Source organism: Synechococcus sp. A15-62, assembly GCF_014280075.1.
Lineage (GTDB): Bacteria > Cyanobacteriota > Cyanobacteriia > PCC-6307 > Cyanobiaceae > Parasynechococcus.
Window position 1 is genome coordinate 1,249,742 of sequence record NZ_CP047950.1, and the last position, 46,526, is coordinate 1,296,267.

Annotated in this window: 90 protein-coding genes and 1 pseudogene (2 of these 91 running past the window's edge); 40 read left to right on the forward strand and 51 right to left on the reverse strand. The window is 59.1% G+C overall.

The features are described from left to right. The 3 genes from SynA1562_RS07020 to SynA1562_RS07030 form a co-directional block, all read left to right on the forward strand. Positions 1-362: the 3' portion of a DUF1543 domain-containing protein gene (locus tag SynA1562_RS07020; protein ID WP_186493291.1), read on the forward strand. It extends 184 nt beyond the left edge of the window; the window shows 362 of its 546 coding nt (coding positions 185-546); its start codon lies off the left edge, out of view; its stop codon occupies positions 360-362. 221 nt (positions 363-583) lie between these two features. Further along, positions 584-940: a hypothetical protein gene (locus tag SynA1562_RS07025; protein ID WP_186493292.1), complete on the forward strand. Its 357-nt coding sequence runs from the start codon at positions 584-586 to the stop codon at positions 938-940. Positions 941-957: 17 nt separating this feature from the next. Further along, entirely contained in the window at positions 958-1,212 is a 255-nt protein-coding gene (locus SynA1562_RS07030; RefSeq protein WP_186493293.1) for a hypothetical protein, read from the forward strand. Between the two features lies 1 nt (position 1,213). Here SynA1562_RS07030 and SynA1562_RS07035 read toward each other — a convergent pair whose 3' ends face one another. Next, on the reverse strand, positions 1,214-1,363 hold the full coding sequence (locus tag SynA1562_RS07035; RefSeq protein ID WP_186493294.1) for a hypothetical protein: 150 nt from the start codon (positions 1,361-1,363) through the stop codon (positions 1,214-1,216). Between the two features lie 613 nt (positions 1,364-1,976). On the opposite strand from SynA1562_RS07035, the gene SynA1562_RS07040 reads away from it, so the two are divergent. Next, on the forward strand, positions 1,977-2,099 hold the full coding sequence (locus SynA1562_RS07040) for a hypothetical protein (protein ID WP_006849913.1): 123 nt from the start codon (positions 1,977-1,979) through the stop codon (positions 2,097-2,099). Positions 2,100-2,115: 16 nt separating this feature from the next. Here the strand turns inward: SynA1562_RS07040 and SynA1562_RS07045 are convergent, their stop codons facing one another. The 6 genes from SynA1562_RS07045 to SynA1562_RS07070 all read right to left on the reverse strand — a co-directional run bounded on the left by SynA1562_RS07045 (position 2,116) and on the right by SynA1562_RS07070 (position 4,816). After that, positions 2,116-2,460 (reverse strand): molecular chaperone DnaJ, encoded by a 345-nt coding sequence (locus SynA1562_RS07045; protein WP_186493295.1) that lies wholly within the window; start codon positions 2,458-2,460, stop codon positions 2,116-2,118. Positions 2,461-2,478: 18 nt separating this feature from the next. After that, a complete protein-coding gene (locus SynA1562_RS07050) occupies positions 2,479-3,201 on the reverse strand; it encodes an esterase (RefSeq protein ID WP_186493296.1) in 723 nt (240 codons plus the stop codon). Next, complete coding sequence (locus SynA1562_RS07055) at positions 3,183-3,365, reverse strand: hypothetical protein (protein WP_186493297.1); 183 nt, start codon at positions 3,363-3,365, stop codon at positions 3,183-3,185. Before SynA1562_RS07055 ends, SynA1562_RS07050 begins: the two co-directional genes overlap by 19 nt. Before the next feature lie 78 nt (positions 3,366-3,443). Further along, positions 3,444-4,100, reverse strand: a complete 657-nt coding sequence (locus SynA1562_RS07060; protein WP_186493298.1) for a methyltransferase domain-containing protein — start codon at positions 4,098-4,100, stop codon at positions 3,444-3,446. 3 nt (positions 4,101-4,103) lie between these two features. Then, positions 4,104-4,325, reverse strand: a complete 222-nt coding sequence (locus tag SynA1562_RS07065; protein WP_115009146.1) for a chlorophyll a/b-binding protein — start codon at positions 4,323-4,325, stop codon at positions 4,104-4,106. Next, positions 4,322-4,816 (reverse strand): hypothetical protein, encoded by a 495-nt coding sequence (locus tag SynA1562_RS07070; protein ID WP_255445577.1) that lies wholly within the window; start codon positions 4,814-4,816, stop codon positions 4,322-4,324. Before SynA1562_RS07070 ends, SynA1562_RS07065 begins: the two co-directional genes overlap by 4 nt. Positions 4,817-4,881: 65 nt before the next feature. Between SynA1562_RS07070 and SynA1562_RS07075 the strand changes: the two genes are divergently transcribed. Beyond that, positions 4,882-5,067, forward strand: a complete 186-nt coding sequence (locus tag SynA1562_RS07075) for a hypothetical protein (RefSeq protein ID WP_114989374.1) — start codon at positions 4,882-4,884, stop codon at positions 5,065-5,067. Positions 5,068-5,083: 16 nt separating this feature from the next. On the opposite strand, the gene SynA1562_RS07080 is transcribed toward SynA1562_RS07075, so the two are convergent. Further along, positions 5,084-5,242 carry a hypothetical protein gene (locus tag SynA1562_RS07080; RefSeq protein WP_186493299.1) on the reverse strand — a complete coding sequence of 53 codons (159 nt, stop codon included), beginning with the start codon at positions 5,240-5,242 and terminating at the stop codon, positions 5,084-5,086. 50 nt (positions 5,243-5,292) lie between these two features. On the opposite strand from SynA1562_RS07080, the gene SynA1562_RS07085 reads away from it, so the two are divergent. Genes SynA1562_RS07085 through SynA1562_RS07105 form a run of 5 tightly spaced genes read left to right on the forward strand, consistent with a single transcriptional unit; the run spans position 5,293 to position 7,409 of the window. Beyond that, entirely contained in the window at positions 5,293-5,778 is a 486-nt protein-coding gene (locus SynA1562_RS07085; protein WP_255445578.1) for a hypothetical protein, read from the forward strand. Then, on the forward strand, positions 5,775-6,206 hold the full coding sequence (locus tag SynA1562_RS07090) for an NUDIX hydrolase (protein ID WP_186493301.1): 432 nt from the start codon (positions 5,775-5,777) through the stop codon (positions 6,204-6,206). Before SynA1562_RS07085 ends, SynA1562_RS07090 begins: the two co-directional genes overlap by 4 nt. After that, complete coding sequence (locus SynA1562_RS07095; RefSeq protein WP_186493302.1) at positions 6,196-6,984, forward strand: ABC transporter ATP-binding protein; 789 nt, start codon at positions 6,196-6,198, stop codon at positions 6,982-6,984. The genes SynA1562_RS07090 and SynA1562_RS07095 overlap by 11 nt, the downstream gene beginning before the upstream one ends. 55 nt (positions 6,985-7,039) lie before the next feature. Beyond that, positions 7,040-7,240: a hypothetical protein gene (locus SynA1562_RS07100; protein ID WP_006851769.1), complete on the forward strand. Its 201-nt coding sequence runs from the start codon at positions 7,040-7,042 to the stop codon at positions 7,238-7,240. Beyond that, positions 7,221-7,409: a hypothetical protein gene (locus tag SynA1562_RS07105; RefSeq protein ID WP_186493303.1), complete on the forward strand. Its 189-nt coding sequence runs from the start codon at positions 7,221-7,223 to the stop codon at positions 7,407-7,409. Before SynA1562_RS07100 ends, SynA1562_RS07105 begins: the two co-directional genes overlap by 20 nt. Positions 7,410-7,433: 24 nt before the next feature. On the opposite strand, the gene SynA1562_RS07110 is transcribed toward SynA1562_RS07105, so the two are convergent. Beyond that, positions 7,434-8,258, reverse strand: coding sequence for a metal ABC transporter permease (locus tag SynA1562_RS07110; RefSeq protein ID WP_011364450.1), 825 nt, complete (start codon positions 8,256-8,258; stop codon positions 7,434-7,436). 32 nt (positions 8,259-8,290) lie between these two features. On the opposite strand from SynA1562_RS07110, the gene SynA1562_RS07115 reads away from it, so the two are divergent. Then, on the forward strand, positions 8,291-9,655 hold the full coding sequence (locus SynA1562_RS07115) for a 1-acyl-sn-glycerol-3-phosphate acyltransferase (protein ID WP_186493304.1): 1,365 nt from the start codon (positions 8,291-8,293) through the stop codon (positions 9,653-9,655). Here SynA1562_RS07115 and SynA1562_RS07120 read toward each other — a convergent pair whose 3' ends face one another. Next, on the reverse strand, positions 9,656-10,411 hold the full coding sequence (locus tag SynA1562_RS07120; protein WP_186493305.1) for a metal ABC transporter ATP-binding protein: 756 nt from the start codon (positions 10,409-10,411) through the stop codon (positions 9,656-9,658). Continuing rightward, positions 10,411-11,298 (reverse strand): metal ABC transporter substrate-binding protein, encoded by an 888-nt coding sequence (locus SynA1562_RS07125; RefSeq protein WP_255445777.1) that lies wholly within the window; start codon positions 11,296-11,298, stop codon positions 10,411-10,413. The genes SynA1562_RS07120 and SynA1562_RS07125 overlap by 1 nt, the downstream gene beginning before the upstream one ends. Before the next feature lie 179 nt (positions 11,299-11,477). On the opposite strand from SynA1562_RS07125, the gene nth reads away from it, so the two are divergent. Continuing rightward, positions 11,478-12,131, forward strand: coding sequence for an endonuclease III (gene nth / locus SynA1562_RS07130; RefSeq protein WP_186493306.1), 654 nt, complete (start codon positions 11,478-11,480; stop codon positions 12,129-12,131). Here nth and SynA1562_RS07135 read toward each other — a convergent pair whose 3' ends face one another. Continuing rightward, on the reverse strand, positions 12,132-12,416 hold the full coding sequence (locus SynA1562_RS07135) for a 2Fe-2S iron-sulfur cluster-binding protein (RefSeq protein WP_186493307.1): 285 nt from the start codon (positions 12,414-12,416) through the stop codon (positions 12,132-12,134). A 403-nt stretch (positions 12,417-12,819) separates the two neighbouring features. On the opposite strand from SynA1562_RS07135, the gene SynA1562_RS07140 reads away from it, so the two are divergent. Then, positions 12,820-13,068: a DUF1651 domain-containing protein gene (locus SynA1562_RS07140; RefSeq protein ID WP_186493308.1), complete on the forward strand. Its 249-nt coding sequence runs from the start codon at positions 12,820-12,822 to the stop codon at positions 13,066-13,068. A gap of 180 nt (positions 13,069-13,248) precedes the next feature. Beyond that, positions 13,249-13,512, forward strand: a complete 264-nt coding sequence (locus SynA1562_RS07145; RefSeq protein ID WP_186493309.1) for a hypothetical protein — start codon at positions 13,249-13,251, stop codon at positions 13,510-13,512. A 388-nt stretch (positions 13,513-13,900) separates the two neighbouring features. Here the strand turns inward: SynA1562_RS07145 and SynA1562_RS07150 are convergent, their stop codons facing one another. Beyond that, on the reverse strand, positions 13,901-14,491 hold the full coding sequence (locus tag SynA1562_RS07150; RefSeq protein WP_186493310.1) for a nucleoside kinase: 591 nt from the start codon (positions 14,489-14,491) through the stop codon (positions 13,901-13,903). Positions 14,492-14,659: 168 nt separating this feature from the next. Between SynA1562_RS07150 and SynA1562_RS07155 the strand changes: the two genes are divergently transcribed. The 3 genes from SynA1562_RS07155 (at position 14,660) to SynA1562_RS07165 (ending at position 17,130) form a co-directional block, all read left to right on the forward strand. Next, complete coding sequence (locus tag SynA1562_RS07155; RefSeq protein WP_255445579.1) at positions 14,660-14,902, forward strand: hypothetical protein; 243 nt, start codon at positions 14,660-14,662, stop codon at positions 14,900-14,902. Positions 14,903-14,965: 63 nt separating this feature from the next. Then, positions 14,966-16,351 (forward strand): serine hydrolase, encoded by a 1,386-nt coding sequence (locus SynA1562_RS07160; RefSeq protein WP_255445580.1) that lies wholly within the window; start codon positions 14,966-14,968, stop codon positions 16,349-16,351. A 527-nt stretch (positions 16,352-16,878) separates the two neighbouring features. Next, positions 16,879-17,130, forward strand: coding sequence for a hypothetical protein (locus SynA1562_RS07165; RefSeq protein WP_186493312.1), 252 nt, complete (start codon positions 16,879-16,881; stop codon positions 17,128-17,130). A 487-nt stretch (positions 17,131-17,617) separates the two neighbouring features. Here SynA1562_RS07165 and SynA1562_RS07170 read toward each other — a convergent pair whose 3' ends face one another. Next, entirely contained in the window at positions 17,618-17,986 is a 369-nt protein-coding gene (locus SynA1562_RS07170; RefSeq protein ID WP_186493313.1) for a hypothetical protein, read from the reverse strand. Between SynA1562_RS07170 and SynA1562_RS07175 the strand changes: the two genes are divergently transcribed. Both SynA1562_RS07175 and SynA1562_RS07180 read left to right on the forward strand, forming a co-directional pair. Continuing rightward, entirely contained in the window at positions 17,986-18,372 is a 387-nt protein-coding gene (locus SynA1562_RS07175) for a DCC1-like thiol-disulfide oxidoreductase family protein (protein WP_186493314.1), read from the forward strand. The two genes, SynA1562_RS07170 and SynA1562_RS07175, sit on opposite strands and share 1 nt — an antisense overlap. A 148-nt stretch (positions 18,373-18,520) precedes the next feature. After that, positions 18,521-18,742: a hypothetical protein gene (locus SynA1562_RS07180; protein WP_255445581.1), complete on the forward strand. Its 222-nt coding sequence runs from the start codon at positions 18,521-18,523 to the stop codon at positions 18,740-18,742. On the opposite strand, the gene SynA1562_RS07185 is transcribed toward SynA1562_RS07180, so the two are convergent. The 3 genes from SynA1562_RS07185 to SynA1562_RS07195 form a co-directional block, all read right to left on the reverse strand. Continuing rightward, a complete protein-coding gene (locus tag SynA1562_RS07185) occupies positions 18,727-19,020 on the reverse strand; it encodes a hypothetical protein (protein ID WP_186493316.1) in 294 nt (97 codons plus the stop codon). The genes SynA1562_RS07180 and SynA1562_RS07185 overlap by 16 nt on opposite strands. Next, positions 19,020-19,166 (reverse strand): hypothetical protein, encoded by a 147-nt coding sequence (locus SynA1562_RS07190; RefSeq protein ID WP_186493317.1) that lies wholly within the window; start codon positions 19,164-19,166, stop codon positions 19,020-19,022. Before SynA1562_RS07190 ends, SynA1562_RS07185 begins: the two co-directional genes overlap by 1 nt. A 168-nt stretch (positions 19,167-19,334) precedes the next feature. Continuing rightward, entirely contained in the window at positions 19,335-20,195 is an 861-nt protein-coding gene (locus SynA1562_RS07195) for an SDR family oxidoreductase (RefSeq protein ID WP_186493318.1), read from the reverse strand. Positions 20,196-20,260: 65 nt separating this feature from the next. Between SynA1562_RS07195 and SynA1562_RS07200 the strand changes: the two genes are divergently transcribed. After that, positions 20,261-20,665: a YccF domain-containing protein gene (locus SynA1562_RS07200; RefSeq protein WP_186493319.1), complete on the forward strand. Its 405-nt coding sequence runs from the start codon at positions 20,261-20,263 to the stop codon at positions 20,663-20,665. Between the two features lie 17 nt (positions 20,666-20,682). On the opposite strand, the gene SynA1562_RS07205 is transcribed toward SynA1562_RS07200, so the two are convergent. Together SynA1562_RS07205 and SynA1562_RS07210 are read right to left on the reverse strand one after the other, a co-directional pair. After that, on the reverse strand, positions 20,683-21,036 hold the full coding sequence (locus SynA1562_RS07205; RefSeq protein WP_186493320.1) for a hypothetical protein: 354 nt from the start codon (positions 21,034-21,036) through the stop codon (positions 20,683-20,685). Positions 21,037-21,526: 490 nt separating this feature from the next. Further along, positions 21,527-21,763 carry a hypothetical protein gene (locus SynA1562_RS07210; protein ID WP_186495351.1) on the reverse strand — a complete coding sequence of 79 codons (237 nt, stop codon included), beginning with the start codon at positions 21,761-21,763 and terminating at the stop codon, positions 21,527-21,529. An 85-nt stretch (positions 21,764-21,848) separates the two neighbouring features. Here SynA1562_RS07210 and sodC point away from each other — a divergent pair, with 85 nt between their 5' ends. Beyond that, positions 21,849-22,385, forward strand: a complete 537-nt coding sequence (gene sodC / locus SynA1562_RS07215; protein WP_186493321.1) for a superoxide dismutase family protein — start codon at positions 21,849-21,851, stop codon at positions 22,383-22,385. A gap of 1 nt (position 22,386) precedes the next feature. Here the strand turns inward: sodC and SynA1562_RS07220 are convergent, their stop codons facing one another. Both SynA1562_RS07220 and SynA1562_RS07225 read right to left on the reverse strand, forming a co-directional pair. Beyond that, the gene (locus SynA1562_RS07220; RefSeq protein ID WP_186493322.1) at positions 22,387-22,554 is read right to left on the reverse strand and encodes a hypothetical protein; all 168 of its coding nucleotides are present in this window, start codon (positions 22,552-22,554) and stop codon (positions 22,387-22,389) included. Between the two features lie 42 nt (positions 22,555-22,596). Continuing rightward, entirely contained in the window at positions 22,597-22,776 is a 180-nt protein-coding gene (locus SynA1562_RS07225; protein ID WP_186493323.1) for a hypothetical protein, read from the reverse strand. Between the two features lie 130 nt (positions 22,777-22,906). Here SynA1562_RS07225 and SynA1562_RS07230 point away from each other — a divergent pair, with 130 nt between their 5' ends. Beyond that, positions 22,907-23,131, forward strand: a complete 225-nt coding sequence (locus tag SynA1562_RS07230) for a hypothetical protein (RefSeq protein WP_255445582.1) — start codon at positions 22,907-22,909, stop codon at positions 23,129-23,131. A 24-nt stretch (positions 23,132-23,155) separates the two neighbouring features. Here the strand turns inward: SynA1562_RS07230 and SynA1562_RS07235 are convergent, their stop codons facing one another. Next, positions 23,156-23,401 (reverse strand): RNA-binding protein, encoded by a 246-nt coding sequence (locus SynA1562_RS07235; RefSeq protein WP_115161927.1) that lies wholly within the window; start codon positions 23,399-23,401, stop codon positions 23,156-23,158. Positions 23,402-23,593: 192 nt separating this feature from the next. On the opposite strand from SynA1562_RS07235, the gene SynA1562_RS07240 reads away from it, so the two are divergent. Next, entirely contained in the window at positions 23,594-23,767 is a 174-nt protein-coding gene (locus SynA1562_RS07240; protein ID WP_186493325.1) for a hypothetical protein, read from the forward strand. On the opposite strand, the gene SynA1562_RS07245 is transcribed toward SynA1562_RS07240, so the two are convergent. Then, positions 23,764-24,957, reverse strand: coding sequence for a glycosyltransferase family 2 protein (locus SynA1562_RS07245; protein ID WP_186493326.1), 1,194 nt, complete (start codon positions 24,955-24,957; stop codon positions 23,764-23,766). The genes SynA1562_RS07240 and SynA1562_RS07245 overlap by 4 nt on opposite strands. 30 nt (positions 24,958-24,987) lie before the next feature. Continuing rightward, positions 24,988-25,305, reverse strand: a complete 318-nt coding sequence (locus tag SynA1562_RS07250) for a DUF3303 domain-containing protein (RefSeq protein ID WP_011364476.1) — start codon at positions 25,303-25,305, stop codon at positions 24,988-24,990. Between the two features lie 139 nt (positions 25,306-25,444). On the opposite strand from SynA1562_RS07250, the gene SynA1562_RS07255 reads away from it, so the two are divergent. Both SynA1562_RS07255 and SynA1562_RS07260 read left to right on the forward strand, forming a co-directional pair. Then, positions 25,445-25,615 (forward strand): hypothetical protein, encoded by a 171-nt coding sequence (locus SynA1562_RS07255; protein WP_156783050.1) that lies wholly within the window; start codon positions 25,445-25,447, stop codon positions 25,613-25,615. Next, a complete protein-coding gene (locus tag SynA1562_RS07260) occupies positions 25,596-26,480 on the forward strand; it encodes an MBL fold metallo-hydrolase (protein ID WP_186493327.1) in 885 nt (294 codons plus the stop codon). The genes SynA1562_RS07255 and SynA1562_RS07260 overlap by 20 nt, the downstream gene beginning before the upstream one ends. Positions 26,481-26,529: 49 nt before the next feature. On the opposite strand, the pseudogene SynA1562_RS07265 reads toward SynA1562_RS07260, so the two are convergent. Both SynA1562_RS07265 and SynA1562_RS07270 read right to left on the reverse strand, forming a co-directional pair. Next, positions 26,530-26,997: pseudogene (locus tag SynA1562_RS07265) on the reverse strand (DUF924 family protein); the annotation flags it as partial. Then, positions 26,994-28,667 (reverse strand): protein adenylyltransferase SelO family protein, encoded by a 1,674-nt coding sequence (locus tag SynA1562_RS07270; RefSeq protein ID WP_186493328.1) that lies wholly within the window; start codon positions 28,665-28,667, stop codon positions 26,994-26,996. The pseudogene SynA1562_RS07265 and the gene SynA1562_RS07270, both read right to left, overlap by 4 nt. A 108-nt stretch (positions 28,668-28,775) precedes the next feature. Between SynA1562_RS07270 and SynA1562_RS07275 the strand changes: the two genes are divergently transcribed. Next, on the forward strand, positions 28,776-28,925 hold the full coding sequence (locus tag SynA1562_RS07275) for a hypothetical protein (RefSeq protein WP_170950618.1): 150 nt from the start codon (positions 28,776-28,778) through the stop codon (positions 28,923-28,925). A gap of 17 nt (positions 28,926-28,942) precedes the next feature. On the opposite strand, the gene SynA1562_RS07280 is transcribed toward SynA1562_RS07275, so the two are convergent. The 3 genes from SynA1562_RS07280 to SynA1562_RS07290 all read right to left on the reverse strand — a co-directional run bounded on the left by SynA1562_RS07280 (position 28,943) and on the right by SynA1562_RS07290 (position 29,520). Continuing rightward, positions 28,943-29,119, reverse strand: coding sequence for a hypothetical protein (locus tag SynA1562_RS07280; RefSeq protein ID WP_156783051.1), 177 nt, complete (start codon positions 29,117-29,119; stop codon positions 28,943-28,945). A gap of 3 nt (positions 29,120-29,122) precedes the next feature. Further along, positions 29,123-29,284 carry a hypothetical protein gene (locus tag SynA1562_RS07285; protein ID WP_170950619.1) on the reverse strand — a complete coding sequence of 54 codons (162 nt, stop codon included), beginning with the start codon at positions 29,282-29,284 and terminating at the stop codon, positions 29,123-29,125. 83 nt (positions 29,285-29,367) lie between these two features. Continuing rightward, positions 29,368-29,520: a hypothetical protein gene (locus tag SynA1562_RS07290; RefSeq protein WP_170951022.1), complete on the reverse strand. Its 153-nt coding sequence runs from the start codon at positions 29,518-29,520 to the stop codon at positions 29,368-29,370. A 147-nt stretch (positions 29,521-29,667) separates the two neighbouring features. Between SynA1562_RS07290 and SynA1562_RS07295 the strand changes: the two genes are divergently transcribed. Both SynA1562_RS07295 and SynA1562_RS07300 read left to right on the forward strand, forming a co-directional pair. After that, a complete protein-coding gene (locus SynA1562_RS07295; protein ID WP_011364481.1) occupies positions 29,668-29,829 on the forward strand; it encodes a hypothetical protein in 162 nt (53 codons plus the stop codon). Between the two features lie 110 nt (positions 29,830-29,939). Next, the gene (locus SynA1562_RS07300; protein WP_186493330.1) at positions 29,940-30,368 is read left to right on the forward strand and encodes a tellurite resistance TerB family protein; all 429 of its coding nucleotides are present in this window, start codon (positions 29,940-29,942) and stop codon (positions 30,366-30,368) included. Here SynA1562_RS07300 and SynA1562_RS13005 read toward each other — a convergent pair. The 7 genes from SynA1562_RS13005 to SynA1562_RS07330 all read right to left on the reverse strand — a co-directional run bounded on the left by SynA1562_RS13005 (position 30,354) and on the right by SynA1562_RS07330 (position 31,975). Beyond that, positions 30,354-30,476 (reverse strand): DUF805 domain-containing protein, encoded by a 123-nt coding sequence (locus tag SynA1562_RS13005; RefSeq protein WP_255445583.1) that lies wholly within the window; start codon positions 30,474-30,476, stop codon positions 30,354-30,356. The genes SynA1562_RS07300 and SynA1562_RS13005 overlap by 15 nt on opposite strands. Then, positions 30,473-30,667 carry a DUF805 domain-containing protein gene (locus SynA1562_RS13010; RefSeq protein WP_255445584.1) on the reverse strand — a complete coding sequence of 65 codons (195 nt, stop codon included), beginning with the start codon at positions 30,665-30,667 and terminating at the stop codon, positions 30,473-30,475. The genes SynA1562_RS13005 and SynA1562_RS13010 overlap by 4 nt, the downstream gene beginning before the upstream one ends. A gap of 3 nt (positions 30,668-30,670) precedes the next feature. Next, positions 30,671-30,844 (reverse strand): hypothetical protein, encoded by a 174-nt coding sequence (locus SynA1562_RS07310; protein ID WP_006851083.1) that lies wholly within the window; start codon positions 30,842-30,844, stop codon positions 30,671-30,673. 22 nt (positions 30,845-30,866) lie between these two features. Further along, positions 30,867-31,100, reverse strand: coding sequence for a hypothetical protein (locus SynA1562_RS07315; protein ID WP_186493331.1), 234 nt, complete (start codon positions 31,098-31,100; stop codon positions 30,867-30,869). Between the two features lie 30 nt (positions 31,101-31,130). After that, positions 31,131-31,298 carry a hypothetical protein gene (locus SynA1562_RS07320; protein ID WP_186493332.1) on the reverse strand — a complete coding sequence of 56 codons (168 nt, stop codon included), beginning with the start codon at positions 31,296-31,298 and terminating at the stop codon, positions 31,131-31,133. A gap of 48 nt (positions 31,299-31,346) precedes the next feature. After that, positions 31,347-31,538: a hypothetical protein gene (locus SynA1562_RS07325; RefSeq protein WP_186493333.1), complete on the reverse strand. Its 192-nt coding sequence runs from the start codon at positions 31,536-31,538 to the stop codon at positions 31,347-31,349. A gap of 71 nt (positions 31,539-31,609) precedes the next feature. Then, entirely contained in the window at positions 31,610-31,975 is a 366-nt protein-coding gene (locus tag SynA1562_RS07330; protein WP_186493334.1) for an AbrB family transcriptional regulator, read from the reverse strand. A gap of 165 nt (positions 31,976-32,140) precedes the next feature. Here SynA1562_RS07330 and SynA1562_RS07335 point away from each other — a divergent pair, with 165 nt between their 5' ends. Then, a complete protein-coding gene (locus tag SynA1562_RS07335; protein ID WP_186493335.1) occupies positions 32,141-32,410 on the forward strand; it encodes a DUF1651 domain-containing protein in 270 nt (89 codons plus the stop codon). Positions 32,411-32,534: 124 nt separating this feature from the next. After that, entirely contained in the window at positions 32,535-32,990 is a 456-nt protein-coding gene (locus SynA1562_RS07340; RefSeq protein WP_186493336.1) for a lipocalin-like domain-containing protein, read from the forward strand. 2 nt (positions 32,991-32,992) lie between these two features. On the opposite strand, the gene SynA1562_RS07345 is transcribed toward SynA1562_RS07340, so the two are convergent. Then, complete coding sequence (locus tag SynA1562_RS07345; RefSeq protein ID WP_255445778.1) at positions 32,993-33,244, reverse strand: hypothetical protein; 252 nt, start codon at positions 33,242-33,244, stop codon at positions 32,993-32,995. Positions 33,245-33,326: 82 nt separating this feature from the next. Here SynA1562_RS07345 and SynA1562_RS07350 point away from each other — a divergent pair, with 82 nt between their 5' ends. Next, positions 33,327-34,565: a cytochrome P450 gene (locus SynA1562_RS07350; RefSeq protein WP_186493338.1), complete on the forward strand. Its 1,239-nt coding sequence runs from the start codon at positions 33,327-33,329 to the stop codon at positions 34,563-34,565. On the opposite strand, the gene SynA1562_RS07355 is transcribed toward SynA1562_RS07350, so the two are convergent. The 8 genes from SynA1562_RS07355 to SynA1562_RS07390 form a co-directional block, all read right to left on the reverse strand. Next, positions 34,547-34,801: a hypothetical protein gene (locus SynA1562_RS07355; protein WP_186493339.1), complete on the reverse strand. Its 255-nt coding sequence runs from the start codon at positions 34,799-34,801 to the stop codon at positions 34,547-34,549. The two genes, SynA1562_RS07350 and SynA1562_RS07355, sit on opposite strands and share 19 nt — an antisense overlap. A gap of 65 nt (positions 34,802-34,866) precedes the next feature. After that, positions 34,867-35,091: a hypothetical protein gene (locus tag SynA1562_RS07360; RefSeq protein WP_011364493.1), complete on the reverse strand. Its 225-nt coding sequence runs from the start codon at positions 35,089-35,091 to the stop codon at positions 34,867-34,869. A gap of 12 nt (positions 35,092-35,103) precedes the next feature. After that, positions 35,104-35,706, reverse strand: coding sequence for a hypothetical protein (locus SynA1562_RS07365; RefSeq protein ID WP_186493340.1), 603 nt, complete (start codon positions 35,704-35,706; stop codon positions 35,104-35,106). A gap of 71 nt (positions 35,707-35,777) precedes the next feature. Further along, positions 35,778-36,017, reverse strand: coding sequence for a hypothetical protein (locus SynA1562_RS07370; protein WP_226399493.1), 240 nt, complete (start codon positions 36,015-36,017; stop codon positions 35,778-35,780). A gap of 163 nt (positions 36,018-36,180) precedes the next feature. Beyond that, complete coding sequence (locus SynA1562_RS07375; RefSeq protein ID WP_186493341.1) at positions 36,181-37,053, reverse strand: phycobilisome rod-core linker polypeptide; 873 nt, start codon at positions 37,051-37,053, stop codon at positions 36,181-36,183. A gap of 200 nt (positions 37,054-37,253) precedes the next feature. Then, entirely contained in the window at positions 37,254-37,487 is a 234-nt protein-coding gene (locus tag SynA1562_RS07380) for a hypothetical protein (RefSeq protein WP_186493342.1), read from the reverse strand. Between the two features lie 103 nt (positions 37,488-37,590). Beyond that, the gene (locus tag SynA1562_RS07385; RefSeq protein WP_255445585.1) at positions 37,591-38,361 is read right to left on the reverse strand and encodes a response regulator transcription factor; all 771 of its coding nucleotides are present in this window, start codon (positions 38,359-38,361) and stop codon (positions 37,591-37,593) included. After that, a complete protein-coding gene (locus tag SynA1562_RS07390) occupies positions 38,327-38,512 on the reverse strand; it encodes a hypothetical protein (protein WP_186493343.1) in 186 nt (61 codons plus the stop codon). The genes SynA1562_RS07385 and SynA1562_RS07390 overlap by 35 nt, the downstream gene beginning before the upstream one ends. Positions 38,513-38,924: 412 nt before the next feature. Here SynA1562_RS07390 and SynA1562_RS07395 point away from each other — a divergent pair, with 412 nt between their 5' ends. Beyond that, positions 38,925-39,152, forward strand: a complete 228-nt coding sequence (locus SynA1562_RS07395; RefSeq protein WP_186493344.1) for a hypothetical protein — start codon at positions 38,925-38,927, stop codon at positions 39,150-39,152. 550 nt (positions 39,153-39,702) lie between these two features. Here SynA1562_RS07395 and SynA1562_RS07400 read toward each other — a convergent pair. Continuing rightward, positions 39,703-39,873, reverse strand: a complete 171-nt coding sequence (locus tag SynA1562_RS07400; RefSeq protein WP_186493345.1) for a hypothetical protein — start codon at positions 39,871-39,873, stop codon at positions 39,703-39,705. 197 nt (positions 39,874-40,070) lie between these two features. On the opposite strand from SynA1562_RS07400, the gene SynA1562_RS07405 reads away from it, so the two are divergent. The 3 genes from SynA1562_RS07405 to SynA1562_RS07415 all read left to right on the forward strand — a co-directional run bounded on the left by SynA1562_RS07405 (position 40,071) and on the right by SynA1562_RS07415 (position 40,740). Beyond that, complete coding sequence (locus SynA1562_RS07405) at positions 40,071-40,250, forward strand: hypothetical protein (RefSeq protein WP_025362229.1); 180 nt, start codon at positions 40,071-40,073, stop codon at positions 40,248-40,250. A 42-nt stretch (positions 40,251-40,292) separates the two neighbouring features. After that, positions 40,293-40,469, forward strand: a complete 177-nt coding sequence (locus tag SynA1562_RS07410) for a hypothetical protein (RefSeq protein ID WP_006851728.1) — start codon at positions 40,293-40,295, stop codon at positions 40,467-40,469. 103 nt (positions 40,470-40,572) lie between these two features. Next, on the forward strand, positions 40,573-40,740 hold the full coding sequence (locus SynA1562_RS07415; protein ID WP_170951026.1) for a hypothetical protein: 168 nt from the start codon (positions 40,573-40,575) through the stop codon (positions 40,738-40,740). Between the two features lie 18 nt (positions 40,741-40,758). Here SynA1562_RS07415 and SynA1562_RS07420 read toward each other — a convergent pair whose 3' ends face one another. From SynA1562_RS07420 to SynA1562_RS13015, 4 genes are all read right to left on the reverse strand, one after another. Further along, entirely contained in the window at positions 40,759-41,643 is an 885-nt protein-coding gene (locus SynA1562_RS07420; protein WP_255445586.1) for an LOG family protein, read from the reverse strand. A 57-nt stretch (positions 41,644-41,700) separates the two neighbouring features. Then, the gene (locus SynA1562_RS07425; RefSeq protein ID WP_186493347.1) at positions 41,701-43,089 is read right to left on the reverse strand and encodes a PhoH family protein; all 1,389 of its coding nucleotides are present in this window, start codon (positions 43,087-43,089) and stop codon (positions 41,701-41,703) included. A gap of 213 nt (positions 43,090-43,302) precedes the next feature. Beyond that, the gene (locus SynA1562_RS07430; RefSeq protein WP_186493348.1) at positions 43,303-43,482 is read right to left on the reverse strand and encodes a hypothetical protein; all 180 of its coding nucleotides are present in this window, start codon (positions 43,480-43,482) and stop codon (positions 43,303-43,305) included. A gap of 167 nt (positions 43,483-43,649) precedes the next feature. Then, positions 43,650-43,778, reverse strand: a complete 129-nt coding sequence (locus SynA1562_RS13015; RefSeq protein WP_255445587.1) for a hypothetical protein — start codon at positions 43,776-43,778, stop codon at positions 43,650-43,652. A 193-nt stretch (positions 43,779-43,971) separates the two neighbouring features. Here SynA1562_RS13015 and SynA1562_RS07435 point away from each other — a divergent pair, with 193 nt between their 5' ends. The 5 genes from SynA1562_RS07435 to SynA1562_RS07450 all read left to right on the forward strand — a co-directional run bounded on the left by SynA1562_RS07435 (position 43,972) and on the right by SynA1562_RS07450 (position 46,343). Beyond that, a complete protein-coding gene (locus tag SynA1562_RS07435; RefSeq protein ID WP_255445588.1) occupies positions 43,972-44,325 on the forward strand; it encodes a hypothetical protein in 354 nt (117 codons plus the stop codon). Between the two features lie 458 nt (positions 44,326-44,783). Further along, on the forward strand, positions 44,784-44,960 hold the full coding sequence (locus SynA1562_RS07440; RefSeq protein ID WP_186493349.1) for a hypothetical protein: 177 nt from the start codon (positions 44,784-44,786) through the stop codon (positions 44,958-44,960). A gap of 676 nt (positions 44,961-45,636) precedes the next feature. Further along, positions 45,637-45,897 (forward strand): hypothetical protein, encoded by a 261-nt coding sequence (locus SynA1562_RS07445; RefSeq protein ID WP_186493350.1) that lies wholly within the window; start codon positions 45,637-45,639, stop codon positions 45,895-45,897. Between the two features lie 49 nt (positions 45,898-45,946). Continuing rightward, positions 45,947-46,072: a hypothetical protein gene (locus SynA1562_RS13020; RefSeq protein ID WP_255445589.1), complete on the forward strand. Its 126-nt coding sequence runs from the start codon at positions 45,947-45,949 to the stop codon at positions 46,070-46,072. Between the two features lie 97 nt (positions 46,073-46,169). Then, entirely contained in the window at positions 46,170-46,343 is a 174-nt protein-coding gene (locus SynA1562_RS07450) for a hypothetical protein (RefSeq protein ID WP_186495450.1), read from the forward strand. A gap of 14 nt (positions 46,344-46,357) precedes the next feature. On the opposite strand, the gene SynA1562_RS07455 is transcribed toward SynA1562_RS07450, so the two are convergent. Then, on the reverse strand, positions 46,358-46,526 hold the 3' portion of the coding sequence (locus SynA1562_RS07455) for a hypothetical protein (RefSeq protein ID WP_186493351.1). 20 nt of this gene lie beyond the right edge of the window; the window shows 169 of its 189 coding nt (coding positions 21-189); its start codon lies beyond the right edge, outside the window — the gene reads right to left on this strand; its stop codon occupies positions 46,358-46,360.

Below are 46,526 nucleotides of genomic sequence, written 5' to 3' on the forward strand. Positions count from 1 at the left end.
ATGCCGATGGACATCGCATTGAGGTTGTTGAGCACGCACAGGACGCAACCAGTGCAGATGCTCCGCGTCTGTGGTTCGTCAACCTTGGCGCCTACGTCCCCACATCAATGGCGGAACAGCACGCCTTCGGAGTGATCGTAGCCCATTCTTCAGCCTCTGCAAAAGCACGGGCACGCCAGCGTTGGCTGCAAGGTCAGGAACAGATTCACAAGGATGATCTTCACCCTGTCGACATGGACGGCAGCCTCGATGATCTGCTGCCGATTCAGGGCAATGGCCAGTGGCATTTGAAACTGATCGCGGATCCTGACGTTGGCGACGCACCAGTGCACCCCGATTGGTACGGCTACTGGAGGATCTGACCACAAAACAAACACAGGTCAGCTACAACACACAACCACGCTGAGGATGAGTCGTGCTGATCCTGATCCTCCTTGTTCTGACGGGCTCCTATGCCGGACTGTGGGCGTTGCGATTCGTACTCGAACAACGCACCGACACGCCATAAGCAGACCGATTCCACGATGAAGATTCAGTCACATCTGGTTGGGAACTGGACGAAGTTTGGAGATTCAGTCGGTCTATGGTCAGCCCACTCCATCCGCCTTCAGTGTCGCCAGCCCAACGTCTCAGCACAACTGCGCTGGTTGCCATCCTCGCCGGAACCGGCGTGAGTTCCGCAGCTGCAGTCCATGGTGATCACCATCACCACCACTCACGCAAAAAGAAGAAGGCCTACAACAGGGGCTACAGGCAGGGTTACAGAAGAGCGATCGAAAGCAGCTACCGCCCCCCTTACCGCACCTATTCACCGGTGTACGGGCCCATGGTTTCACCGGTGCCCCAGCGGGTCATCGTTGCCCCAGCGCCGTGGATCATTCCTGTTCACCCCCACCGGCAAGGCACCCGGGTCAATGTCGGGCTTGGCTTCAATCTGTAAGCAGGGTTCAAGGAACGATGCCCAAACAAGTTGGCAACGATGCCAGTGAGGCCTGGCGCGACCATGTGCTGAAGCAGGTGGTGGATTATTTGGAGACCCATCGCGATGAGATCATCGACCGCTTTGAGGTCGAGAACAGCTACAGCCTCAAGCGTGAGGACATCGAACAATCAGATCTTCTCGATTTCGATGTGTCAGTCACCCTGCATCGCGATCAATCATCTTCGTTCGGCCTTGGGTTCGGTTTTTTCAAGGCAAACATGATTCGCTGATTCAACCTGCGGGCTTCCAGATCACGTCGGGATCCTGGCGTTGAAGGGTTTGTTCAGCCAGCTTCAGGTAATAGAAATAGCTTTGTCTGTCTTCAGATTCAGCAGCTTTGTTCATCAGGTGCAGATAGCTCAGACGCTGATCGCTGTTCATGCGAGGTCGTGAATTGAACCAAACAATCACCTCGAGCAGCCTTTGATTTCGGTATCGGAAAAAACAACCGAAACAATTCTGAGTATCACCAAGGCACGTTTTTATCTTTTCTTTTGGCGCCTGGGTCCCATGCCTTCCCCAATGCTGCAATCAACAAGGCTGAAAGTTCAGCGTGACGGGAGGACCACCTCCTGGGGGAACAACACAGCCGGGATCGGATGAACCAGTGTTCTGCTCAGGCAATGCAGGAGCTTGAAGCGAGGGCCCTCCTGGGGATGCCGGACCCAGATCAATCTTGCCCGGCCGGATCAGTTGAGACGTGACATTGAACGCCAAACCACCGAGCAAACCGAGCCCCATCGAGGCCGAGAAAGCGATGAGGAGTTGACGCTGACGGTTGTTCATCCCACTGCTTGATCCCGATGAAGGTTGATGGGCCGCTGGCTTTGGCCTGAATCTCAGTGAATAACAGAGATTTGACAGATCAAAACAGACCGCTGGATGATCCGCCTGCTGCAAACGGAACGATCGAAACACAGTCTCTGCTGACGCTGCTCACGCCCTTCCTCGTCTTTGGGGCCTTGTTTGTGGTGCTGCTGCTGGTCTGGGACCGATGACAGCCCCCGTTGCGGGACTGTTCTGGACGCCATACGCCGATTGGATCTACACCGTGGTCAGCCTGAGTGGGTTGATGTTGATCACCTGGCTGGTGCTGGGCCGCAGCAGCGGCAGCTGACGCGCTTCAAGGCACGTCAGGCGGCAAGCATTTCCATCTCAGGCTCAAGCAGCACATCGCGAGCTGTGTTGAAGCGCGTCATCACCTCAGGGTCGCCCCCTTTGTCGGGGTGATGTTGAACAGCCAGAAGTTTGTGGGCCCGCTTCACCTGGGCAACGGTCAACCGTCCAGTCAGCGGCAGGCCAAGGCACTGCCTGGCTTGAATCGCCTCGAGGCCGGGGTCGCGCCCCATTGGGCATTGATCGCGACGATGATTTGACGTTCCCGGCTTGCGCTTGTTGCTTGTTTTGCGTTTGGCCGACCTGGCCTCACCCCCAAACCCTTTCGATTCCTGCACAAGCTGATCTCCGAAGCAGGCCACAATGCCTGATGGCCTGGTTCAGTCGCCGAGCAGCGACCACCAGCGCTGGATCCGATCGGTGGAGCCGTACCAGCTTTGGCCGAACAATCCGCCATGGGCCGTATCGTCCAGCTCAATCCCACGGGCATCCCGCAGCAGGGCTGATGGGAGCGGCACCAGACCATCCCCCTGCAGATCGGGGTCGCCCATGATCTGTCGATAGCTGCGGGCAGCGCTGCGGCGCGAAAAGTTGGATGCATTCGCTCCCAGCGGATCAAGCCGACCCGCAACCGCCACGTAGTCGACCCGATCGGCTTCAGGGCAACCCGGAAACTCACGATCCACGCGAGCCCGCAGCGGTGTGGCACGCAGGGCCTGGTGGGGGCTGCCGAGCGTGATCAGGCGGTTGCATCGGGCTGCACCGTTGAAACGGCGGCCCAGAAAAGTCTGATCGGCCAGATAAGGCCGCAACATCACCCCGCCGGAACTGTGACCAATCAAGGTGACGCGCCCTGTGGGCGACTGGCTTTGAAGCTCGCGCACAGCGGCATCAACGCGATCAAGCAGGCGACGCCAACCAAAGCCCCAGCTGGTGGCCAACCAATCCAATTTGGACGCAGGCACGATGCGCACGGCAACACCAGTGGCCTGATTAATCCAGTCGGCCAGGGGCCGGTAGGCCTCCTGCGTGATCAGAAAGCCACCAAAGATGACGACGGGCTGGGTAAGGCGAGACGTGCTCCTCACCTGATCAACGCACATTGCGGGGCCTTGATCAGGTCGTAACCACGCCAAATGCGGCTTCCACCAGGTTCAAGAACCGTGCTCAGCTGTTGGTCCTCATACGAAGCCTCAAGAACAACCTGCTGACCGATTAACACGATCCTGAACCGCCAGGGGAGAAGACCCGGAAGGGTAAAGCTCATGCAGATCCTGGTTCTCGGCTCACGCTGCCGCAATTCAGAACAACGTCCATCCCTTCAAGTCAAAGGAAAGCCGAGGAATCACTGGAGAGGTTTCTCAGCCACAACGGCAAAGAAAGGATCCCCCTTACCGCCGAACAAGCCCATCACCCCCTCAGCGCGGGTGTCTTCGGCAACGATCTCCGGCTGGGGCCAACCCTGGGCCATCAACACCTCAGCGACATAACGGAGGTGATCACCGTCATCACCGTCGGTCCAGACCTGGGGAGCCTTGGTGAAGAACATTCGATTCGAAAACGCCACGATCACCTGGCCCCGGGGACGGGTGATCCGCCACAGCTCTGAGGCGATCGGCTCGGGCTGTTGCAGGTACTGCCAACCGGCCACGATCAGAGTGGCGTCGATGGATGCATCCTCAACCGGGAGGGTTTGGTCGCGGTTGAGGTTCTGAACCCAGTGCCGGTCCAATCGGGGGTTGGCACTCAGCTCATCAGCATTGAGGCCATGGCCGATGACGTTGTCGTAACTGACGTCGTCCGGCAGGTGGCTCACCCAACTGCTCATCAGATCAAGCACCTGGGCACAGGGAGGGATTCGCTCTCGGTAAAGGGTCGTCAGCCGTGCACGAAAACCCGCATCCAGGTGGTGAACGAAACGCGGCTCGCTGTAGAAGATCGCGTCATCGGTGGCATCCAACTTGAAGCGTTGGGACTCCTTCAGAACAGGAACAACCGTCATCGATCAACCCAGCTGCAGGTACCAGCGCAGGGCTGCACCAAGCTGACCTGCGATTCCCAAGCCGGTGGCCTTTTCAAGCACCACGGCAGCCAAGAAACCGAGCATGGCCACCCGGCCATTGAGCCGCTCAACATCAGTCAGGGCAGAACGGTTCCAGGGGCGTGCTGTGGTGAGCGACTCGCCGAAGCGTTCCGGTTCCTCGTAACGAAAAGCAGGCCGACTCATTGCAGTGCGCAGATCCAGCGGACCTTAACCACGGTTCCATCGCGACCGGGGTAGACGGTCCAGGCACCATTGGCCTGACGTTGCTCCAGCTGACCGCTGGCGCAGTTGGCACGCATCGGCAGGACCCGTTGGGTCCACTGGTCCTGGCCAGCGCGCTGGATCAGCAGGCCTGCCTCCACCTCGACGGAACCGTCCACGCTCTGGGGGGAACGGATGTATTCAGCCGCCTTGAGGGCGGGGGTGTCGAGGGCCTCCATGAAGATCCAACCGTCGCCGGGAAGCAGATCGCCGCGACGGAATTGCCAAACCGCTGGCTCCTGCATCGGCTGCCATTCCGCCTTGACAGGCCCTGCGATCAGGGACAGAAGTGAAGCGAGAGCAACGTTGAAGGCCAAAGCAGGGGATGCCATGGGCAGCGGGATGCGGGCAGAGAGGTCGAACGGACTGTCGGTTGCTTCAAACAGCTTTACGAAGCGTTGAAACGCAAACATGAATCAATGGTTATGGAATTCCACCCGGCAGGAGTGCCAGCTTGAAACGACTGCTTCAACAGTCCATGGCCAGCATTGCTCAAGGACGGGCTGCCTACACCGTCCGACACAAGACATCCAACGGAGAAAAGCTGGAATCCTGCTTCTACGCCACCGATGCCTTTGAGGCCCGTCTCCTGGCCATGGAGTTCAACGCCTACATCCGTCAGCACCCGAACTGCATCGATTCAATCCTCAGGACGGAGGCTTGAACGGCGCCCGCCGACGCTACACCTGAACGAACACCAGCCAGGCCAGGCTGGCGAGCCCCCCTCCGATCCAATCACTGCGCAGCAGTTCCACCAGGGCGATGGTGCTGGCCCCGATGCGCAGTCCCCGTAGAAGCAGGTCCGTTAGGGGAGGTGTCCGGCGCTTGTCGCGCTCCATGGGCCGACTACGAAAAAATGGGGATGTTGCAGAGCCCCATGATCTCAGCCGTGCCTGTTTCGCCTGCCGCAGCTCTCCTGGCGAAGGAAGGCAAGAGCCGCCGTGAGGGCAGCGGCATTCAGATCGAGCAGCTGCCGGGCTGCTGGATGTTGCAGCAGACCTGGACGCGCAGCGGTGATGCACCGGCACCTGGCACTGCAACGCTGCTGCGTTGGCTGCAGGCCAGCCTGACCTTGAGCCGCGGCAGCCAGGGCCTGAGCATCGTGAATCAGGTCTGCCTGGCCGGTTTCCGGTTGCGGTTCAGCGGCCAGGCCCAGCTGAAGGGGTCCAGGCCATTGCTGATGTTCAGCTTCACATCGTTGGAGCTGAGCTGGTTCGATCAGGTGCTGCTGCAGCGAAGCCTGCCGTCACCGGAGCCCCAACGCTTGCCCTTCTTTGCACTGATCGAACTGAACGAGCAGGAGGGAACACTCACAGCACGCGGTCGGGGCGGTGGACTGGCCCAGTGGTCACGCCTCGAGCCGCAGACGCCATGAAGCCCGCCGTCGCCCTGGCCATGCTCGAGCGGGAGGGCCGATGGCTGCTCCAGCTGCGAGACGATATCGACTCAATCATTTACCCGGGCCACTGGGGGTTGTTCGGCGGCCATCTCGATCCGGGAGAGACAGCCAGCGACGCAGTGCACCGCGAGCTGCAGGAGGAGATCGATTGGTCTCCCAGCCTTCCGCTGGAACCATGGTTCAGCGATGACAGCGGCAACCGGGTGGCCCACGTGTTCCGCGGAACGCTCAGCGTGCCCCTGAGCCAACTGCAGTTGAAGGAAGGCCAGGAGATGAAGTTGGTCTCCCTCAGTGATCTGGTGCGTGACTCGATCTGGAGTGAGCGGCAGCAGGAGCTCCGTCCCGTCGCACCACGACTCTCGATCGTGATCGAACGGTTGCTGCAGGAAGGCCATGACCGCTGAAACCTGGCTCGATCTGCGCAACGTGCAGGCATGGCAGGGCGATCGCCCGGTGCTGCACGAGCTCAACCTGCAATTGAAACTGCGGCAGTCCACAACCGTGTTGGGGCCCAATGGCGCAGGCAAAAGCAGCCTGGTGAAACTGATCGACCGCAGCCTCTACCCCATCGTTCGCCCCGATGCTCATCTGCGGTTGTTTGGCAGCGAGACGGTGAACCTCTGGGCGCTGCGCAGCCGCCTGGGAGTGGTGTCGAGCGAGCTGGAACAGCGGCTTCATCCAAAAACAGCTGTTGAAGAGGTGGTGGTGAGCAGTTTTTTTGGGGCCACCCGACTGGGCCGCGATCAGGAGCCAAGCGTTAAGCAGTGGGAGCAGGCGCGAGATCTGCTTGATCAACTGCACCTCCACAGCATCCGTGAACGCTGCTGCGGAGAGCTATCGGACGGACAGCGACGCCGCCTGTTGATCGCTCGCGCTCTGGTTCACCAACCCGAGGTGCTGGTGCTGGATGAACCGAGCCGCGCCCTCGACCTCCAGGCCTGCCATCAATTGCTGGCGATCCTGCGGCGCTTGATCCAAGGGGGAACCACGGTGGTGCAGGTCACCCATCGGGTCGACACGATCGTGCCGGAGATGGAACGGGTGCTGTTTCTGGCGCAGGGACGCATCGTTGGAGATGGAAGTCCGCGGGAGATGCTGCGGCCCGCCGAGCTGAGTGAACTGTTCAACACCCCGCTCAACGTGGTTGAAGCCCAAGGCTTTCGCCAGGTTCTTCCGGGATAGATCCAGACGCAGCACCCTGCTCTGCTAGGGATGAGGGCCAGACGACGCATCCGCCATGGCAACGGCAGAACAGAAAAAGACCATCACCAAAAAGCGCCTGCAGGAACTGCGCAACCAGTGCCGTGACCACTACAACGTGGTGGCCGATGGTGTTCTGCCCGACGGTGCCGATGTGCGCGTCACCATGGGCAAGCTCCAGGAGCTGATCGAACTGCTCGATGGCAAAGCCAAGTGGGATGACAGCGAAGCCTCCTGAACCGTTCCAGGACATGCGGGACGATCTGGATTACCGCGAGCCGTGGGACCAGGCCGGTTCCAAGCAAAGGGAATCCGATCGGAGTCGTTCCGCCAAGGACTTTCACTTTCGAGAAGCCGGCGTTCAGCGCTTCAACGACACCTACGACTGGGACGAGGACGAGCGCTGATCCACTGATCCACTCATCCACTGATCAGAGACGCCGCAGCACCCCCTGGCCAGGAGCAAGAAGAAAGGCGAGCACGAATTGCGCGGTTTGTGCCAGCACGATGCAACCGGCGGTGGAGCTGTCGGTCCAGTAGCTGATGAACACCCCCAGCACACTGGAGAGCACGCTGCTGGTGACGGCCAGCAGCGTCATCCGGTCAAACCGATCGGTGAGCAGATAGGCCGTGGCGCCGGGGGTGACGAGCATCGACACCACCAGGATGATTCCCACAGTCTGCAGACCAGCAACGGCGGCCAGGGACAGGAGCCCCAACAGCATGTAGTGCAGGAGTCCGGTGTTGATCCCGATCGATCGGGCGTGGGTGGGATCGAAGCAGAAGAGCATCAGGTCCCGCCGGAACAGCAGCAGCAACACAAGCACCAGCACTGAAATCACCAGGGTCTGCTGCACGTCCCCCGCTGAGATCCCCAGCACATTGCCGAACAGGATGTGGGTGAGATCGATGTTGCTGCGCGTCTTGGAGACGAGCACGAGCCCCAGAGCGAAGAAGCCAGTGAAGACAAGCCCGATGACGGTGTCTTCCTTCACCCTCGACTTCTGCTTCACAAAGCCGATGGCGGCAACGGAGCCCACACCGAAGACGAACGCCCCCAGGGAGAAGGGCAGGCCCAGGGCATAGGCGACCACCACGCCAGGGAGTACGGCATGTGAGACGGCATCACCCATCAATGCCCATCCCTTCAGGGTCATGAAGCAGGACAACAGCCCGCAAACACCCCCAACCAGGGCACTGATCATCAAAGCCTTCACCATGAAGGCGTGACTGAGGGGTTCCAGCAAAAGCTCCATCGGATCAGTATGGGCGCGCTGCAGCCGGTTCGATGCCCCGCGCCTCCACCCAGAACGCCTGCCCCGCGCTGCGCCGGCTGCCCACCCGCCCCAGCCGAATGGTTCAGGCCGTGGTCAGCCGCCTGCTGCCCCTGCTCTTCCGCAGTCAGGGGCTGGAACTAAGCCACCGTGAAGCGGCAGAAGGCCTGGCCAGGGCCTTTGCAGCTCAGCAGTCGGGGGCCTGCAATCTGCTGATTGCCTTTCGTCACCCCAGCACCCGTGATCCGGTGGTGATGGCGGATCTGTTCTGGAACCAAGTTCCCCTGGCAGCTCGGCGGCTCAAGCTGCAGCTGCCACGACCCATCCAGCTGCGGTTTCTCTACGACCGCGGCATTCCGATCTGGGCTGGCCCCGTGATCGGCTGGCTGTTGCAACGCAGTGGCGGCATCGCCATCCACCGCGGCCGCTTGGATCGCCCAGCTCTGGCCCAGGCCCGCGGGGCTCTCGCCCAGGGGCGCTACCCGCTGGTGGTGGCACCGGAAGGAGCCACCAACAACCTCTCCGGCGAGATGGCGCCCTTGGAGCCGGGGGTAGCCCAACTGGCGTTCTGGGCCGCTGAGGATCTGGAGAAAGCCAACGACGAGCGGCCGCTGGAGGTGTTGCCCATTGGCATTCACTACAGCTGGAGACACCCCAACTGGATCGCCCTCCAGGCGCGGTTGGCGTCCCTCGAACGCCATCTCGGCATCAACTGCACCGACGCCGGCCCGGACAATCCCGAAACCACCAGCCGCGACAGGCTGATCCAGATCGGCATGAATCTGCTCAAAGCCCTTGAGCAGCTTGAACGGCTGACGCCTGATCCAGCTCAGACCTTCATCGAACGGGTCGAGGTCTACCGGCTGCATGGCCTGGCCAAAGCCGAAGCCCATTTCGGCCTGCGTGCCGTCGGCAATCTTCAGGAGCGCTGCCGCCGGATCGAGCAGGCCGCCTGGGATCGGATCTACAGGGAAAGTGTTGATCAGCTCCCACCGTTGCAGCGGAGCCTGGCGGACTGGGAGGCACGGGAAGCCGACCTCCAACTCACCCGCATGCGACTGGTGGAGCATTTCACCAGCGTGAGCGGTCACTACATCAGCGATCGAGCCAACTTCGACCGCTTTGCCGAGATGTTGCTGCTGGTGGAAGAAGCGATCGGCTGGATCGAAGACAAGCCCTGGAAGGGTCAGCCCAGCCTCGGCCCAGAACGGGTGGAACTGCGTCTTGGACGGGCCTTGCCTGTGCGGCCTCGCCTAAGTCAGTACCGCAGCAACCGTCGCGAGGCAATGCAGCTGTTCATGCAAGACCTGGAGCAGGCTCTCGTTGCCATGATGCCCGACGCCTCTCGGGAAACGGCAACTGAAACAGGAGAGCTCTAATTAGAACGTCTCCTCCGGGGAGCTGTTGCCTGTCAGTAGATCGGGCGGCACGCCTCCGAAGGTCATGGCGAGGTTTTCAGGGGTGAACACTTCCGAGGTTTCCCCGTAGGCGAGCACGGTCTTGTTGATCAGAACCACCAGATCGCAAAAATCACGGACGTGGCCCAGGTCGTGGGTGGAAATCAGGATCGTGCGGCCCTCGTCGCGGAACTGAAGAAACAGCTGGGCCATCAGCTGCTCAGTGCGCACATCGACCCCATTGAAGGGCTCATCCAGCAGAAGCACATCGGCGCGCTGGGCGATGGCTCGGGCCAGGAACATGCGCTTGCGCTGACCACCCGAAAGGGTGCCAAGGGGACGATCGGCCAGCTCCAGCAGATCAACCCGCGTCAAGGCGTCCCGCACAGCCACACGATCCGAGCTGCGGGGAATCCGCAACGGATTCATCGCTCCGTAGCGGCCCATCATCACTACATCCCAGACCGACACTGGGAACTGGGCGTCCACCCCTTCGCTCTGGGGCACATAGGCCACCGCTTGATGACGCTGGGCTTCAGCAACGCTGCTGCCGTTGATGCGGATTCTGCCCCGCGAGGGGCGAACAAACCCAGTGAGGGCCTTGAAGAACGTCGATTTGCCGGCACCGTTCATGCCCACCAAACCGCAGATGCAACCGGCTGGCAGATGCAGGCTGGCGTCGTACAGGGCAACGGTGCCGTTGTAGTCCACACAGAGCTGGTCGGCCTGAATGCGCATCAGCGGTTGCTCTCGGACAGGTCCAGGCCCTTGAGGATTAGACCCACATTGTGCCGCTGCAGTTCCAGCAGGGTGGGTGCAGGCCCGTCCGGAGACGAGAGGGAATCCACGTAGAAGGTGCCACCGAATCGTGCTCCGGCCGCCGCTGCCACCTCACGTTGGGCTTTATCGCTCACGGTGCTTTCACAGAAAATGGCCGGCACCTGCCGCTCGCGCACCGTGTCGATCAACCGTGCCATGCGTTTGGGTGTGATCTCGCTTTCGGCATTCACCGGCCAGAGATAGGCCTCTTCAAGTCCGTAATCCGCTGCCAGATAGGTGAAGGCCCCCTCGCAACTCACCAGCAGCCGTTGCCGGGCGGGCAGCTCGCCGATCGCCGTGCGCAGCTCCTGATCGAGGGCTTGGAGCTTGGCTTTGTAGGCCGACGCGTTAGCGGAATAGACCTCGGCTCCGGCCGGATCGAGTTGGCTGAAGGCCCGCTCAAGATGGTCCACATAGCCCATCGTGCGCTGGGGGGACATCCAGGCATGGGGGTTGGGCTTGCCGGAATAGGCATCCTCCGCGATCAGCAGAGGCTCCATCCCCTCCGAAAGGGTGATGGTGGGCACATCCCCCGCTGCAGCCGTGAAACGCTGGGCCCACAACTCCAATCCCAACCCGTTCTCAACAATCAGATCTGCTTTGCTGGCGCGCTCGATGTCACTGGGGGTGGGTTGATAACCGTGGATCTCGGCCCCGGGCTTGACGATCGAAGCCACCTGCATCCGATCACCCGCCACATTCCGGGCCAGATCAGCCAACACCGTGAAGGTGGTGAGCACCTGGGGGCGGGAATCCACGGCGATGTTCTGATCTCGGCTGCGGCAGGAGGCGAGCAACACACCCATCACAACCAGCAGCACGGCCGCCGAACGTTTCAAGTTCAACAGGTGCAATGAAGACAAATCTGGCCTGATCAAGGATTGCACCTGCCGGTCCTAAAACAACTGCGGCAACGGCAGGGAAACGCTGCAACGAAGCGATGCAATCGCCGAAGCGCCAAGATCACCTGACTCACTGAACACCCGTGCGCAGGTCTGAGCGAGTGGAGGTGATCCTGCAGCGCCTCAACGAGCAGTACCCAGAAACACCGGTACCCCTTGATCACAGGGATCCGTTCACCCTGCTGATCGCTGTTCTGTTGAGTGCCCAGTGCACCGACAAGAAGGTGAATGAGGTGACGCCAGCGCTGTTTGCCGCCGGACCGACACCCGCCGCCATGGCGGCACTCGAGGAGGAGCAGATCCTGGCGTTCATCCGGCAGCTCGGGTTGGCCAAAACCAAGGCCAGAAACGTGCGGCGCCTCGCCCAGATTCTGGTGACGGCCTACGACGGCGACGTTCCCCAGAGCTTTGAGGAACTCGAAGCGTTACCCGGCGTGGGGCACAAGACAGCCAGCGTGGTGATGGCCCAGGCCTTCGGCGTGCCCGCCTTCCCCGTCGACACCCACATCCACCGGCTGGCTCAGCGCTGGGGCTTGAGCGACGGCAGCAGTGTGGCGCGCACAGAACAAGACCTGAAGCGCCTCTTCCCCGAGGAGCACTGGAACAAGCTGCACCTGCAGATCATCTTCTGGGGCCGCGAATTCTGCACGGCACGGGGCTGCAACGGCACCGTCTGCCCCATGTGCCGTGAGCTTTATCCGAAACGGCGTCGTCCTGTGATCACACGCAAGCCCTGATCAAGACAAGTTCTCTTCAGCGTTGGCCTTGATCACGCAATCAGCGCTGGGATAGCTCACACAAAGGAGGGCAAACCCCTGACCCATCTGATCTTCATCGAGAAAGCTCTGATCGGTCTGGTCCACAGAGCCACTCACCAAACGGCCGGCGCAGGTTGAACAGGCGCCTGCCCGACAGGAATAGGGCAGATCAACACCGGCCTCCTCAGCCGCATCGAGGATGTACGTGTCATCAGGGCAGGCAAAGCTGGCACCACCCTCGATGCTGATGTTGAAAGAGGCCATGACGTGGAAGGTCCTGAAGGGTTGGTAGCTGAATCAGACCATCCGAGCCAGGAAAGCTGGACCTGCAATGTCGTCTCTTGAATGGGTGGGGGGAGGTGCAGGCGAGGGAACCTGCGCTTGTTCAACCTCCCGAAGCGTTGGCAGTGATGCTCGCGCCAAGCGAATCATCACGCGAATAAGAACAGCTCTTACTAAGCAGTAATGCCTAAAGACGTGCGCATCGATGCCCGCCAAAGCGCCAGCGTCATGGACAGTGCAGCGTGAAAGCAATGGTGCTTTCGATGCGTCACGGAGGGGGTGGGCTGAGGGGCCTGCTCCTTTTTTTGGCCCTGACCCGGAGCCTGAAGACGACTTGACCGCCCACGCCCACCCTTGCTAGTACAGATGTACTTGCAGCATGGTCATGGGAGAGGGCTGGCTGATCGACAGCGACGATTGCTGGATCTGGCGATTCCACCGGGATCAGAAGGGATGGATCAACGAGCCGAAGGTCTTCATCGACAGAGGCCGTCGCCTGCCGGATGGCCCTCCCCTGCTGAAGGAACGCCGACATCTGCGAAAGACCGAAGCAGAACAGCTCTGGGCGTCCTTGCAGACCCAGGGCTGGAAGCGCCTTGCATCACCGGCCTGGGGCGACGCAGCTGAACTTTGACAAAGCCCGCTGGGGCCAACTGCGGGGCTGTCCATCAGCAATCCCACTGCACGCCTGGAGTTGGCATTTTGGTCGTGTGAGGAAAAACGCCTCACGGGGTGGAAACAAGGTCACACTCCCGAGAGTCGTTTTGGAGCCCCTGCCTTCGGCGGGGGTTTCTTTTTGTCTGCAGGGAAGCCCATGGAATCGGTCATCAACGAAATCGAGTTCAATTTCGAGCAGACCGTCAGCATCCGAACTGACGTGAAGCTGAGCAAGGACGACGTGAAGCAGATCGTCACGGAAGCCCCAGCAGAAACGCTGGAGGAGATCGTCTACCAAAGCCTGGTCACCGATGAGTTGAACCTGAGGGCGAGGGCCAAGGAGATCGCCGCCAAGCTCAAACAGGACACCCTTGAAGTGAACAGGATCGAGTACTGGGACGACGAAGGGAACAAGGTCTGAACCTGTAACCGCTGGTTGACCTGAACACCCCAAGCACCAATTGCGATTCCTCCATTGATGAGGAGTGGATGAACATCCTCCGGTTGATGAGAAATGGCCGCTGGCGGAGCTTGGCCTGGTTGGGCCATGGGGCAAGAAGGCGCCCTTGAACGCTGTTGCGCACTCAACGTCAGCTTCGCCAGCAGGCAAGCCCCGATCCTTGATGGATTACCGCTGGGCATTGTCAGAACATTCAAGCCCTGGCCCTGCTTTTGCCAGGCAAAGAACGCCGGTTCTTTCGACAGAACAAGCTGCACCGGGTCGATGGATGGCGAAAATTTCGCGGCTGTTATCCCGCCGCAAAGCGCAAACCCGTTGATTCAGTTCGTCGAACCACGGTCCACTGCAGTTAGCCGATTCTGCTGAGAACGGGCTCCAGATTCCAGTCGTAGCCGCGAACGACCACGTCCGCGCGGCGTTTCAAAGGGTGAATGAAGCGTCGCTCACCCGGCAACATCTCCCACAGCATCTGGCGAATCACGTACAAAGCCGGCCGCTGCCTGTCGCGCACATCACGCCAGAGGCGTTGAACCAACCGCTGCAGAAGAGGCGTTTCGATGTACACCACCAGCGAGATCGGCACAGACTCCAACAGATGTTGCGGCCCGTAGGAGCCTTCCACCAGAACCAAGTCATAGGGCTGCTGCAACAACCTGGAGTTGACCTTGCGGCTGCGCATGTCGTAGCTACGCAGGGAGTCGAGCTGCCGGTAGCGAACAGCGCTGAGCTCCAGCTTCAACTGATCCGCATCAATGGCATCCACCGTGTCGAAGCCGTAGCGCGAGTTGGGCGACCAACCACTGCGGTAGTAGTCGTCGCAGGAGATCAGCAATGGCTGGTACCCCCTGGCACGCAGTTGCCCAGCCAGATGGGCCGCGAAGGTTGTTTTGCCGGCCGCGGACGGGCCGCAGATGCATACCAGAGGTACTGCCCCAGACATGCGCCGCCTTCACTCACGCCAATGCTGACAACACACCCCGAACAAGGCAGCAAAAAAGTAGCCGTTGATACAGATTGAGGCTATGGTGAAGTCACGTTGAGCCTCATCCACAGGCCGCAGTCAGATCCACGCCAGGCAACGGGGGTGTGGGCACCGGGCAAGAGAGAGATGAACACCCTTCAACTGATCAAGGCACGGACTGTGCGCAACCAGGCCATCGAATCGGCCAGAACACAGATGGCACGGGCCTTCCGCCACCAAGGCCACACCGACCGGGTGCACACCCCGGTGGGAACCAGAACCAAGCTGCTGCGCTATCGCGGCGTCACCTACGAACCGATTGATCCGCAGCAGCACCCAACCGGCGGGCGGGAACTGCGTTACCGCGGCGTCGGCTACGACGTGTACTGAAGCCAAACATGCACCGATGATTGAAGCGGGGAGCATCCCCGCTTTTTTCATGGGCTGTTGAGGGTGACGAAGAACCAGTTGCGCACTGCCTTGTTCTCAGCTGCAGCAGTGACCTTCAGCGCCGGGGCAGCCCTGGAACCGCCGTTGCAGAACCTGACCAACCTCGCCAGGGCGGGCACGAGCTTCAGCGCCAAACAGCTCTGCAGCGGTGTGCTCATGGCTGGAATGGATCCGAATCGGATGCTCAGGGAAGATCTGGCCGCCGGCCAGGGGCTGATCCAAACCAGGATCGAGCCCGGGGCTGGGCGCGTTGAAGCCAGCGCCCTGTTCGGACTGTTCCGCTCTGAAGCCGTTCAGAACGGAGAACGGGGCTGCACCTGGCGGATGAACGGGCAGCCATCGCCACGGTTGTTCCGCCAGGCCAGCCCAGGTAACAGAGATCCCAAGCCAATCGGAGGTCCCTGGCGCCTGGTCGACATGGCTCCTGCAGAGCCACCGGAGATCGATCGCCAGGCGCTGAACGATGTTCTCGATCGCGCCTTTGAGGAAAACGAGCCACTTGCACCCAAACGAACCCGTGCCGTTGTGGTGGTGCAGGACGGCTGGGTGATCGCTGAGCGCTACGCCCAAGGCATTCAGCCGAACATGCCCCTGATCGGCTGGTCGATGAGCAAAAGCATCACCCATGCCCTGATCGGACTTGCCGTCCAAAAAGGAATTCTGGATCCGGACAAGCCGCCGAGCGTGCCTGAGTGGAGCGATCCAGAGGACCCTCGTCGACGAATCAGCCTCGATCAACTGCTGCGGATGAACAGCGGTCTGGCCTTTGAGGAATCGACGGGAGACCTGAACTCAGATCTGGTACGAATGCTCACCCAGGAAGCCGACATGGCAGGGTTCGCCGCCAGCCAGCCCCTCATCAAAAAACCAGGCAAGAAGTGGAGCTACTCATCCGGGACCACCAACATTCTCAGCCGGATCCTGAGGCACGCCATCAACGACGATCAGGACTACTGGGCCTTTCCCTCAAAGGCTTTGTTCGCCCCCCTGGGCATGACGACGGCTGTGCTGGAAAGCGATAACAGCGGAACTTTGGTGGGCTCATCGCTGGCCTGGGCCAGCGGACGCGATTGGGCTCGATTTGGCCAGCTTTATCTGGATCAGGGCCGATGGAAGGGCAAACAACTTCTTCCCGCGAACTGGGTACAGCGGGCGCGAACGGCGTCGCGAGGTTCCAAGAAGGGATATGGGGCGCATTGGTGGCTCAGCCGTCGCAAATCTCGGCCTGATCTCCCCAACAACAGCTTTTCAGCGGAGGGCTACCAGGGACAACTTTTGCTGATTGCGCCATCCCAGCGTGCTGTGATCGTGCGTCTGGGACATACACCGAACAAGGCAGGATTCGATGCCAATGCTTTCGGGGCTGATGTTCTCTCAGCCCTGCGATAAGAGAACGGCAGAGCTCAGCTTTTGTCGCCGCCCTTGGGAACGAAAGCCTGGGATGCTGCAACAAGAAGCCCAGTAATCAACAGGGCAGGAAGGATGACGGTTGGACCGCCTGGAGCTGTCTGGGAAGCAAACAACAGCATGGTGTGGCAACAAAAACCATTGGATACCCTGACAGAACAGGGACCAAACAGCGACTCCCGCAAACGTTTGTCGCAGAGGCCAAGGCTCAGCAGATCACAACAGGGAAGAGGAAGAGCTCACCCTGTACAGCCTCACAAACGCGAGCAGGACCGGATGGCCTGGCGCGAGGTTTCGTCGTTGCAGAAACCGTGGTCGAAGCCGTTGCCGGAAATGCCTTGCGCGGCCGGATCAAGGAATGGCGCATCCACTCGTCAGCACGAAAGGGGGCGTAAGGAGAACTGGCAGACATGAGCTATGGAGCAGTACATCTGTTTTAGTGCGCATGTACTACACCGTCAACCCAGGCGCCCTCGGCAACAATCACGGCAGCAATCGCCCACCCGCAGGTGCCGCAAGAGAACGAGGCCATCACCAGCCGCTTGAGCCGGATCGAAGCGCGTCTAGCCAGGATTGAAGAGCTTCTGGTCAGCGCCAGGGATGGTGAAGATCAGAACACCATGGCAACGCAACAACAGTGCTACCAGGCATGGATTCACTACCTGAACAACACCCCTGAAGCCGTTGAAGCGCACCTCACTGCCCACGAGATGGCCGTCCTGAAAGCCTCCATCAACGTCCAGGTTCCAAGCGATTCGTAGAGTTATACACAGCTTTTCCACAGGACTCAAACAGGTGATCCTGGCGAGCGCAGCGATTTTGGCGATCGGCGTGGAAAACACGTCAGACGCTCAACAGCTCCTCCGTAAATCCCGCGTTTCATTGCGAAGAATGCTGTGCTAGCGGTTGATTTCAAGCAAAAAAAGCATCAGTGATTCTGAAAACGCCTCAAGTGGCAACGAAGTGTCTTCTGCTGTGAACCAAGCAAAAAATCCTCCGCGGAAGCATGAAGGCCCCAATCCTTCGGAAGGGCCGGTTGAAAAACTGTGGAAAAACAAAAGTTTCTGTTGCGAGCACTGCAGACAGCCGGGTGACGTGCATTTCCGGGTCTGCAGCGCCCAACTCGCGGACTGGATTCTGGTGTGCGAAACCTGCTGGCCGAACTTTCGCGACCAAGCCGGTTATCGCTATGGAGGAACGCGCAAGGCCAACCGACGCCAGCGAAAACGGCGGTAGAAGGATGAAGGCTCAGATCAGTTCACATTGGTGACGGATCACCGTGCCGCGGCGCTCCCAGAATTCCGGCGCTGATTCATCAACAACACGCCACCACCAACGGCCATCGGTGTAACTGGGGGCACCTGCATTGTTGGTGCGCGGAAGTTGCAAGTCGAGATCGCGCCAGTGCAGCAAAACACCGTCCCCAGGCAGGGTTCCCTCCAACGTGTTGGGAATGCCCTCCTCCAGACCGGTGAGATCAACGGCTCCGCGTGTGATCTCAACACTGAGTCGATCCCCATCACAAACCCAATCCGCCCATGAGGGCTGGGGCGCCACCAACAACCAGCAAAGCAACAACAACGCAAGACCTAAGCCTTTCGCGACAGAATTCAGCAATGCTGTTAACCCTCATCTACGACGGCGGGTGTCCATTCTGTCGGGAGTTCGCCCTGCGCAGTGAGCTCCAGGCGGGTGTAGCCAACCTGCGCATTGTTGACGGACGCGCCGATCACAACCTGCGTCGCGAGCTCAATGCCCTCGGATTGCCATTGCGCAATGGCGCCGTTCTGATTGAAGGAGAACAGAAGTGGCATGGCAGTGAAGCCATTGCAGAACTCAGCCGGCGCATGAAGCCCAGCGATCCCCTGCTGAGGCTGCTGGCCAGGCTGTTCGCTGACAACCAACGCTCAGCACTGGCCTATCCCGCCCTGTTGGCAGCCCGGCGCCTGGCCCTCGCCACACGCGGCCTGAGCGTTGACCCGGATCAAGTTCCATCACGCTGAGGCAATGAGCCAAAACACGGGTAGTCGCAACCGATACCTCTGATCTACCGTCGAGGCACGCCTAAAGATTTTCTTAAGCATCGATCCCGATCCCTTTGTTCCTGACGCGCTGAGCCATCAGCAACTCAACGCCTTGCTGAAAGCGGCGATGGATCCATCCGCCGTTCCTGAAGGGCGACTCAGCGATGACGAACTGCTGCGCGCTGCACTGAGTGCATGGGCCGACCAAACCCAGGAGCTGCTGCGTTGGATTGAAAGCCAGGGCGATGCCGTGAGCGACACGCGATCACCCAAGCAGGTGATGGCGCTGGGAAGTTTTCGCACCCATCTGGTGATGGGCCTCAAAGCCCTGCGCTATTCCGAGGGCTGAACCCTCTGCTGTTCCCGACGGGCATCGCAACATTCCTCGAGAACGGAAAGAAACTGTTCCGGCTCCGGTTGATCATCAAGATCGAAGCGAGTGGCAGTGGTTACCGTGAAGTTGATCCAGGTTTCCACTTCAGGGCCACCGGATGCCATCACGAGGTCGTAGCAGGCTTGAAAATCTGAATCGGGTGCAAGATCACGTGCCGCATTGATGACGTCGTACAGCTGATCCAAACCTTCCGTTTGAGCGTCAGCAAAGACGGCACGAATGCGAGCCAACATCAGCAGGCACGCTCAAGCTCAACAACAGAAACCTCTGCTGTGACATTGGAGGCTTCATCAGCAAGCTCGAGCAATTCTGCATTGAGCTCCAGCAGCATCAATGCAAAGGAGGATGCAAATTCGATGCAAAACGACTCGTCTTTCACAGCACCGCCGCGATGAATGCGAAGGGTCTAATCAACACAACAAGTTGACTGTGGATCCCGCAATCCTGCTTTACACAGTCACCTCAATATGAGAGAAATTCACTCAATCTGTATCGAAAAATCAAATCAGCCGCAGAAGGAATACACGGCCGCTAGCGGATGCAGAGCTCAAGCCGCCACAGGTTCGAGCATGGAGCTGACGCTGGGCTGAAATCCGATCTCACGCAACCGGGCGTTGCTGACACGGGCATTGAAGACACGGGCGCCAGGTCGATCATGGTTGTCCCAGATCACGGGAGGCAATCCGAAGTCATCACACAGAGCATTGGAGAGCTGACGCCGGGTGAACTGGAGATCATCCACAAGGTTGTAGATGCCTTGGAGCCGCCGGCCGAAGGCGAAATCAACGCCACGGATGATGTCGTGGAGATGAACCCAGGCGTTGATGTGATTACCGTTCTTCCGAACCGACTGTCCAGCAGCGCTGCGGATGTAGGACGGGATGTCCTTACCGGGACCGTAAATACCACCAAGCCGCAGCACACAGGCCTGGGTTGAGGCGTCGTTCAACGCAAGAACGCAGCTCTCGGCGCTGGCCAGAAGAGCGTTGGCATTGTTGGAACAATCCGGGGGCGTCAGCTCATTGCAGATCGCACCGGACTGATCGCCATAAACACCTGCACTGCTCAGGTACGCCACATGCAGCGGCTTAAGCCCTTGCCGTTGACGGATGGCATCCACCAGGGCCGGCACTGCCTGGCCATAAACCTTCTCGTAATGATCCTCTTCAAAGGTGGCGGTGGTGGGGGCCATCGCAATCAGAACGCCATCAAGCCGATCCAGGAAGCTGGTGTCTGCCATCGGGTCGCCCGCGCTGTAGAGACGGGGGTGGTCAACCAGATCGCAGAGTTCAGCCAACCGTCCGGGGGTTGTGGTGGTGCCGACAACCTCATGGCCTTGGTGCCTGAGATGGGCTGCAACAGCAGAACCGACATATCCACAACCAACAATCCCGAAACGGCCCGGCATACCTGGTCAAACACCTTTTACAGAATTTAACGAACGAACATCGGGCGTGCCGTGACAATGGAGACATGCTTTCGATGCTCCTCAACCTCCTCTGGGTTGTTCTCGGCGGACTGCCCATGGCGCTGGCCTGGTGGCTGGCCGCACTGATCTGCGCGATCAGCATCATTGGCCTGCCATGGGCGCGTTCGTGCTGGGTGATCGGCTGTTTCTCGCTATGGCCCTTCGGCTCCGAGGCCATGAACCGGCGTCAGCTCAGGGGACGAGGCGATCTGGGAACGGGCCCCCTGGGTGCACTCGGCAATGTGATCTGGTTCCTTGTGGCCGGCTGGTGGTTGGCCCTGGGTCACCTCAGCAGCGCCCTGGCCTGTTTTGTCACGATCATCGGCATTCCCTTCGGCATTCAGCACATCAAGTTGGCGTTGATTGCCCTGGCCCCCGTGGGCATGACGGTGGTGAAGTCAAGACACTGATCTGATCGAAGCTCTGATCAGAACAGCAGCTGAACCAGCCAGACCATCGCCAAACCGAGCACGCCGGCCAACAGCAATCCACTCACCAAGAAAGTGATCGCCGCAGCCAGTCCGATCCTGGCCATGGTGTCTGGATAAAGAAGAAACAAGGTGAGCCCAAGGGCCAGAGGCCACAACGGCGGAATCAACAGGCAGACCCCGGTGAGGATCATCAGCTTGCGATCACGCCGTTGCTTGGCCTCCAGCTGAAGGGCCATGGCATCAACCTCGCGATCAAGCTCAGCCTGCTCATCGTCACTGAGCCAGCGGCCACGAGCCTTCGCACGATCCAGCTCATCCTCGAGCCGTTCAGCGGGGTTGCCCTTGCTCATCGGCTCACTTTAAGGAGCTTGGGCCTGCAATCAGATCGACTTGAGAGCGCTCCAGCACTGGATTAATGACAGGGATGCATAGATCGGAAACTTAGATTTGACTCGAATAGGTATTCCTATCTAGGTATTTACCCGCCGCAATAATTTCGTTGCCTTAAAAGAAAAATCAGCATAGTGTCACCAAGCGAATCGAAAAAGACATGCTGAGTACAAATTTGGAATCACCAAACGCTGCCCAATCCTGCGTCACTGAATCACAAGTGAATGCCTACTTTGAGTGCCTAACACTCTGCAATCTCGATGATGGCAGTTGCTACGAGCAATGCATTCTCGTGCATCTGAAAAACGAGGTTGATGCATGAAAAGCTTGAGTAATCAAACACAAATGGGCTTGGCTTCCCTTGCCTCAACTGTTGCCATTGCTCTTCTCGTGATTGGCTTCATGGGCATGGCCCAGCACATCAACGCCAGCCTGCTCTGAAGCACTTGCTCACTTCTGGCGTTTGAAGGTGTAGCAACCGCCGTGGTAACCGGTGAAGGGTTGGGCATACGTGACCAATTCCCATCCCTGCTCACCCAATTCATTCATCAGGCCCACCAGGCTGACGTCACGCTGCGGGTGGCTTCTTGAGATCAGCTGCCGGTCATCCAGCCAGAGCTCCTCGATTTCTCCGGTCCATGACTTCCCCCGCGGAACAAAGCGCAACTGGGTGTATTCCCACCGCATCACCAAGCATCAGCCGAACGACGCACCATCTTCACCGCAGACGGCACCAACCGGGAGCGACAATTCAAGAACCCGCTGTTCTGTGATGCGTCGCCTGCTCGCCCAGCTCGTTCTGCTCATCGGCCTGATCACGCTCACACCCGGCTGGTGCGACGCCTTGGAGGTACCCCTGCAACGCATTGATGCCAATGGCATTGGCGAGTCGATCGGCAGCGTCACCGCGCAAGACACCGACCAAGGCTTGGTGATATATCCCGATCTCGCGGGGCTGACACCCGGGGAACACGGCTTCCATCTCCACAGCACGGGGAGCTGTGAGGCGGGCCAGACTGCAGAAGGCACCGCCGTTGCCGGCCTCGCTGCCGGTGGGCACTGGGATCCTGACGAGACCGGCCAACACCTCGGCCCCTTCGGAAACGGTCACCGGGGCGATCTGAGCAGGCTGGTGGTGGATGACGACGGCAAGACCAACACCAGCGTGGTGGCCCCTCGGCTCAGCACAGCGGATCTGCGGGGCAAAGCACTGATTGTTCACGCTGGAGGCGACACCTACAGGGACGAGCCCCCTCTCGGTGGAGGTGGAGCACGGGTTGCCTGTGGTGTGGTGCCTGACGAGCGCTGACTCAGCCGTTCACCAGCCGCGCATGGAGGCGGCAGACCCTGATGGCCTGCGCGGGAGGCTGCTGACAGAGGGCACCGAGTTCCCTGTTCAGCTGCTGAAACAGGGAAAGATCCGCTCCGGGAATCGAGGGAAACACCAGGAACAAACCTGAGGCGATCAATCCGATCACGCCACCGCTCCAACTCTTAAGAGAACCCTAAGCCCGCATTGGCTAGGGATCGTGTTCGTCCCTGCAGACCACGGCCATCAGAGCATCGATGTGCAGCATCAGGCCAGCACGCCAGGCGGCGTCTTCGTCATGGGCCTCGATGGTCTCCACCACAATCGAGCCTCCACGCTCAATGATCAGGTCATAGGCGGGTGGCATCGGAGTGTTGCTGCGCCTCCCCATTCAGCAGGCAAAGGGCGCCTGGCACATCCCCCACTTGGGGGAGTTCAGCGACAGGTGACCATGGTGAAACGCTTGAGCTCTTCGAACGTTGATCAAATCACCCCTGTTCAGGCGCGTCGGGATCTACCTCGTGCTCAGCACGGCGGCGGTCACCGTCGTCAATCAGCTCGAGATCGAACAGCAAAGTGCTTATCAGATCTACATCCCGATGTTCATTGGGATCTATATCGTTTCGCGTTGGCTCGACAGTCGGTTCAGCCAGGCCTCACAAGAGCAGACCTCACAACAGCCACAGACCAACGCAACGCACGACAAAACCTCACCGTCCACAAACGATCGTGGTTTTGGACAGTGAGGTGAGTCGAAGCTGTTTTGAAGCTCAGCGGCGGGGTTCGGCCTTGCGAACGGAGATGGCGCGACCCATCCACTCAACGTTCTGCAGGTCGTCAATCGCCGACTGCTCATCGGCTTCGTTGCTGAGGTCCACAAAAGCGAAACCACGCTTGCGGCCTGTCTCCCGGTCGAGGGGCAAGGAGCACTTGCTCACTTCGCCGTACTGACCGAACAGATGAATGAGATCCTCCCGCTCAGCGTCCCAGGAGAGATTTCCGATAAAGATCGTCAAAAAAATGAGTTAATCAAGACCTCTTACCCTCGCACACAGCGGCCAGGGGCCGAGCCTTCAGAGGGAATGGCTCAAGGATGGAGTCAAGGGCTACCAAACAATTCTGTTCAAGGCTGAATTCGATAGAAAGCCTTTGCTTCGAGGCGAATTGAGCCTCAACGGAACCAGGCTTGATTCAGTTGAGGCATTGAGATGAGTGGACTCAGCGGAACCAAGTCAGACGACTTCATCAACGCCGCCAAAGCCCGCGGCGAGGCTGCCCTGCTGGACAAGCAGCCCAAATTGACCAAGTTGGAAAAGGCATTCCGCCATGCTGCGATCCGGCGTCGGGCAGAAGATGCCCGCAAAAAAGGGCACCACTCCTAGGTCAGAGAGCGGCCTTTCCAGGTCCAGCCGCGTCCCGTGTAGGTACGCCAGATCGAAACCGGGCCAATCGCACCCACCAGCAACCCACCGGCTCCCATCAGCCACCAAAGGGTGAGGGGCACATCAAAGTTGCTGCGGGTCCAGAGCCGCAGCAGCAGCTGTTGAAGAATGGCCAAGCTCGCCAGGGCCATCAACCACCACCAAGCTGAAGCCAGCAGGGGTTGGAGCCAGAGCAACACGAGCGATGCCGGCAGCAACAGCCAGGGCACGCTGAACATCAACACCACCACCAAGGCGGCACCGAGGGCTTTGACGGGGTCGCGGTCCAGGCCCAGAAACCAGTTCTTGGTCCAGCCCTCCCAAAGCGCCGCGAGATTGCTGTACATCCGCAGATCGACCGCATCAAGCCCCAGCAGATAACGAAGCCGATGGCCTCCAGCCTTGATGGCGCGGGCGAGGGCCAGATCTTCCACCACCTCCCCAGCCAAGGCCCTGTGGCCACCGATCTGCCTGTAGGTGGAGGCCTTGAACAACATGAAAGGGCCCGCGGCAAACGCCACCGGCGAGGCCGGATCGTTGGTTTCGAGGATGGGAAAGCCGAGGCCCAGCAGGCTGGCCATGATTGGCTGCACCATCCATTCCGCCAGGCATCCGTAGCTCAACCGCGGCGCCAGGCTCAGCAAATCCGCCTGCTCATCATTGGCCTGAGCCAGGGCCCGTTGCAACGCATCGGGCTTGAGCCGAACATCGGCATCGATGAACAACAGCCACTCGCTGGAGACCTGTTCAACGGCCTTGCTGCAGGGCCAGTTCTTGCCCACCCAGCGTTCATTGACGGGCCTGGGGCCGGCCTGGATCAGGCGGAAGTGGGACGCCGCAGAGCCAGCACGGAGGGCGTTCTCCACCGTTGCATCGGTGGACTCGTCATCCACCACCAACACCGACCAGTCCCTGCAGGGGGGCTGGTTGGCCAGAACGCTGGCGACACAGGCCTCGATGTTGTGGGCTTCGTTGAAGGCAGGGATCACCACGGTGAGCGTGGTGTCCTGAGCAGCAACGTCCTGGCCCGGCTTCAAGCGCGGTGCAACAGCAAACACCCGTTGCAACCCCAACTGAAGGATCAGCAATCCCGCTGAGGCCGAACCAGCCGCAGCGAGAAACAGCAGGGGCTCAAGCAGGGCAAGGGTCAAAGCCGGGCCATGGTCTGGTGGTCAGCCGTCTCAGTCGACGGTTGCTGCAGCTTCCACCATCGGCCACATCGCAGCAAATTCAGCATCCGAAACCACGGCGGTGACCTCGAACTGAATGCCGAAATCCTTGATCCAGGGGCCGAGATGCGCCCAAACCTTGCCGATGTCACTGGCAACGGCAATGGCAACACCGCTGCCGCTGATCGGTTCGCAGACCCGATATTTGAGAGCAAAACCATCGAAAGCATCTCCCGGTGCTCCCGAATTGATGTAGTCAGCAAAGCCAGGGCACGACTCCCACGCACCCTCAACGGTCGGGAACGTCCAAACGATCAAGTAGTGCTGCACGGTGAAGGAGGGCAAACGCTTGCTTCGTAGCCATGAAACGGCATCCAGGCGGAATTGCAACTGAATTCGGTAGTCATTCAGCAGGAGCCTTCGTCAAAGCTGGCAACGGGCTACAGCTGAAACAGGACCCAGCACAGCCATGACACTCCATATCGCCAATGAAATGGATGAAGTGGAAGTGGCCGTCTGGTGGGACTTATCACGCATCGTCCGTCACTTCGAGCGCCAGGGACTGGAACGACGGGAGGTGAAAACTGCCGTGATGAATGCGGCGCTCCGCCTGATGAAGGATGAAGGGGAGCCCCATTGACCGGTCCCCGGCTTCAGACGAGTTCCGCATCAATGAGCGCTGCATCGATTGCGGCACCTGCTGGACCTTTGATCCGGATCACTTCGCTGCCGGTTCAGGAACGGCAGTGGTGGCTCACCAACCCATCGGAGCGTCATCCCAGCGCCAGGCCCTTCTGGCCTTACAGGCTTGTCCGGTTGCCGCGATCGAGACGAGCCGTACTCTGCAACGCACCACACCGGCTGAAGGCTTCCCGAGCTGGATCTGCAGCCACGCCGCCGGTGAGGTGTTCTATTGCGGCTGGGCGTCCCAACGCAGCTTCGGTGCCCGCAGCTGGCTGATTCAACGCGCCGATGGCAACGTCATGGTTGACGTTCCGCGGTGGAGTGCGCCACTGGCCCGGCGGATCCAGGCGATGGGGGGACTGGCTCAGATCGTGCTCACGCATCGGGATGATGTGGCTGACCATCAGCGCTGGGCTCAGGCCTTCGCCTGTGAGCGTTGGATTCATCGCGGTGATGCCGATGCCGCGCCCTCGGCTGAGCAGGTGCTGGAAGGGCAGGAGCCATTGGAACTCGCACCACAGATCGAACTGCTGCCCACTCCGGGGCACACCCCAGGCTCACTCTGCCTGTTGCTCGGTGATCAACGACGGGTTCTGTTCAGCGGTGATCACGTGTGGTGGAACCGCGACCAGGACGTGTTGGTGTGTTCCGAGCGCTACTGCTGGTGGGATTTCAACGTGCAGATCCGTTCGCTTCAGCGCCTGCAACGCCTCGATGTGGCTTGGCTCCTGCCGGGCCATGGCCATCGCCAGCATTTTCAACCGGGCTTATGGACTGAGGCGGTGAAGCAAACCCTGACCTGGATCCAGGCCCAGCATTGAGAAAGGCTGTCTCCTCCGGACTGCTCATCCGAGCGAGGGCAAGGTTGCGCCCCAGGTAACGCCCGAAGCGCTCCAGTTCCGCGAGATGGCGGCAAGCAACATTGGCGGTGGCTTCATCAACATGCCGCTCCAGCAGGGGGATCACAGCCCTCACCACGCTGATGTCTTCGCTGTGGAGCTGTGGCATCAGCCAGAACTGCCGCCGCGGTCGTTGCGATTCCGCTGCGATCCATCCCCGCTCCAGCGCCTCCAAGCTCAGCTGCAGAGCCTGAGGATCGCCGGCAAAAGCCTTGGATTCACCGCGCCAGATCTGACGGGGGAACTGATCCAGCAGCAGCACCAGGGCCAGACCGCTGCTGGGCGCACAGCTCCAGTGGTTCAGGTCTCCGGTGAGGGCGCGCTCAACAGCCTCCCCGAACCGCTCTCGCACCAGGGCATCGAAGCTGTCGCGGCGACGAAACCACTGCCAGGGTCGGCACTGCTGGAACCAGAACTCCAGAACGTCGTCGGCCTTCAAGACGAACAGCTGTAGTGGGACACCCCACCGGCGCTGAAGAACTCCCGCGGTTTCAAGCGGTCGTAGCGGGCCGCCATGTCGGGGGACGGAGTCTCATAGGGGGTGCTGAACAGCTGCTGCAGTTCAGCCATCAGGGAGGTGTTGCCTTCGGCGGCCTGCTGGTAGGCCGGAGCAATCAACCATTCGCGCCAGGTGATCGCCGGGTTGACCCGCCGCATCCCAGCGGAGATCACAGATGGTTCAACGCCACTGGGCCACTGGGCGCGCCAGCGCAGCAACCAGTCGTTCCATTGGGCTTCAAGGGGAGCCGACAGGGGGAGATAGAAACAGTCCCGCAGCGGATCGATCTGCTCGGGCAGATCCGACAAACGGCGGAAGAACATCGAGTAATCGGCGCTCGACTCCACCAGAAGCTTCAACAGCTCTTGCACCAGTGCGTCGTCGGCACTGGACAGGCCGAGTTTGCTGCTCCACATCCGTTGCATGGCCTCCTGCATGGCAGCGGGGAAATCCTCCAGCAACTGATCCAGTTGGGCCTGGGCCTCCGCCTGGCCCTCCATCAGCGTGCGCAGGGATTTCCAGAACATGCGGTAATTGGCCTCCGCAGCCGCCGGCTGGTTGAAGAAGCAGAAGTGGGCACCGCCACCGGTCCAGGGCTGAAAGCGCGGGTCAAACAGCTCGCAGAAGCCGAACGGGCCGTAGTCGAGGGTGAAGCCACCGGCGGCGCAGTTGTCGCTGTTGAAGTTGCCCTGGCAGTAGCCCACACGGATCCAGTTGGCCACGAGGCTCGTAAGCCGATCACGGAACAAGCGCGCCAACAGCACAACCTGGTCGCTGAAGGGCAGGCCGGGATCGATCTCCTGGCGGTAATTGCGTTCGATCAAGTGCGCCACGATCAGGTGCAGCTCCTGGTGCGCCCGGGGATGGGCCTCACTGCGGGCACGGCGGGCGAACAACTCCAGCTGACCCACCCGCAGAAATGAGGGCGCCACCCGGGTGCTGATGGCGGCCGGGTTGTCGACCATCACGTCCGGGTCCATCGAACGTGAGTTCTCGGAATACCAGGGCCGTCCCACCGTTTCGGCGTGGGAGACGTACAGCGTCAACGAACGGGAGGTGGGCACACCGAGGGCGTGCATGAACTCCTGAGCCAGAAACTCACGCACGCTGGAGCGCAGCACGGCGCGGCCGTCGGCACCACGGCAGTAGGGGGTCGGACCACCACCTTTGAGCTGCATCTCCCAGCGGCGCCCTTCAAACACCCCCTCAAACACCGACATGGCTCGGCCATCGCCATAGCCGTTGCCATTGCCGAAGGGACACTGCTGCGTGTATTCAGTGCCGTAGATCGAAAGGGCGTAGCCGGTGGCCCAGCCCCAGGGCCGCATCGGACCGGTGGCCACACCGAGATCACCGGAGAACATCCGGCGGAACCGATCGTCCTGAGCCAGGTCGTCGCTGAGACCCAGCTCGCTGAACAAGCTGCGGCTGTGCGCCAGGTATTGGGGCTCGGGGATCGGGGTGGGCGTCACCGGCACGTAGTGGCCAGAGAGAACCTGGCGAGGGCGGTGATCGTCCCCATCCGCTGTCGCCTCCGGATCAGGCGTGAGGGACTCCAGCAGGGAGTAGTCGGCCCGTTCGGCGAACTCAGCAAACGTGGCGGTGCTCATCGGACCCTGACGCTGTACCCATCATCGCCAGAGCTGCGGCCGGGTGTTTTGACCGATGGCCAATGGTGGATCGAGGGCTTACACCGAGGGAAGCATCCAAGGGGAACCGTGGGCAAAGCCAGGAAACTTCGCTCCGACAACCGACAGGAGGAGCTGATCACCAGCCTGATCGGCCTCACCGCCATTTTTGTGGCCACAGCCATCTGGTGGAGCGTGGCTCCCCAGTGGCTCACCAGCAGCTGGCAGACCTTTCAGTAGTCGACTTGCTAGCCGGGCTAGTAGTCGGGCATGGACGCCTCAGCTCGCAGCCTGCACCAGGGCTCAAGCAGGGTGGGGCGACCGCAATGGGGGCAATCCTGCCCCCTCTTTTCCACCTGCACGAAGGGGATCCAACGGGAGTTGGCCTGCCCCTCATAGCCGCAGTGCTTGCAGTGAATCCGGTATTCCGCCATGACTCAGAGCGCGGGCTTTTCCTGACGTTGCACGGCCTCATGGGCCTGGCGCAGGCCATGGACCATGAAGCAATAGGCCGGATTGCACACCAGGTACTTGCCGTCGCCGATGGCGTCGATGGTGGACCCGCGCGAGGTGGCAAAAATTCGGCTTTTGAACTCCATCTCATCTCCTTGGCTGACCTCACTGTTGTGGGGACATGGAGGAGCGGCAACCCGTGTAAACGCGCATTGTGCGCAGGGCTGACTCAGTCGACGGGGTCGCAGTGGTCGCCATCGCACTGAAGCCCACATTGGGGTTGCTTGGCGCCGTACTGCCAGGGACGCCGCATCGCCCAGTACTCATCCACCAACCCGAGCAGGTAGGTGCCGATGCGCCGGAGCAAGGAAGCCTGTTTCATGCCTTCAAGCTGGCAAGGGCGTGGCAAGTCCGCAACCGAAGGCGAGGACATCAAGGGGACGAACGCAAGGTGGCAAAACACAGCCTGGGTGGGTTAGGCCCGATGCAGTGCGACTGACCTTGAGCACCGACCCACCAGCACCGAGCCATGACCACCACGCAACATTCGAACCAGCTGCTGGAAGAGCTGGTTGCTGAAGAAATCAGCTTTCAGATCGATCAGATCGCGGAAGACCTGCAGCGGGAAGGCTGGCCGATCGCCATGGTGAAGCGGTTCATGCATGTGGCCGTGGAGCGCCTGCCGGAATGACGCGAGGGGCCAACTAGGTGAAACGACTCATCTGCAGAGAGCTGTTGCACTTTTAACAACGGTGATCCAGGCCATTCGTTGACAGTTGGGCGTCGCTTGCGCCATTCCCGATGAATGTCGTCACTGCTTTTGCGGCCGTTGGCCTGACCGCGGTGTCATGGGACGACACCCTCAGCCGGGCTGGTGCCAGGGCCTTCAGGCATGCCCTCGACTACCGCGAGCCCTACTGCCGGATGAGTGAAAATGAGGTGGTGCTGATGATGGACGCGGTGCTAGCCATGCGGCTGGAGCGGGGCACCAAAGCGCTGATGTTGGAGGCCGCCAAAGCTCTCACGGCCGATCAAGCACTCACGGCCTACGCCATGGCCTCAGAACTGATGCGCTCCGATGGGCCCTATTCCGCCGAGGAGCGCCGGAGGCTGGATCTGCTGGCGTTGATGCTCTCGATCTCGCAGATGGAGGCCGAGCGCATCGACTCCGTTTTTGAGTTGCTGCACGCCCCCCTGGAGCCAGCTGTCATCCCCTCAGGCGTCAGCTGAGGGCTGCAGCTCAATCCAAAGCAACCAGAGAACCCCGACGAACGGGATCAGAGAGATGAAGATCCACTGCCAGGAACGGCCGGTGTCCCGAATGCGCCGAATGTTCATCGCCAGGCCAGGGCAGATGGAAGCGACAGCAAAAACGAAATAAACAGCTGAAGGCGAGAGACCTTCGCCAAGACACCGCCAATGATCAGGTTGACGAGGACGATCTTCCAGTAGTCGATCCGGGATGTCCGCCCCTCGAAATCGAAGGATTGGGTCCAGAACTGGGGATAAAAGCTCAGCATTGAATTCACGCCTCAAGCCGCACGCTTGTCGTCACCGAACCAGATGCCCCGGCGGCTATCGGGCAGACGGACCACGGCACGTTCATAGCGCTGGCGGCAGCTGCGGGCACGGAGGTGTTCTTCTGCCTCCTGAAGCAGCTGTTGCAGCCTGACGTCGTCCATGGCGTTGCCTTGATGCCCACCCATTCAGGCCACGATCCGCGCGGCGTCAATAGGCCACGTTCAACTCTTCTGATCCGTAACGGAGCAGGAAATCTGCTTCGGATTGATCGGAAAGCAGCAGGCAGGTGTGGTCGTTGGCGCCGGTTCGGTAGCAGTAGACGTCGAGCTCTTCAGGGTTGCGGTTGGAGTGGATGACCTCCCCCATCCGAAGCACGTAACGCGTTGCCATCACCTTGCACCCACAGATGACTCCGAGATAGCGCTGATCCAGACGGTTCAATCATCTCTGTGCTGAGCTGCGTACAAGAGCTCATTCGTTGTCGACGCGAATGAAAAAACGACTCTCCACATCCATCTCGCCCTGATCCTCAATCTCCGGGTCGCCCTCCACCAGCTCCACGGCGAAATCCATGTCGTCCAGTTCATGCACAACACTCTGACCATGCACCAGGTTGTGGACGAGCAGGAGTCGTTTCATGGGTGGACGGAGACGCCGTTCCACCGGTTGGTAGCAACAGCTTGTCGTTCAACGAAAGCCGAAACCTTCTCGGATCGGCTGCTTGGAGGAATACTCCCGCGACAGAGCATCCAACATCAGAGAGATGTAGCGGTCATCCATGCCGATGTCCTGCTTCAGCTGGCGCATCAGGCTGTTAATGCTCTTGAACGCATCTGGAATTTGATGGTCCAGATGCTCCTTGGTGGGTTGGTAGGGCATCGGAGCCAAAAAAATTCCCCGTGAAACCTAAAGGAACCACGGGGAGAATGGTGTTGCTGCTGAACCGGAGATCAATCCTCTTCTTCGGATCCACCAACTGGAATCAGGCGGATCTGCTTGCGTCCAAGCTTGATCTCGTATTCATCTCCGGGCTGCAATTCCAGGAGAGCGGTGTAGGCCTTGCCGATCAACAAATTGCCATTGCCCTGAACCACAGCTTTGTAGGAAAGCTTGCGGCCACCTTTGCCCACAACGGATCCACCCGTGGAGAAGGACAGGCCCTTGGCTTCCAGCAGAGCTTCATAGAAGGCGGTGAATTTCACCTGTTCAGAGCCGTCTTTTTTGGTGACGACGTAGCCACAACCTCTAGCCAGGTCTGTTTTGGCGCAATCGCCAAGTTCCTTGACGCGGTTGAGCAATTCAGCTCCAGTAAGCATGGGTCTGTGAGGTCGTGACTTCTCTATTAGAGCAAATGTTGTGCTGTTAACAAGGGGAAAAAGAGCTGAATTCAGTTGATTTGCTGTGAAAACAAAAAATCAGGATGTGTTGGTGGTTTGACATAGCCCTCAGCATCAAACCGTTGGCCTCGACAATCGGTTGAGATGGCCAACTCCCAATCACAATCCGAATCACCGCCTGATACGGGAAGAGAGGGATGGTTGGTGAACACAACCCAGAAGCGGGTGGTGCATTTCAAGCCGGATCTGAATTCAGAAGGCACGGCCTGGGTCTTAATCAGGACGTATCACTACGACCCTCCCAGACCACCGGAACCCCTCAGCCATCGCCGCGTTCTGGATCAGTACGCGATCGATACCTGGAGTGTGATGTTGAAACGGGGCTGGCGGCCCTGCCGCGCTCCAGCACGCTGATCACTTTCGTTGTCGTCGCTACTGGTTCGGCAATCAATGGCATCAATTGCGCAGTAATGCCTCGCTTCAGGCTGTCAAAGCGAAGCCACGATCGATAGGTTGCCGCAGAGGAACAGATTCAGTTGTGAGCGTCAGTTCGGTTCAGCCCGCCCAAGCGATCAGTTCCATCGGCGTGCATGGCGCGTGGCAATTGTTGAGCTACGACGTTGAAGAACAAGCCAACGGCACCACCTTCTCACCAATGGGGGACAACCCCAGCGGCTATGTGATCTTCACAACGGAGGGACGTCTCTCTTTCATGCTTTCGGCGGAGGGTCGCCAACCGGGCAGCAATGCCGAGGAGCGATCTGCCCTGCTGAGCAGCATGATCGCCTACACCGGCACCTACCGGCTCGAGGGTGATCGTTGGATCACTCAGGTGGATGTGGCCTGGAATCCGGAATGGGTGGGCACGGAACAGACACGCTTTTTCGCGATCGACGGCGACGTGCTCACGGTGCACACCCCCTGGCGGGTGATGCCCAACTGGCCCGAGAAAGGCCTCACCCGCAGCATTGTTCGTTTTCAGCGCTGCCGCTGAATTCAGGCTTCGCCCTTCTGGCCACCACAGGCGTGGCGGGGTTGGTAGCCCTGCTGCTCAGCCAGATAGCGGAGATAAACAATCTGATGACGGTCCGGCATGCCTACCGCAGCAATCAGACCCAACGGGCCAAACAGAAAACCCGCAAGTGCCCAGCGGTTGCTGTTGCGCGCCTTCTGGGCTGCAACGGTTTTCGAGAGGCCAGCGCTGATCAAATGGGCGATCAGCACAAACACCAAAGACTTGAGTTCCACAGACAAGGCACAACACACCCGTTGAGATTGCCAGCGCCTGCAGCACTGTCAGCCCTAGAACGGCAGCTCACGCCGAGCTGCGATGGCGACCACTCCCCTCCCCAGCACAGGCGCCGTGAGCGGACTGGGGGAAACCCTGGCCTCCTTCACCCAGGCGGATTTCGCCCAGCGTCGCTTCGAGACCCACGGCGATGTGTTCGAAACCAAGCTGCTGGCCCAACGGATGGTGTTCATCCGCGGCGAACGGGCCATCGGCGACCTGCTGGGGCAGGGGGATTCCCTCCAGGGCTGGTGGCCCGAAAGCGTGCGGCAACTGCTGGGCAGCCAATCGCTGGCCAACCGCAGTGGGCCAGGGCACAAAGTCCGGCGCCGGGTTGTGGGGCAACTGTTCTCCAGCGCAGCACTGGCCCGCTACACACCGTCGATCGAGCAGTTGGTGGGGGAGCTCTGCCAGGAGCTGATCACCACCAACACACCGCTGCCGCTGGCGGCACGGATGCGGCGCTTCGCCTTTGCGGTGATCGCCACCACGGTGCTGGGGCTGGATGGCGCCAGCCGTGATGCCCTGTTCGCCGACTTCGAGATCTGGACCCGGGCTCTGTTCTCAATTCCGCTGGCGATTCCCGGCACTCCCTTCGCCAAGGCGATGGCCGCACGCCAACGGCTGCTGAAGCGGATCAAGGGCGTGCTCCAGGCGGGCACCAACCAAGGCGGGCTTGATCTGCTGAGCGGCGGCTTGGATGAAGCAGGCATTCCCCTGGACGATGACGACTTAGCCGAACAGCTGCTGCTTTTGCTGTTCGCCGGCTACGAGACAACGGCCTCATCGCTGAGCTGCCTGTTCCGGGCGCTGCTGCTCAACCCGGAGGTGGAGAGCTGGTTGCTGGACGGCCTCAATGACGATCCAGCATCAGCAAAGTTGGACGCAACGGTTCTAGAGGTGATGCGGCTGACGCCACCGGTGGGAGGGTTCTTCCGGCGCAGCCTGGCGCCGATCGAGCTGGCGGGGGTAGATGTTCCCGAAGGCAGCGTGATTCAGGTGGTGCTGAGCCCGACGTCGGCCGGTGATGACGACGATCTGGCGACATTCCGGCCGCAACGCCACCTGGATGGATCGTTCAAGCAGACGCTGCTGCCCTTTGGCGGCGGAGAACGGGTCTGCCTGGGCAAGGCCCTGGCGGAATTAGAGATCCGCCTGATGGCGGTGGGGCTGCTGCAGGCGGTAGAGCTGCAGCTGCAGCCGGAGCAAGACCTATCGCTGCAGTTGATCCCCAGCCCCACCCCCAAAGATGGCCTGTTGGTTCAGGCCGCCGCGCGGTGACGGCGACGTCCGAGGGGTTCGATCCAGTCAACCAGCACCTCTTGGTGATGAAGCATCGACTCGGATAGGCGGCAGCCGAGGTTGATCTCGCCTTGGTCCATCAGGCGTCCGAGGCGGATGGCGGCAGCCTCTTCGGGCCGATCAAAGTTGGTTTGTTGGGCGGCCAACCAGTTCACCTCGCGCTCGGTGATCACCCCGGTGGAGAGGCTCTCCAGGAAGATTTCTCCGACGGTCATGGGAAACGTGTAACGAATTCGTTACATCCTGGCGCGGCCGGCGGGCAGCTGCGATTTATGGCCGTTCAGGCCAGCCACTGATCGGCATCCATCACCTTTTTGATCAGCAGGCCGAGGCGCTTGAACTCAGCGAAGTTCACATCCTTCACCGCCTGATCCAGGCCGCAATCCACCCAGGCGCCATCGCGCTTCTCCTCAATCGTGAAGTCCTGTTCGAGGCTGTCGCGGCGGATCCGGTAAGTGATGCCGTCCTCGTGGAGGTAGTCGGCTGAAACCAGCTGCAGACCCATCGATCGCTCGCGTCAATCCAGCGATGGTGGCGCGAAGGTGTCGGCCACCGCAACAATCCAGCGGGCCGCCGCCGCCGTCACCTGCTCCTTGGTGACGTTGAACTCCAGATCGTGCCCCTGCTCGAGCAGATCGGGAATGATCGTCTGCCAGGCCATGCCGGCGGCACTGGCGTTGAGATCACCAATCAGCACGAAGGCCTTGGCCGCCCCGGTGACGGCATCGGTGTACTCGGGATTGGCGCTCACCTTGCTGCGGTACCAGTCACCCACAAGATCCCGCTGGGCCTTGCTCAGAAAAGGCGGGGCGCCAACGAGGTAGGCATCGAGCACGAGCATCGGGCTGGGAACGCTCTTGCCCGGGTGCTTGAGCTCGAACCAGGCCTGACCGATGGAGGCGGCATCGGGCCAGTGGCAGAGGATCGCCGCGTCCTGACTGTCGAGGGACCGCTGGCTGGCCAGCTGATCGATGCGGTCCTGCAGGGCCTGCCCGGTGAGGGGCGGTTCACTGCGGGCGTGCTCGGCGCGTGCTTCATTGATCGCCTCGGCCACGGCCGCCTCGTTCTCGTTGAGCTGCTCGAGGGCCCGCTTGAGGTTGGCGTCGGCGGGAATGGCCACAAAGCATCGAGCGGGGGTCAACCCCAAGATGTCATTGCCGTCGCCAAGACGCAGCCAAGGCAACGAACACGCTATTGATAATTTTCCACCTGAAGGTTGTAAGCCGACACCAGCAGATTTTTATCCAGACAGATCTCGGCTGGAAATTTTGGCGACGCCGATTTAATCAGCCGCAAGTGAACATCAATCGGCTTGTATCCCACTCTCAGACAGCTTTCAAAGAATTTGGAGACAGCAACTTCGAGGACTTCAGCACCAAAGAGAGGTGTCACTTGACCGCTTTCATGCACCAATAGCCCGAAGTAATGCATCGACCAAATCAAAGCGTCGAGACTTTACAAAACCGAGAATCATTTGCAATAAGCATAAATACCCACCCAATACCGTGCCAAAACGTGGGGGCTCTCATAAAAAAGCAGGAGGGTTGCCCCTCCTGCCCTTACTGCTCAACTCATCGCTGCAAGCAGCAATGAATCAGAAGCGGCCGTAGTTGAACTTGCCGCCATACATGCGGCGGTAAGCAGCGTTGCGGGGGTTGCTGACGGCGTTCGTGTAGGAGAAGCCACCACGATCGCTGTCATCTGAATAAACAGCAGCAGCAGCGAAGGAATTGAGATCCATGCTGAAACGCTTCACCAGGGAAGGGCCGGTGTACATGGCGTTTTCAGAGCTGGCATTAGCCGGAGTGATTTCGGCCATGCCAACAAAGGTGGAGCAGGAAGCCCGTGCTTCCGACTTGAAGCCACGCAGATAGGGAACCGTGTCGGTTCCGAAGGTTTCGAGGTACTCCTCCGAACGAACGAGACTGTCAACGAAAGCGTCGAAACCCTCTGCAGCGATCAGCTGAATGCCTGCACTCACTTCCTTCTGATTGATCGGAGGGCGACCCAGCAGGTGCTTGGTGGTGAGCTCGATGCCGCGCATGGGAGACACGGCGTGGAAAAACTTCTGCTTGTAAAGCTCGGATTTCACCAGGCCTGCCATGAAGCCCTGCACGTTGATGCGGCCGTCACAGAGGAAAGCCTCCAGTGAGACGAGACGCTGGTTGTCGGAGATACCGATGTTGCCAAACACCTGCTTGTAGCCAGCGGTGATGGCAGCTTCCAGAGCCTGGCTGCCCGTTGAGGCATAGGTGTGGTTGATCGCCGAGAAGGGGCACTCCTCATGGATCCGGGGGCCCATACCAATGCCCATAGCGGCGCACTGGTTTTGCTTGTACTCAGCAGGTGTAGATGCCGCCTTGCCCTTGTTGGAGCTGGCACTTTTGGCTGCATCCACGGAGTTCGCAAATGCGAATGACACCCGCTGTTCGTGGGTGAAATCCCGCTTGTACTTCAGGGCTGGCATCCGAGAAAACAGTGAAATCAGGTCAAAGATATGGCGATCGCTTCATCAATGGAGATGAACTTAGTAATAGTTAAAAGCTGCGTTGCAGCAGCAATCGGCATTCATTGCTTCAGGCCAAATCGAAGGCCTGGTCTCGGCCAGAACACAGGCTCTTCTCAAGGGTGTTGGCCGCAACCCTTGGGAAGAGTTTGTCTTGAATCTCAGCCGCCATTGCAGTAGCGAACAGCTTCAGCTTGTGAGCGGCCCTCAGCCACAACGGTTTCAACGCAGCCGTTGAACTGGCGACTCTCCTGCTTCACGGCACACAGACCAACAGCAATGGCCGCCAGCGACACGGCCGACACCACGGTGGCGGAGATCTGAACCAGGCCATAGGCGAGCATCGCCCACTTCTTGCCGCTGCAGGACTGCTGGTTGGTGGTTTCCTCGGACATCACACAAAAGCAACGCCGAGACCCTATGGATCAAGCGTTGGCAACCGACGCACGATCACGACCGTGATCACCGAACAGGCGATCACCGAACAGCCTCAAGGACTCAGCCGAGGGGATCGATCAGGCCGTAGAGCAACGCCATCACCGCCAGCTGGGTGCGATCCGCGGCACCCAACTTGTCTTTGGCAATTACCACGTGGGTCTTCACCGTTTCCACCGAGATGCCAAGGCTGCTGCCGATGCCCTGGTTGGTGAGGCCGCGGGCGACGCCAGCCACCACCTCCAGTTCCCGCTCGGTGAGCTCCTCAATCAACGGCGGCAGGTTCGGGTTCGGTGCTTCGGCCGCACCGAGCTGGCGAATCTCCTCAGGGAGATACACACCGCCTTCGGAAAGGGTTTGAAGGGCTTGAACGAAATCGCCCTTGCCGGTGCCGAGGCTTGATTTGAAGATCACCGCATCGGCATAGGCCTGCATCGCCTCCTGCACCACGGCCTGGGTTTCGCGCACCAGCACGATCAACAGCTGACAGGTGGGCAGCTCCTGCTTCACCCGCCGCAGCAGATTCATGCCGTAGCCGGTTTCCAGATCCGAGCTGCAGATCAGCAGGCTCGGCTTGTGGCGCAGCACCAGTTCAAAGCCTTCGTCTTCAGTGGTCGCGGCACCCACCACGGCACGGCGGATCGGCTCGGCCAGACAGAGGCAGGCCAGGGTGAGGCGATCACCGCAGCAGGCCACCACCCGCTGGGTCTTGAAAAACTGCGCCGTTGCTTCGACGGCTTCGTGCAAAGCGCGAGACTCGAGCCGCAGCTCCATCCCAGGCTGTTCGGATGCCCCTCTTTTAGCGGCGTTTGGATGGCTCAGCTGCAGAGCCATCACGCCCAGCATCGCGACGGACCACGCCGCGGATGCAGTGGGGATAGCGCTGACGCCCCAGGCGACAGGCGTGGGCGGCATCGGCCACCTGCACCGTTTCGGTCTGCAGCTCGCCGTTGCACTGAAGAATCAGGTCGTAAAGAGAAGACATACCAACCGGCGGCGCGCCTTTTTATTGAGCCCCAACAGCCGCAGGTTCACATCCCTCAGCTGAGGGAGAAATTTCCCCCGAAAAAATCCCTCAGATGAGGGATGTGGATCCGCTTCCGCTTTAAGACAGTGAAGTCATGCCTGCTGACAACACACCTCCGATTCGCAAATGCTTGGCAGCTGAAGCCAAGGGAGTTGCGACCGATCCAATCAACCTGGCCATAGCGCGCGAGGTATTGCGACGGGTGCAGGAGGGGGAGTTGCCTATCGCCGCCAAAAACGCAGGCACAGAGAAGAGACCTGAACAGAGGCGTGTTCTGCCAAACATCCAAACCCAATCAAACCCCCTTCGTGTCATTTGGCACAACAGCATTGGGTTGGAGCCAGCACATTGATGCTGTTGCTTCAAAGCTGTGGCCAGCAGGCTGCGTCGATCCCTGCTTCAACTCGGTGACCGTGTTGGCCGCCGCGTGCAGCGCTGGCCGGAGGGATCCTGGCCCGATGCCATGCAACGCAGCCCCCGCCGGGTTCGCAGGACAGCCACGGATGTGATCAAAAGCACCGCCCAGGCAGCGGTGGGGCTGGGGCGACGGGCTGCACGCCTGGGGATGGAATCAATTAAACGCGCCAGCAACCGATGAACAGCGGCTTACTGGTGTTGTCTGTTCTGCTTTTTGTGGCAGGTGTCACCTTGATCAGCCTGGGCTGATTAAGCACAAGTACTCAACACGATTAAACGGATCGATCGGCAACCAAATTCAAAAAAATGACAGCGGTTGATACAGCTTGTCTCTGAAATTCGCCGGATTATGGCTTCATCAAATTCCAAAGCCAATGGAATTCCTCGTTGCAAGCTGCTTCATTTTTCCGCTCTCTGCCCTGTGGATTCAATCTAGGGAAGACGACAACAATGAAGACGAGATGGACTTTCTCTGAATCAAGCCCAGAACAGAGACAAGGCTGAGGTCTTCAACGCTTGGGTCAGAAGATCCACAACCAGCTTGGCGAGAGCGATATTCATCAGAGCAAGTGACATGCTCTATTTTTCTGAGGCATCAACTACATTTTCTGGTCAATTTAGATTTTTATCTCAGAAGAAATGCATCGTCTTGGAGTTGATGCATGTTTCCAAAGGCATTAAGATCTCCAGATCTAAGTGATCAGATGGAAATGGTGTGGACTTTCTCTGAATCAAGCCCTGGAGGACGGCAAGACCGAGGCCTTCAACTCATGGGCCAGAAGATCGGTGGCAAGCATGGTGAGAGCAACACCCATCAGAGCGAGAGCCATGCCCTTATTTTTGTCTGAAGCAATGGCTACATTCCTGGACAATTCCAGATGTTTTTCCCAGGAGAAATGCATCAGCTCTAGGCCTATACATGCTTTCTAAGGCCATAAGCCTTTGCGATCCGAGTGATCAGTGGCATTCAGAAATGTTCTGTAATGACAGCAATGCATTGAGATGAGCATTCTTTCCTCAAATCGGTTGCAAGTACTACGTTTTTGATTTGCAGCAGCAAAAGTTCTCGGGTACGTTCCGCTCACCAAGCCACAAGCCAATGGAACCGATCGCGTTGACTCTGGGCCAGAAATTTGAAGTCGAAAAATTCTCACGCGAGATCGACAACTCGGACGACCTTGCAGCCCTACGCAGCATTGCCAAAGAGCTTTTGGTGGCATGGAAACAACAGCAAGCCGCGTCAGCTTGGATCGTGCGCCAGCAGTCCCAGGGTCTCTGAAATCAGCTCCTTTCGCTCTCAGCACCAATGGAAGGCAACCAAATGATCACCACCATTACGTTGGAGAGAGATGTTCTGCGTCTTCTGCACCGTGTCGTGGCTGAAGCTCACGACAACTGGCCCGGCGGTGACGCCAACGAACAGGCCTGCCTGTTGAACATGAAGACCCAGCTCTATGCGGCCTTGATGGACCACCTGCTCGAATCGGGTTCCATCTGATCCTCATTCCGAAGCAAATCAGTAGTTTTCCCTTACCCAGTAGAAAAACTCATGTAGGGGCAGCAGCTGCAACAACAGACTTGATCAGGCCGTGGAGTTTGCCATGCAATCTGATCGCTCCCGCCTGCGCGAGCTGGAGATCCGTGTCGCCAACCCGCAGCACTGGAGTTCCGGCGAACACCAGATCAATGTTGAAAACCTGAGGCAGCTGCGCTTTCAGATCGAAGATCAACTCAAGAAACTGCGCCAGCACAACCAGCCATCCGCTTGATCGGGCAGCTGGGCCTGCTCAGCTCGCCTGGGGGTCGGCCTGCGTTCGGCTGCGGATGAAATCCCAGGCCTCTTGCGCTGAGTCTGAGAAATGAATCAGATCGAGGTCGTCATCTGAAATCAAGCCCATCTCGGCGAGGTAGTCGAAATCCACCAGCCTTCGCCAGAACTCTGTTCCAAACAGAACAATGGGCATGTTGCCTTTGGTGCCCACTTGCCGCAGGGTGAGCAGCTCAAACAGTTCATCAAGCGTGCCAAAACCACCTGGGAAGAGGATGGCGCCAATCGAGCGCATCACAAAATGGAATTTGCGCAGTGAGAAGTAGTTGAACTTGAAGCAGAGATCGGGGGTGATGTAGGGATTGGGATGTTGTTCAAACGGGAGCGTGATATTCAGCCCAATCGAGCGGCAGCCGGCCTCAAAGGCGCCCCGGTTGGCGGCTTCCATAATTCCCGGCCCTCCACCGGTCACGATCACATGGGATGAGCATCCATGGATTTCCCCCTTATTGGCCTGCCCGTGCCGGGATGCCAATGAGGCGAATTCCCGAGCTGCATCGTAAAAACGAGACAACTCCACGAGCTGTTGCGCATGGACGACGTGCCGCTTCAACACCGGTGAGCCTGGAGTTTCACTGAGCCGTTGCTCAGCTTGCGCCAGCTTCGCTGCTGCGGTGTCGTTGTCGACAATCCTGGCGCCACCAAAAACAATGATCGTCGATTCAATCCCGGCTGTTTCCAGATGCAGATCCGGCTTGGTGATTTCAAGCAGCATGCGCACACCACGCATGTCGTTGCTGTTCAGAAGGTCTTGATCTTCGTGGGCAATTCTGTAAGTGGGGGAATGCAGAATTGCATCCAGGTTGGCTTGCTCAGGCGATGCAGTATTTGGGAATTGGGTCATGTGTTCAACAGTCATTGGTGTAAGCGATGTCGGCGATATCGGCGTTGTCGTCTTGCATCAGAGGATGTTGGCCGCCAGTTCAGCCAGTTCACTGCGCTCTCCTTTGGTGAGGGTCATGTGGCCTACCAGGGGCTGACCTTTGAGCTTTTCCACCAGCCAGGTGAGCCCGTTGCTTTCGGCATCCACATAGGGATTGTCGATTTGATATGGGTCACCGGTGAAGACAACCTTGGTTCCTTCACCCACCCGCGTCACGATCGTCTTCACTTCCAGGGGTGTGAGGTTTTGCGCCTCATCCACCACCAGGAACTGATGGGGAATTGATCGGCCGCGGATGGTGTTGATCGCTTCAACCTCAAGCAAGCCCATGCCTTGCAGGTCGGCCCAGGCATTGCGTGGTTCGCGGTGCCGCTGTTTTTTCGTCTGCTCAGCCTCCTCGCCGGGAGACGAACCGGTGATGAAATCGATGTTGTCGATGATCGGCTTCATCCAGGGGCCGAGTTTCTCCTCAAGCGTGCCGGGCAGGTAGCCAATGTCTTTGCCGAGGGAGATCGGCGGGCGCGTCACCAACAGGCGAGCGTAGTGATGGGTGTCAGCCACCTGGTGCAAACCCGCGGCGATGGCCAGCAACGTTTTGCCTGTGCCGGCCTTGCCCACCAAAGTCACCAGAGCGACGGATGGATCGAGCAGCAGATCCAGCGCGAAGCTTTGCTCGCGGTTTCGCGCTTTGATGCGGCCCAAATGGGCGCGATTCAGCCAGTGCAGCGGCTTGATGATGTTGCTGTTGCCTTGATGCCGGCCCAGCAGGGTGTGGCTGTCGTTGTGCTGATCCACCAGCACCACAGCTTCATTGGCCTGAAGATGCTGCCCCTCGCGATCGGCGACAGCTTCCAAAGGGAGTTGATCCTCGTCATGCAGGGTCTGAATCGTCTCCGCATCGGTGCTGAGTTCACGGAAGCCTGCGTAGAGATCGTCGATCGAGACGTTGTCGTTGACGTAGTCCTCGGCTTGCAGGCCCACCGCATCAGCCTTGATTCGCAGGTTGATGTCTTTGCTGATCAACACAACCTCGGGCGCCTGTTTCAGCCCGCTGCATCGCATCTGCTCCAAGGCCACGGCGAGGATGTTGTTGTCACCACCGCCCCCCTGCAACTCTGCCGGTAAGTCTTGAAGGGCTTGGGCCTGACAGAAAATCACCTGCAGCATGCCGTGGTTCGTTCCCTCAATCGGGACGCCATCGGCAAGGCTTCCGCGGGCTCGATAGGAATCCAGGAGCCTTGAAATCCGCCGGGCATTTCGGCCTTTTTCAGAGTGATCTTTCTTGAAGCGATCGATTTCTTCAACCACTTGCATGGGGATCACAACCCTTAGATCACCAAAGCGATGCGGAGCCTCAGGATCGTGGAGCAGCACATTCGTGTCGAGAACGACAATTTTGTCTTTCATTGAATCTCACCATTGATGGATCAATTGGTGCTAAAAAGTCCATCAAGACCGTGATCTATAGAATCACCACAGCAGATCCCTTCTCCCTGCAGGTAAGACGCAGGGAGAAAAAAATTGCAACAACAAAACCAGGCAGGTCAGCCAAGTTTTGTGGTTTGAATCATAGAGAATCGATTGCGTTGCCTTGATGACGTGAACTGAGACGTGCTGGGCTCAGTCGTCGTAGATCTTGCATCCAGGCGCAGTGGGGGACTTGTCGCAACGTTCCTCCCAGTACAAATCGTGCTGAGATTTCATCGCTTGCTTGGCTTCATCCGCCTGGTCTGGCTGAGTCTTATCAAAGGCGTTGAGCGGGATGCATAGATCGAAAAAACCTGAACAGATCGTGACCATCTCTCTCCTTGTCGCTGACTTATCTCTACTCCTCTCCCCTCCAGAATCAATAGGTACTTAACCCATTCCTTTACACAAAGAAAAACCGCTCTTCCCAGAGGAAGAACGGTTGATGGATCACGCAGATGAATGGACTCACCCGCGCCCTGATCACTTGATCAAATTAATCAAGCAGCCTGCTGGTTGCCTGCATCTTCTTCTTCGGAACGGATGAACCGCTTGCGTTGAGCCGATTCGTTGCCAGACAAATCATTGGCCTTTGAAGGCTCAACGGGTTTGCGTTCGGGTTTGTCCAAGCCCATCAAAAGGGGATGGATACCTCTCCTGCTCATTGAAGTCTCCTCTTATTCAAATCTCGCGTCGTGGTCTGTAGGCCCTTTCGCGTAAAACAACTATCGCGCAGATCAGTTGCAGACGCGTCCCAGAATGCTTAAGAGAATCTTGCGAGTCACCCAACACCGCCGGCTTGGAAAGGATTGGGGCTGCAGAGTGAGGGCACGAATCGAACGCAATGCACTGCGGGGTGCTCTATTGATTTGCATTCGAACCAGCCTCACCGCGGCATGCCTTGCCATCGCCACAGCCATTCCGGCAAGCGCTGAGATCGTTGCCTCAACCTGTCGACTGCTCAGCTACGACGGCCCCACCACCACCGTGGAGACCTTCCGCTGCGACTTCATGCAACGCGGCGGCAACGTGATGGTGAACAGTGCTGAGCATGAGTTCAGCTTTCTGGCTGCAGAGCAGGGCGAGACCTACATCCGCATCAACTCGATCCCGCTGCGCTTCACCCGCACAGGGGAGTACACCCTGGAGGTGACGCAATCGCCTTGGTTGAGATGACCGTTGCGATGACCACCCCAAATAGGGGTATCGAGAAGCGAATGCACAGGAGTTGATTGATCCCACCGGCGGCAGTTCATGCGATCTGTCGGCGGTCGTCGAGTGAATGCCCTGAGGTCCTCCATGCTCTTGGGGTTTTCCTCCTCGAATCCGAGAGAGTTTTGAAACTGATTCTTTCGGGTGAATAAGGGAAGCCCTGGAGCCGTCACTCCGGGGTTTTCTTGTTTGCAGCTGCTTGCAGTGTGAAAACGTGGCAGGGGGGAAGGCACAAAGCAAGGAAGCCACCCTTCCCGATTGCCTGCCGCCATGAAGGCAGGATCATGCGTGGACGAAAGCGTGACCAACCAATGAGTATCGAGTGGTTACTCAGTTCAGGATTTCTTTCGTGAATCTTCAGGGAGCATTGCCTCAGCAGGCATCTCAGTACCCATAGCTTCCAAGCAGTATCACGCTCCGCTATGTGCCCACTTGATCTTGCCAGTCTCAAGTGGGGCGATGACGGCGAGTTGTCTCCCAACGACACCCTCAACCTGGTGGAGCGATTGGCCAAAGCGGAAGAGATGAGCCAAGGGTCCGACCAATCGGGTCTCAACTCCAGTTCAATTCCCCAGGAAAAACCATCACAAGAGCCCTGATCTGAACGGATGGATCAAACCAACCTCAACTAAACGGCTCAGCCAACCAGCCGGTCATCGGAATTCAAAAGCGCCTTTCCTTTCGCAACTCTCACCACTTCGCCTGAGAGCCCAGGGCTTTGGTAGATGACGCGATACACGTTTGTGAAAGCAAGCGACTTAGCGCGTGCATTCACGAACGCCTTGAACTCAGTTTTGAAGCACTGTTCTTGAACCCATTGGTCGGGCCCATCGCTTCGCTCAACGCAGTACATCGTTTGGAGCACAGAGGACACGCAGCTTGATGAGGCTGCGGCCGCTGGCCCTCGATCGACAGGCCAGCTTCGGGATCACGTCTTCAGTTGATGACGCGAAGCCTGGCGCCAACACTCTCAAAAGTTGTTATTTCGCCTTGAACGTCGATCAGATTTGGATTCACAAGTTGGGTGCACAGGTTGGATGCACACGACGGAATCACATCGCGTCGAGCGATGAGGGATGCGATTCCGCCACCGGTGTGCCCTCGAACGCACAGCACGGCACTTCGGTTGTATCTCCGCTCAACGGATCGAAATCGAGTCACCTACTACCGATGCCCGTTCTTCGTTGAGCCTTCAGGCAGCGATCGTCAACGCCAAAAACGATTCCAATCTTGAGACCAATTCGTGTAAAGTTTCAATAAGCCGCCTCCAGGAAGATGCTCAAAGCCTTGTTCTCCCTGGTGTATGCAGCAGTGATGTGGGTCCAGGTGCCTCAGTGGCAGCCGGACTGGACGCAGTGTTCAGTTGATACGCCCGACGTGGATTGTCACTGGTATGTCACGGCACCAGACAACACCTTTGGTGAAGGCTTCAGCTGGGAGAACGCACCCTGGTTCAGCGCCGAAGGGCTTCGGGATGTGGGCGAGCTGAACAACACGATGACCACAATCCACAGCCAGGCCCTTCCAGGAACTTGACGCAGCCAGCAAAGCGTCAGCCCTAACCTTTCTTTTTGGAGAGACTTCAGTGAACGACTACTCAGCAGCCATCACCGGTCTCATCGTGGTCACCGTGGTGATCTCTGCTGCCGTCGTTTACGTGCTGGCTCAGCCGACCGACTTGCCCAGATACAAAGAAAACAAGGATCAATAGAGGCCACCCCGTGGGTGAACACTGACCGTTCCACCCACGTCGCCGCGCAGGTCTGAATCCAGCACTAGTGTCACCAGACCACTGAGAAACACCTGACGTGAAAGGTCCGAACCTCGCTTTTGTAGGCGGCTCCGTGATCGTCGCGATCATGGCAGTGGTTGTCTTTATTGGTGCCGCCAACGCTGGTGACTGCCCCCGCAGCAAGTCAGCCGAGGCCACCTCAGTTGAGGCCCACCACAACGCCGATGACAAGGCTGACGTTGAAGCCTGATCGACTCCAACACCTCAGCGAAGCGGATCAACCTCAACTGGGGCGAAGGTCTGGAGCGTGCTCAACGCCTCACCGATGGTCTGACCAACAAAGATCCCACCGGTGAGTACCGCAGCGAAACAAGCCAACCCGAGGATGAGTCCAGCTGCAATGCGAGTGGAGCTCGCGGTTTCCGCTTTGGGT

Bases quoted from the DNA above. Each gene is read 5' to 3' on its own strand.
- SynA1562_RS07025 (WP_186493292.1), top strand. From the start codon at position 584: ATGGTCAGCCCACTCCATCCGCCTTCAGTGTCGCCAGCCCAACGTCTC.
- SynA1562_RS07030 (WP_186493293.1), top strand. From the start codon at position 958: ATGCCCAAACAAGTTGGCAACGATGCCAGTGAGGCCTGGCGCGACCAT.
- SynA1562_RS07035 (WP_186493294.1), bottom strand. From the start codon at position 1,363: ATGAACAGCGATCAGCGTCTGAGCTATCTGCACCTGATGAACAAAGCT.
- SynA1562_RS07040 (WP_006849913.1), top strand. From the start codon at position 1,977: ATGACAGCCCCCGTTGCGGGACTGTTCTGGACGCCATACGCCGATTGG.
- SynA1562_RS07050 (WP_186493296.1), bottom strand. From the start codon at position 3,201: ATGTGCGTTGATCAGGTGAGGAGCACGTCTCGCCTTACCCAGCCCGTC.
- SynA1562_RS07055 (WP_186493297.1), bottom strand. From the start codon at position 3,365: ATGAGCTTTACCCTTCCGGGTCTTCTCCCCTGGCGGTTCAGGATCGTG.
- SynA1562_RS07060 (WP_186493298.1), bottom strand. From the start codon at position 4,100: ATGACGGTTGTTCCTGTTCTGAAGGAGTCCCAACGCTTCAAGTTGGAT.
- SynA1562_RS07065 (WP_115009146.1), bottom strand. From the start codon at position 4,325: ATGAGTCGGCCTGCTTTTCGTTACGAGGAACCGGAACGCTTCGGCGAG.
- SynA1562_RS07070 (WP_255445577.1), bottom strand. From the start codon at position 4,816: ATGTTTGCGTTTCAACGCTTCGTAAAGCTGTTTGAAGCAACCGACAGT.
- SynA1562_RS07075 (WP_114989374.1), top strand. From the start codon at position 4,882: ATGGCCAGCATTGCTCAAGGACGGGCTGCCTACACCGTCCGACACAAG.
- SynA1562_RS07080 (WP_186493299.1), bottom strand. From the start codon at position 5,242: ATGGAGCGCGACAAGCGCCGGACACCTCCCCTAACGGACCTGCTTCTA.
- SynA1562_RS07090 (WP_186493301.1), top strand. From the start codon at position 5,775: ATGAAGCCCGCCGTCGCCCTGGCCATGCTCGAGCGGGAGGGCCGATGG.
- SynA1562_RS07095 (WP_186493302.1), top strand. From the start codon at position 6,196: ATGACCGCTGAAACCTGGCTCGATCTGCGCAACGTGCAGGCATGGCAG.
- SynA1562_RS07100 (WP_006851769.1), top strand. From the start codon at position 7,040: ATGGCAACGGCAGAACAGAAAAAGACCATCACCAAAAAGCGCCTGCAG.
- SynA1562_RS07105 (WP_186493303.1), top strand. From the start codon at position 7,221: ATGACAGCGAAGCCTCCTGAACCGTTCCAGGACATGCGGGACGATCTG.
- SynA1562_RS07110 (WP_011364450.1), bottom strand. From the start codon at position 8,258: ATGGAGCTTTTGCTGGAACCCCTCAGTCACGCCTTCATGGTGAAGGCT.
- SynA1562_RS07115 (WP_186493304.1), top strand. From the start codon at position 8,291: ATGCCCCGCGCCTCCACCCAGAACGCCTGCCCCGCGCTGCGCCGGCTG.
- SynA1562_RS07120 (WP_186493305.1), bottom strand. From the start codon at position 10,411: ATGCGCATTCAGGCCGACCAGCTCTGTGTGGACTACAACGGCACCGTT.
- SynA1562_RS07125 (WP_255445777.1), bottom strand. From the start codon at position 11,298: ATGGGTGTGTTGCTCGCCTCCTGCCGCAGCCGAGATCAGAACATCGCC.
- SynA1562_RS07135 (WP_186493307.1), bottom strand. From the start codon at position 12,416: ATGGCCTCTTTCAACATCAGCATCGAGGGTGGTGCCAGCTTTGCCTGC.
- SynA1562_RS07140 (WP_186493308.1), top strand. From the start codon at position 12,820: ATGGGAGAGGGCTGGCTGATCGACAGCGACGATTGCTGGATCTGGCGA.
- SynA1562_RS07145 (WP_186493309.1), top strand. From the start codon at position 13,249: ATGGAATCGGTCATCAACGAAATCGAGTTCAATTTCGAGCAGACCGTC.
- SynA1562_RS07150 (WP_186493310.1), bottom strand. From the start codon at position 14,491: ATGTCTGGGGCAGTACCTCTGGTATGCATCTGCGGCCCGTCCGCGGCC.
- SynA1562_RS07155 (WP_255445579.1), top strand. From the start codon at position 14,660: ATGAACACCCTTCAACTGATCAAGGCACGGACTGTGCGCAACCAGGCC.
- SynA1562_RS07175 (WP_186493314.1), top strand. From the start codon at position 17,986: ATGCTGTTAACCCTCATCTACGACGGCGGGTGTCCATTCTGTCGGGAG.
- SynA1562_RS07180 (WP_255445581.1), top strand. From the start codon at position 18,521: ATGGATCCATCCGCCGTTCCTGAAGGGCGACTCAGCGATGACGAACTG.
- SynA1562_RS07185 (WP_186493316.1), bottom strand. From the start codon at position 19,020: ATGTTGGCTCGCATTCGTGCCGTCTTTGCTGACGCTCAAACGGAAGGT.
- SynA1562_RS07195 (WP_186493318.1), bottom strand. From the start codon at position 20,195: ATGCCGGGCCGTTTCGGGATTGTTGGTTGTGGATATGTCGGTTCTGCT.
- SynA1562_RS07200 (WP_186493319.1), top strand. From the start codon at position 20,261: ATGCTTTCGATGCTCCTCAACCTCCTCTGGGTTGTTCTCGGCGGACTG.
- SynA1562_RS07205 (WP_186493320.1), bottom strand. From the start codon at position 21,036: ATGAGCAAGGGCAACCCCGCTGAACGGCTCGAGGATGAGCTGGATCGT.
- SynA1562_RS07210 (WP_186495351.1), bottom strand. From the start codon at position 21,763: ATGCGGTGGGAATACACCCAGTTGCGCTTTGTTCCGCGGGGGAAGTCA.
- sodC (WP_186493321.1), top strand. From the start codon at position 21,849: ATGCGTCGCCTGCTCGCCCAGCTCGTTCTGCTCATCGGCCTGATCACG.
- SynA1562_RS07225 (WP_186493323.1), bottom strand. From the start codon at position 22,776: ATGGGGAGGCGCAGCAACACTCCGATGCCACCCGCCTATGACCTGATC.
- SynA1562_RS07240 (WP_186493325.1), top strand. From the start codon at position 23,594: ATGAGTGGACTCAGCGGAACCAAGTCAGACGACTTCATCAACGCCGCC.
- SynA1562_RS07255 (WP_156783050.1), top strand. From the start codon at position 25,445: ATGACACTCCATATCGCCAATGAAATGGATGAAGTGGAAGTGGCCGTC.
- SynA1562_RS07260 (WP_186493327.1), top strand. From the start codon at position 25,596: ATGAAGGGGAGCCCCATTGACCGGTCCCCGGCTTCAGACGAGTTCCGC.
- SynA1562_RS07270 (WP_186493328.1), bottom strand. From the start codon at position 28,667: ATGAGCACCGCCACGTTTGCTGAGTTCGCCGAACGGGCCGACTACTCC.
- SynA1562_RS07280 (WP_156783051.1), bottom strand. From the start codon at position 29,119: ATGGCGGAATACCGGATTCACTGCAAGCACTGCGGCTATGAGGGGCAG.
- SynA1562_RS07285 (WP_170950619.1), bottom strand. From the start codon at position 29,284: ATGGAGTTCAAAAGCCGAATTTTTGCCACCTCGCGCGGGTCCACCATC.
- SynA1562_RS07290 (WP_170951022.1), bottom strand. From the start codon at position 29,520: ATGAAACAGGCTTCCTTGCTCCGGCGCATCGGCACCTACCTGCTCGGG.
- SynA1562_RS07295 (WP_011364481.1), top strand. From the start codon at position 29,668: ATGACCACCACGCAACATTCGAACCAGCTGCTGGAAGAGCTGGTTGCT.
- SynA1562_RS07300 (WP_186493330.1), top strand. From the start codon at position 29,940: ATGAATGTCGTCACTGCTTTTGCGGCCGTTGGCCTGACCGCGGTGTCA.
- SynA1562_RS13005 (WP_255445583.1), bottom strand. From the start codon at position 30,476: ATGAACATTCGGCGCATTCGGGACACCGGCCGTTCCTGGCAGTGGATC.
- SynA1562_RS07310 (WP_006851083.1), bottom strand. From the start codon at position 30,844: ATGGGTGGGCATCAAGGCAACGCCATGGACGACGTCAGGCTGCAACAG.
- SynA1562_RS07320 (WP_186493332.1), bottom strand. From the start codon at position 31,298: ATGAAACGACTCCTGCTCGTCCACAACCTGGTGCATGGTCAGAGTGTT.
- SynA1562_RS07325 (WP_186493333.1), bottom strand. From the start codon at position 31,538: ATGCCCTACCAACCCACCAAGGAGCATCTGGACCATCAAATTCCAGAT.
- SynA1562_RS07330 (WP_186493334.1), bottom strand. From the start codon at position 31,975: ATGCTTACTGGAGCTGAATTGCTCAACCGCGTCAAGGAACTTGGCGAT.
- SynA1562_RS07335 (WP_186493335.1), top strand. From the start codon at position 32,141: ATGGCCAACTCCCAATCACAATCCGAATCACCGCCTGATACGGGAAGA.
- SynA1562_RS07350 (WP_186493338.1), top strand. From the start codon at position 33,327: ATGGCGACCACTCCCCTCCCCAGCACAGGCGCCGTGAGCGGACTGGGG.
- SynA1562_RS07355 (WP_186493339.1), bottom strand. From the start codon at position 34,801: ATGACCGTCGGAGAAATCTTCCTGGAGAGCCTCTCCACCGGGGTGATC.
- SynA1562_RS07360 (WP_011364493.1), bottom strand. From the start codon at position 35,091: ATGGGTCTGCAGCTGGTTTCAGCCGACTACCTCCACGAGGACGGCATC.
- SynA1562_RS07370 (WP_226399493.1), bottom strand. From the start codon at position 36,017: ATGCATTACTTCGGGCTATTGGTGCATGAAAGCGGTCAAGTGACACCT.
- SynA1562_RS07375 (WP_186493341.1), bottom strand. From the start codon at position 37,053: ATGCCAGCCCTGAAGTACAAGCGGGATTTCACCCACGAACAGCGGGTG.
- SynA1562_RS07380 (WP_186493342.1), bottom strand. From the start codon at position 37,487: ATGTCCGAGGAAACCACCAACCAGCAGTCCTGCAGCGGCAAGAAGTGG.
- SynA1562_RS07385 (WP_255445585.1), bottom strand. From the start codon at position 38,361: ATGGCTCTGCAGCTGAGCCATCCAAACGCCGCTAAAAGAGGGGCATCC.
- SynA1562_RS07390 (WP_186493343.1), bottom strand. From the start codon at position 38,512: ATGTCTTCTCTTTACGACCTGATTCTTCAGTGCAACGGCGAGCTGCAG.
- SynA1562_RS07400 (WP_186493345.1), bottom strand. From the start codon at position 39,873: ATGCATTTCTCCTGGGAAAAACATCTGGAATTGTCCAGGAATGTAGCC.
- SynA1562_RS07405 (WP_025362229.1), top strand. From the start codon at position 40,071: ATGGAACCGATCGCGTTGACTCTGGGCCAGAAATTTGAAGTCGAAAAA.
- SynA1562_RS07410 (WP_006851728.1), top strand. From the start codon at position 40,293: ATGATCACCACCATTACGTTGGAGAGAGATGTTCTGCGTCTTCTGCAC.
- SynA1562_RS07415 (WP_170951026.1), top strand. From the start codon at position 40,573: ATGCAATCTGATCGCTCCCGCCTGCGCGAGCTGGAGATCCGTGTCGCC.
- SynA1562_RS07420 (WP_255445586.1), bottom strand. From the start codon at position 41,643: ATGACCCAATTCCCAAATACTGCATCGCCTGAGCAAGCCAACCTGGAT.
- SynA1562_RS07425 (WP_186493347.1), bottom strand. From the start codon at position 43,089: ATGAAAGACAAAATTGTCGTTCTCGACACGAATGTGCTGCTCCACGAT.
- SynA1562_RS07430 (WP_186493348.1), bottom strand. From the start codon at position 43,482: ATGGTCACGATCTGTTCAGGTTTTTTCGATCTATGCATCCCGCTCAAC.
- SynA1562_RS07440 (WP_186493349.1), top strand. From the start codon at position 44,784: ATGTGCCCACTTGATCTTGCCAGTCTCAAGTGGGGCGATGACGGCGAG.
- SynA1562_RS07445 (WP_186493350.1), top strand. From the start codon at position 45,637: ATGCTCAAAGCCTTGTTCTCCCTGGTGTATGCAGCAGTGATGTGGGTC.